The organism is Luteimonas sp. 3794, assembly GCF_031456825.1.
GTDB lineage: Bacteria > Pseudomonadota > Gammaproteobacteria > Xanthomonadales > Xanthomonadaceae > Luteimonas.
The window spans coordinates 1-57671 of record NZ_JAVDVJ010000008.1; the positions used below are offsets into that span (position 1 = coordinate 1).

General features: G+C 67.0%; 50 protein-coding genes and 2 tRNA genes (1 of these 52 running past the window's edge). 8 read left to right on the top strand and 44 right to left on the bottom strand.

All coding sequences use genetic code 11. The annotated features are described in order from the left end of the window. Nucleotides 1-327: hypothetical protein (locus tag J2X52_RS11725; protein WP_310153354.1), on the top strand; the 327-nt coding region annotated here is incomplete at its 5' end. Here the strand turns inward: J2X52_RS11725 and fabV are convergent. Then, entirely contained in the window at nt 270-1481 is a 1212-nt protein-coding gene (fabV, locus tag J2X52_RS11730; protein ID WP_310153357.1) for an enoyl-ACP reductase FabV, read from the bottom strand. The genes J2X52_RS11725 and fabV overlap by 58 nt on opposite strands. A gap of 207 nt (nt 1482-1688) precedes the next feature. Here fabV and J2X52_RS11735 point away from each other — a divergent pair, with 207 nt between their 5' ends. Next, nucleotides 1689-2237: a cytochrome b gene (locus tag J2X52_RS11735; protein ID WP_310153361.1), complete on the top strand. Its 549-nt coding sequence runs from the start codon at nt 1689-1691 to the stop codon at nt 2235-2237. A 406-nt stretch (nt 2238-2643) separates the two neighbouring features. On the opposite strand, the gene asnB is transcribed toward J2X52_RS11735, so the two are convergent. From asnB to trpB, 35 genes are all read right to left on the bottom strand, one after another. Beyond that, nucleotides 2644-4347 (bottom strand): asparagine synthase B, encoded by a 1704-nt coding sequence (gene asnB / locus J2X52_RS11740; RefSeq protein WP_310153363.1) that lies wholly within the window; start codon nt 4345-4347, stop codon nt 2644-2646. A gap of 291 nt (nt 4348-4638) precedes the next feature. Then, on the bottom strand, nt 4639-6042 hold the full coding sequence (dctA, locus tag J2X52_RS11745; RefSeq protein ID WP_310153365.1) for a C4-dicarboxylate transporter DctA: 1404 nt from the start codon (nt 6040-6042) through the stop codon (nt 4639-4641). Nucleotides 6043-6218: 176 nt separating this feature from the next. After that, on the bottom strand, nt 6219-6836 hold the full coding sequence (locus J2X52_RS11750) for a hypothetical protein (protein ID WP_310153367.1): 618 nt from the start codon (nt 6834-6836) through the stop codon (nt 6219-6221). Nucleotides 6837-6995: 159 nt separating this feature from the next. Further along, the gene (gene pnp, locus J2X52_RS11755; protein WP_310153369.1) at nt 6996-9104 is read right to left on the bottom strand and encodes a polyribonucleotide nucleotidyltransferase; all 2109 of its coding nucleotides are present in this window, start codon (nt 9102-9104) and stop codon (nt 6996-6998) included. A 119-nt stretch (nt 9105-9223) separates the two neighbouring features. After that, nucleotides 9224-9490 (bottom strand): 30S ribosomal protein S15, encoded by a 267-nt coding sequence (rpsO, locus tag J2X52_RS11760; RefSeq protein ID WP_055247276.1) that lies wholly within the window; start codon nt 9488-9490, stop codon nt 9224-9226. Nucleotides 9491-9645: 155 nt separating this feature from the next. Then, nucleotides 9646-10692 (bottom strand): tRNA pseudouridine(55) synthase TruB, encoded by a 1047-nt coding sequence (gene truB / locus J2X52_RS11765; protein WP_310153371.1) that lies wholly within the window; start codon nt 10690-10692, stop codon nt 9646-9648. Beyond that, nucleotides 10667-11026, bottom strand: a complete 360-nt coding sequence (gene rbfA / locus J2X52_RS11770; protein ID WP_310153374.1) for a 30S ribosome-binding factor RbfA — start codon at nt 11024-11026, stop codon at nt 10667-10669. The genes truB and rbfA overlap by 26 nt, the downstream gene beginning before the upstream one ends. A gap of 123 nt (nt 11027-11149) precedes the next feature. Further along, nucleotides 11150-13756, bottom strand: coding sequence for a translation initiation factor IF-2 (gene infB, locus J2X52_RS11775; RefSeq protein ID WP_310153377.1), 2607 nt, complete (start codon nt 13754-13756; stop codon nt 11150-11152). Nucleotides 13757-13910: 154 nt separating this feature from the next. Next, the gene (nusA, locus tag J2X52_RS11780) at nt 13911-15422 is read right to left on the bottom strand and encodes a transcription termination factor NusA (RefSeq protein ID WP_310153380.1); all 1512 of its coding nucleotides are present in this window, start codon (nt 15420-15422) and stop codon (nt 13911-13913) included. 8 nt (nt 15423-15430) lie between these two features. Beyond that, a complete protein-coding gene (gene rimP / locus J2X52_RS11785; RefSeq protein WP_310153384.1) occupies nt 15431-16057 on the bottom strand; it encodes a ribosome maturation factor RimP in 627 nt (208 codons plus the stop codon). A gap of 233 nt (nt 16058-16290) precedes the next feature. After that, a tRNA-Met gene (locus J2X52_RS11790) sits at nt 16291-16367 on the bottom strand. Nucleotides 16368-16515: 148 nt separating this feature from the next. Beyond that, nucleotides 16516-17967 (bottom strand): NADH-quinone oxidoreductase subunit NuoN, encoded by a 1452-nt coding sequence (nuoN, locus tag J2X52_RS11795; RefSeq protein WP_310153386.1) that lies wholly within the window; start codon nt 17965-17967, stop codon nt 16516-16518. 187 nt (nt 17968-18154) lie between these two features. Continuing rightward, a complete protein-coding gene (locus J2X52_RS11800) occupies nt 18155-19669 on the bottom strand; it encodes an NADH-quinone oxidoreductase subunit M (protein WP_310153389.1) in 1515 nt (504 codons plus the stop codon). A 13-nt stretch (nt 19670-19682) separates the two neighbouring features. Then, entirely contained in the window at nt 19683-21833 is a 2151-nt protein-coding gene (gene nuoL, locus J2X52_RS11805) for an NADH-quinone oxidoreductase subunit L (RefSeq protein ID WP_310153392.1), read from the bottom strand. A 7-nt stretch (nt 21834-21840) separates the two neighbouring features. Next, complete coding sequence (gene nuoK, locus J2X52_RS11810; protein ID WP_055247260.1) at nt 21841-22167, bottom strand: NADH-quinone oxidoreductase subunit NuoK; 327 nt, start codon at nt 22165-22167, stop codon at nt 21841-21843. Then, nucleotides 22164-22805, bottom strand: coding sequence for an NADH-quinone oxidoreductase subunit J (locus J2X52_RS11815; RefSeq protein WP_310153399.1), 642 nt, complete (start codon nt 22803-22805; stop codon nt 22164-22166). Before J2X52_RS11815 ends, nuoK begins: the two co-directional genes overlap by 4 nt. 3 nt (nt 22806-22808) lie before the next feature. Then, the gene (gene nuoI, locus J2X52_RS11820; RefSeq protein ID WP_310153401.1) at nt 22809-23297 is read right to left on the bottom strand and encodes an NADH-quinone oxidoreductase subunit NuoI; all 489 of its coding nucleotides are present in this window, start codon (nt 23295-23297) and stop codon (nt 22809-22811) included. After that, nucleotides 23297-24319 (bottom strand): NADH-quinone oxidoreductase subunit NuoH, encoded by a 1023-nt coding sequence (gene nuoH, locus J2X52_RS11825; protein ID WP_310153689.1) that lies wholly within the window; start codon nt 24317-24319, stop codon nt 23297-23299. Before nuoH ends, nuoI begins: the two co-directional genes overlap by 1 nt. Nucleotides 24320-24408: 89 nt before the next feature. Continuing rightward, nucleotides 24409-26652 (bottom strand): NADH-quinone oxidoreductase subunit NuoG, encoded by a 2244-nt coding sequence (nuoG, locus tag J2X52_RS11830; protein ID WP_310153404.1) that lies wholly within the window; start codon nt 26650-26652, stop codon nt 24409-24411. After that, the gene (nuoF, locus tag J2X52_RS11835; protein ID WP_310153408.1) at nt 26649-28016 is read right to left on the bottom strand and encodes an NADH-quinone oxidoreductase subunit NuoF; all 1368 of its coding nucleotides are present in this window, start codon (nt 28014-28016) and stop codon (nt 26649-26651) included. The genes nuoG and nuoF overlap by 4 nt, the downstream gene beginning before the upstream one ends. Nucleotides 28017-28030: 14 nt before the next feature. Next, nucleotides 28031-28558 carry an NADH-quinone oxidoreductase subunit NuoE gene (gene nuoE, locus J2X52_RS11840; protein WP_310153412.1) on the bottom strand — a complete coding sequence of 176 codons (528 nt, stop codon included), beginning with the start codon at nt 28556-28558 and terminating at the stop codon, nt 28031-28033. Then, nucleotides 28555-29859 carry an NADH-quinone oxidoreductase subunit D gene (locus J2X52_RS11845; protein WP_310153692.1) on the bottom strand — a complete coding sequence of 435 codons (1305 nt, stop codon included), beginning with the start codon at nt 29857-29859 and terminating at the stop codon, nt 28555-28557. The genes nuoE and J2X52_RS11845 overlap by 4 nt, the downstream gene beginning before the upstream one ends. A gap of 5 nt (nt 29860-29864) precedes the next feature. Continuing rightward, complete coding sequence (locus J2X52_RS11850; RefSeq protein ID WP_310153415.1) at nt 29865-30623, bottom strand: NADH-quinone oxidoreductase subunit C; 759 nt, start codon at nt 30621-30623, stop codon at nt 29865-29867. Beyond that, a complete protein-coding gene (locus J2X52_RS11855; RefSeq protein ID WP_159679482.1) occupies nt 30616-31194 on the bottom strand; it encodes an NADH-quinone oxidoreductase subunit B in 579 nt (192 codons plus the stop codon). Before J2X52_RS11855 ends, J2X52_RS11850 begins: the two co-directional genes overlap by 8 nt. Then, nucleotides 31185-31541 carry an NADH-quinone oxidoreductase subunit A gene (locus J2X52_RS11860; protein WP_159679484.1) on the bottom strand — a complete coding sequence of 119 codons (357 nt, stop codon included), beginning with the start codon at nt 31539-31541 and terminating at the stop codon, nt 31185-31187. Before J2X52_RS11860 ends, J2X52_RS11855 begins: the two co-directional genes overlap by 10 nt. Nucleotides 31542-31884: 343 nt before the next feature. After that, nucleotides 31885-31969: transfer RNA gene (locus tag J2X52_RS11865), tRNA-Leu, on the bottom strand. Between the two features lie 61 nt (nt 31970-32030). Further along, a complete protein-coding gene (gene secG / locus J2X52_RS11870; RefSeq protein ID WP_310153423.1) occupies nt 32031-32474 on the bottom strand; it encodes a preprotein translocase subunit SecG in 444 nt (147 codons plus the stop codon). A 58-nt stretch (nt 32475-32532) separates the two neighbouring features. Beyond that, nucleotides 32533-33282, bottom strand: coding sequence for a triose-phosphate isomerase (tpiA, locus tag J2X52_RS11875; protein ID WP_310153426.1), 750 nt, complete (start codon nt 33280-33282; stop codon nt 32533-32535). 264 nt (nt 33283-33546) lie between these two features. Further along, nucleotides 33547-35925 (bottom strand): EAL domain-containing protein, encoded by a 2379-nt coding sequence (locus J2X52_RS11880; RefSeq protein WP_310153429.1) that lies wholly within the window; start codon nt 35923-35925, stop codon nt 33547-33549. Then, nucleotides 35915-36610 (bottom strand): methylamine utilization protein, encoded by a 696-nt coding sequence (locus J2X52_RS11885; protein WP_310153431.1) that lies wholly within the window; start codon nt 36608-36610, stop codon nt 35915-35917. The genes J2X52_RS11880 and J2X52_RS11885 overlap by 11 nt, the downstream gene beginning before the upstream one ends. Before the next feature lie 322 nt (nt 36611-36932). After that, entirely contained in the window at nt 36933-37871 is a 939-nt protein-coding gene (locus tag J2X52_RS11890; protein WP_310153434.1) for a 2-oxoglutarate and iron-dependent oxygenase domain-containing protein, read from the bottom strand. A gap of 16 nt (nt 37872-37887) precedes the next feature. Then, the gene (gene glmM / locus J2X52_RS11895) at nt 37888-39237 is read right to left on the bottom strand and encodes a phosphoglucosamine mutase (protein ID WP_310153436.1); all 1350 of its coding nucleotides are present in this window, start codon (nt 39235-39237) and stop codon (nt 37888-37890) included. Further along, on the bottom strand, nt 39234-40115 hold the full coding sequence (gene accD / locus J2X52_RS11900; protein WP_310153441.1) for an acetyl-CoA carboxylase, carboxyltransferase subunit beta: 882 nt from the start codon (nt 40113-40115) through the stop codon (nt 39234-39236). Before accD ends, glmM begins: the two co-directional genes overlap by 4 nt. A 206-nt stretch (nt 40116-40321) precedes the next feature. After that, the gene (gene trpA, locus J2X52_RS11905; protein WP_310153444.1) at nt 40322-41128 is read right to left on the bottom strand and encodes a tryptophan synthase subunit alpha; all 807 of its coding nucleotides are present in this window, start codon (nt 41126-41128) and stop codon (nt 40322-40324) included. A gap of 71 nt (nt 41129-41199) precedes the next feature. Next, the gene (trpB, locus tag J2X52_RS11910) at nt 41200-42417 is read right to left on the bottom strand and encodes a tryptophan synthase subunit beta (protein ID WP_310153447.1); all 1218 of its coding nucleotides are present in this window, start codon (nt 42415-42417) and stop codon (nt 41200-41202) included. A gap of 94 nt (nt 42418-42511) precedes the next feature. On the opposite strand from trpB, the gene J2X52_RS11915 reads away from it, so the two are divergent. Beyond that, a complete protein-coding gene (locus J2X52_RS11915; protein ID WP_310153450.1) occupies nt 42512-43396 on the top strand; it encodes a LysR family transcriptional regulator in 885 nt (294 codons plus the stop codon). Between the two features lie 71 nt (nt 43397-43467). Here J2X52_RS11915 and J2X52_RS11920 read toward each other — a convergent pair whose 3' ends face one another. The 7 genes from J2X52_RS11920 to prmB form a co-directional block, all read right to left on the bottom strand. Then, nucleotides 43468-44130 carry a phosphoribosylanthranilate isomerase gene (locus J2X52_RS11920; RefSeq protein ID WP_310153453.1) on the bottom strand — a complete coding sequence of 221 codons (663 nt, stop codon included), beginning with the start codon at nt 44128-44130 and terminating at the stop codon, nt 43468-43470. Then, on the bottom strand, nt 44127-44915 hold the full coding sequence (gene truA, locus J2X52_RS11925; protein ID WP_310153456.1) for a tRNA pseudouridine(38-40) synthase TruA: 789 nt from the start codon (nt 44913-44915) through the stop codon (nt 44127-44129). Before truA ends, J2X52_RS11920 begins: the two co-directional genes overlap by 4 nt. 8 nt (nt 44916-44923) lie before the next feature. Beyond that, on the bottom strand, nt 44924-46810 hold the full coding sequence (locus J2X52_RS11930) for a FimV/HubP family polar landmark protein (RefSeq protein ID WP_310153459.1): 1887 nt from the start codon (nt 46808-46810) through the stop codon (nt 44924-44926). Between the two features lie 119 nt (nt 46811-46929). Then, on the bottom strand, nt 46930-47958 hold the full coding sequence (locus J2X52_RS11935; RefSeq protein WP_310153462.1) for an aspartate-semialdehyde dehydrogenase: 1029 nt from the start codon (nt 47956-47958) through the stop codon (nt 46930-46932). A gap of 93 nt (nt 47959-48051) precedes the next feature. Continuing rightward, the gene (locus J2X52_RS11940) at nt 48052-49077 is read right to left on the bottom strand and encodes a D-glycerate dehydrogenase (RefSeq protein ID WP_310153465.1); all 1026 of its coding nucleotides are present in this window, start codon (nt 49075-49077) and stop codon (nt 48052-48054) included. Further along, entirely contained in the window at nt 49070-50188 is a 1119-nt protein-coding gene (aroC, locus tag J2X52_RS11945; protein ID WP_310153468.1) for a chorismate synthase, read from the bottom strand. The genes J2X52_RS11940 and aroC overlap by 8 nt, the downstream gene beginning before the upstream one ends. A gap of 216 nt (nt 50189-50404) precedes the next feature. Beyond that, nucleotides 50405-51376 carry a 50S ribosomal protein L3 N(5)-glutamine methyltransferase gene (gene prmB, locus J2X52_RS11950; protein WP_310153471.1) on the bottom strand — a complete coding sequence of 324 codons (972 nt, stop codon included), beginning with the start codon at nt 51374-51376 and terminating at the stop codon, nt 50405-50407. 109 nt (nt 51377-51485) lie between these two features. Between prmB and J2X52_RS11955 the strand changes: the two genes are divergently transcribed. Genes J2X52_RS11955 through J2X52_RS11965 form a run of 3 tightly spaced genes read left to right on the top strand, consistent with a single transcriptional unit; the run spans nt 51486 to nt 54050 of the window. Further along, the gene (locus J2X52_RS11955; RefSeq protein ID WP_310153474.1) at nt 51486-52151 is read left to right on the top strand and encodes an SCO family protein; all 666 of its coding nucleotides are present in this window, start codon (nt 51486-51488) and stop codon (nt 52149-52151) included. After that, nucleotides 52148-53008 (top strand): archaetidylserine decarboxylase, encoded by an 861-nt coding sequence (gene asd, locus J2X52_RS11960; protein WP_310153477.1) that lies wholly within the window; start codon nt 52148-52150, stop codon nt 53006-53008. Before J2X52_RS11955 ends, asd begins: the two co-directional genes overlap by 4 nt. A 25-nt stretch (nt 53009-53033) precedes the next feature. Continuing rightward, nucleotides 53034-54050 carry a hypothetical protein gene (locus tag J2X52_RS11965; protein WP_310153480.1) on the top strand — a complete coding sequence of 339 codons (1017 nt, stop codon included), beginning with the start codon at nt 53034-53036 and terminating at the stop codon, nt 54048-54050. A 32-nt stretch (nt 54051-54082) separates the two neighbouring features. Here J2X52_RS11965 and J2X52_RS11970 read toward each other — a convergent pair whose 3' ends face one another. Then, on the bottom strand, nt 54083-55630 hold the full coding sequence (locus J2X52_RS11970) for a transglycosylase SLT domain-containing protein (RefSeq protein ID WP_310153483.1): 1548 nt from the start codon (nt 55628-55630) through the stop codon (nt 54083-54085). A 127-nt stretch (nt 55631-55757) separates the two neighbouring features. On the opposite strand from J2X52_RS11970, the gene J2X52_RS11975 reads away from it, so the two are divergent. Together J2X52_RS11975 and greB are read left to right on the top strand one after the other, a co-directional pair. Beyond that, entirely contained in the window at nt 55758-57257 is a 1500-nt protein-coding gene (locus J2X52_RS11975) for a helicase HerA-like domain-containing protein (protein WP_310153485.1), read from the top strand. Nucleotides 57258-57264: 7 nt separating this feature from the next. Beyond that, on the top strand, nt 57265-57671 hold the 5' portion of the coding sequence (gene greB / locus J2X52_RS11980) for a transcription elongation factor GreB (RefSeq protein WP_310153488.1). The gene runs 100 nt beyond the window's last position; 407 of the gene's 507 nt are visible here — the first part of the coding sequence; the start codon lies at nt 57265-57267; its stop codon lies beyond the right edge, outside the window.

Here is a 57671-nt window from a genome sequence, read left to right on the forward strand (position 1 = left end):
ACGCAGCCCAAACTCGCTGCGCTCAGACATGGGCTGCTCTTCGGCCACGCCAGGCTCCGGTGCTCGGCTCGCTCTACGGCTCGATTCAAGTCAAAAGCCAAGGCCAAAGGCAAGAGCAACTGCAAGAGCAAGGACAAGGGCAAGGGCAAGGGCAAAAAACCAAAAGCGGGACCCGCCGAAGCCAGCACACCACGCCGCCTCCTCAAGCAACGCAAACCCACAAAAAAAGCCCCGCAGAAGCGGGGCTTTTCTCGAAATCCTGTAAACCGTCAGTCCCGCAATTCGATCACATCGAACTCCGCCACCGGATCCACCTCCGCGTCGTAATCCACATCGCTGCGCTCGAACCCGAACAACTTGAGGAATTCGTGCTTGTAGCCGGCGTAATCGGTCAGCGCGAACAGGTTCTCGCTGGTGATCTGCGGCCACAGCGCCTTGCACTGCGCCTGCACGTCGTCGCGCAGTTCCCAGTCGTCGAGACGCAGGCGGGCTTCGGCGTCGACCTCGGGCGCCGCCCCATCGGTGCGATACATGCGCTCACGGAACAGGCGGTCGAGCTGATCGAGCGTCCCCTCGTGCAAGCCCTTCTCCTTCATCACCTTGAAGGCGATCGCGATGTAGAGCGGCAGCACCGGAATCGCGGCGCTGGCCTGGGTGACCACCGACTTAAGTACGGCCACGTTCGCGCTGCCGCCGGTCTCGGCGAGCTGCGCATCGATACGCCGGGCGGTCGCGTCGAGGTCGGCCTTGGCCTTGCCCAGCGCGCCGTGCCAGTAGATCGGCCAGGTGATCTCGGTGCCGATGTAGCTGAAGGCCACGGTCTTCGCGCCATCGGCCAGCACGCCGGCCTCGCGCAGCGCGTCGATCCACAGCTGCCAGTCCTCGCCGCCCATCACGGTCACGGTGTCGGCGATCTCCTGCTCGGTGGCAGGCTCGATCGACGCTTCGATGATCTGGTCCTTGTTGGTGTCGATCGCGGTCGAGGTATAGGCCTCGCCGATCGGCTTGAGCGCGGATCGCTTCACTTCGCCCGTGCCCGGCAGCTTGCGCACCGGCGAGGCCAGCGAATAAACCACCAGATCGACCTGGCCGCCCATCTCGTTTTTGATCAGGTCGATCGCCTGCGCACGCGCGGCGTCGGAGAAGGCATCGCCGTTGATCGAGCGGCTGTAGAGGCCGGCTTCTTTCGCATAGCGATCGAACGCGGTCGAGTTGTACCAGCCGGCGGTGCCGGGCTTCTTCTCGGTGCCGGGTTTTTCGAAGAACACGCCGAGCGTGTCGGCGCCGAAGCCGAACGCAGCACTGATGCGCGCCGCCAGGCCGTAACCGCTGGACGCGCCGATCACCAGCACCTTCTTCGGACCGTCTTCGCGCACACCGCGCGCCTGCGTTGCCGCGATCTGGTCGCGCACGTTGTGATCGCAGCCGGTCGGATGCGTGGTGGTACAGATGAAACCGCGGACTTTGGGATGGATGATCACTGGTGTCGCCCGTGTGTCTGGAAACGTGGTGGCCAGTTTACGGGCTGGTGCCGTTGCGGTCCCGTACGGGGGCCGATGGTATGGCCGCACAGGGGTGGAATCAGGTGCTGTTCGAATCCCACTCTCTCCTTCATGCGGGCGGGCGCGATTGACAGCGCGTGGGCGCCCGGCTGAACTGTGCGCTGGATTCTTCCCCTGGATGCACGCATGCCGTCTCGCTGGACCGATTCACCGCTGCGCTACGGCCTGGTCACGCGACTGCTGCATTGGGGCATGGCCGCCCTGTTCGCCTGGCAGTTCACCGGCATGGGCGTGAAGCTGCTGCTCGGTCGCCATCCCCTGACCGCGTTTCTGGTCGGCACGCACAAGCCGATCGGCACGCTGTTGATGCTGGCGCTCCTGCTGCGCGGCGCCTGGGGTCTGTCGCAGTGGCGCAATCGTCCGCCGCATCCGGCGACGCTGATCGGCCGTCTGGCGCTCGCCGGGCATGCGGTGTTGTATGCGTTGATGTTCTACGTGCCCACCGTCGCGCTGCTGCGCGAATACGGAAGCGGCCGCGGCTTCGCGCCGTGGGGCGTGCCGCTGTTTCCGGCGACCGGCGAGCACATCGGCTGGCTGATGGCGCCGGCCAACCTGTCTCACGGCGCGCTGGCGTGGACGTTGCTGGCACTGATCGTCGGACACGTGCTGATGGTCGCCCTACACCACGTTTTCTGGCGCGACACCACGCTCGCGCGGATGGCCGGCAGACTCTGACGTCCAAATTCCCTGTAGGAGCGCGCTCGCGCGCGACGGGCTTCACCTGGGAGCCTCTCTTCGCGCGCGAGCGCGCTCCTACATGGGGGACGGGATATGGCGAGCAGATCGTGTCCAGTGGTGGCGCCGACCCAACTGTCGCAATGGGTTCGGGCGGAGACTTGCGGTGACCGTCGGGCACGTGGCGATGGTCATTCTGCACTCCGCCTGGGCGACACGACGCTTGCGCAGACGGCGAGCAAGTCCTGACTACTCCGGGGTCTCTGTAGGAGCGCGCTCGCGCGCGATGGGCTTTGCCTGGAAACCTCTTCGCGCGCGAGCGCGCTCCTACATGGAAAATGGGACTTCCCACGACCCCATCCGCGCGCACATCGGCTGACGGCGACCGACGTCGCGCTATACGTCGCTAAGCCGCAGCGTGATGCACGCCGGCCACCGCACGCCCCGACGGATCGGCGGCGTTCGCGAACGCCGCGTCCCACGCGATCGCCGCGGGCGACGAACACGCGATCGACTTGCCACCGGGCACCGTTGCCGCCGCAGCCGGCGACGGGAACTCGCGTTCGAATACGCTGCGGTAGAAGTAGGCTTCTTTGGTCTGCGGCGGGTTGTACGGAAAGCGATTCGCAGCCGAGGCGAGCTCACGGTCGCTGACCTGCGCCTCGGCATGCGCCTTGAGCCCGTCGATCCAGCCGTAGCCGACGCCGTCGCTGAACTGCTCCTTCTGCCGCCACAGGATCTCGTCAGGCAGATGCCCGTCGAACGCCGCGCGCAGCACGCCCTTCTCCATGCGCTGGAAGCCGTCGCTGCCGCGGTGGATCATCTTGTGCGCGGCGTCGAAGCGCATCGCCACGTCGAGGAACTCGCGGTCGAGGAACGGCACGCGCGGTTCCACGCCCCAGGCCATCATCGACTTGTTCGCGCGCAGGCAGTCGTAGGTGTGCAGCGCGTCGAGCTTGCGCACCAGTTCCTCGTGGAACTGCCGCGCGTCCGGTGCCTTGTGGAAGTACAGATAGCCGCCGAAGATCTCATCGGAGCCCTCGCCCGACAGCACCATCTTCACGCCCATCGCCTTGATTCGGCGCGCGAGCAGGAACATCGGCGTCGACGCGCGGATCGTGGTCACGTCGAAGGTTTCGACGTGGCGGATCACATCGGGAATCGCATCGAGGCCTTCCTCGAAGGTGTACTCGAAGCCGTGATGCACGGTGCCCAGCGACTCGGCGGCGATCGCCGCGGCGGCGAGATCAGGCGACCCCTTGAGACCGATCGCGAACGAATGCAGGCGCGGCCACCAGGCTTCACTCTGATCGCCGTCCTCGACGCGATGGCGCGCGTAGCGCGCAGCGACGGCCGCGACCAGCGAGGAGTCCAGACCACCCGACAGCAGCACGCCGTAGGGCACGTCGGTCATCAGCTGACGATGCACGGCGGCCTCGAACGCTTCACGCACGTCGTCGAGCGAGACATCCACGCCTTCGACCGCATCGAAGTCGCGCCACGGCCGCCGGTAGTACTGCGTGAGCACCCCGCTCGCGCTGTCGTACCAATGGCCGGGCGGGAACTGCGCGACATCGGCGCAGGTATCGGCCAGTGCCTTCATCTCCGACGCGACGCGCAGGCGGCCTTCGCGGTCGTGGCCCCAGTACAGGGGCACGACGCCGATCGGATCGCGGGCAATGATCGCGCGGCCGCTGTCGCGGTCCCATAACGCGAACGCGAAAATGCCGTTGAGGCGTTCCAGAAATGCCGACGGGCCGCTGCCGTCGGCCGCGTGCTCGCGATACAACGCGCTGACCACTTCGCAGTCCGACGCTGTCTGGAATGCGTAGGGCACGCGTAGTTCGGACTTCAGCGCCTGGTGGTTGTAGATCTCGCCGTTGACCGCGAGCACCAGCGCGCCGTCCTCGGACAACAATGGCTGCGAACCACCCGCCGGGTCGACGATCGCCAACCGTTCGTGCACGAGGATCGCGCGGTCGTCGACGTGCACGCCGCTCCAGTCAGGGCCGCGGTGGCGCTGGCGCTGCGAGCACTGCAGGGCCTCCCGGCGCAGGGTGGCGATGTCGTCGCCGGATTGCAGGCCGAAGATGCCGAAGATCGAACACATGGTGGAGCTCCTGGGATGTCGTGGATCGCGATGTCGGTGGCGCCGGATGCGGGGCACAAAAAAACCCGCAGCGCGGCCGATGCGGGTTCGTGTTCCGGTGCCTGCGCGTCTTGCCTTACTGCTGCGTCAGCTCCCACACCCGCCTCGGCCGCGCACGATTATTCGTGCGCAGTGCGTTGCGGTTGCGATTGTTGGCGGCGATGCGGGGCATGGACTGCAACCTAAAGGCTCTGCGGTGGGCGCGCAACCGTTGCGTGCGCAACGGCTGCGCCGAAGGACACCCGCCTGGGGTCAGCGGGCTGGCAGTGCGTCGACGGGGAGCTCGGCAGCCGCCTTGGCCTCGGCGGCTAGCCGGTCCGGGTCGACCAGACGCGGATTGTCGAGCACTTCGGCCAGACGCTCGCGATCCAGCTGTCCCGTCCAGCGCGCCACCACCAAGGTGCCGATGCCATTGCCGGTGAGATTGGTCAGTGCACGACCCTCCGACATGAAGCGGTCGATGCCGACGATCAGCGCGATGCCTGCCAGCGGGATCACGCTCTCGAACGCCGCCAGCGAAGCCGCCAGCGTCACCAGGCCCGCGCCGGACACCCCGGCCGCACCGTTCGAGGAAATCAGCATGAAGACCAGCAAAGCGATCTGCGTGCCGATCGGCACCTCGATGCCGAACGCCTGGGCGATGAAGATCGCGCCCATCGTCATGTAGATCGCGGTGCCGTCCAGGTTGAACGAATAGCCGGTGGGAATCGTCAGGCCGACGACCGACTTCGGCACGCCGGCGGCTTCGAGTTTCGCCAGCATGCGCGGCAGCACCGTCTCCGAGGACGAGGTACCCAGCACGATCAGCAACTCGTCGCGGATCATGCGGATGTACTTGAAGATGCTGAAGCCCGACCACCAGCAGATCGGTCCCAGCACTAGGAACAGGAACAGCAGGCAGGTCATCCAGAAGCTGACCATGAAGTAGCCGAGCGAGCCGAGGATGGCGCTGCCGTATTCGCCGATGGTGAACGCCATGCCGCCCATCGCGCCCAGCGGCGCGAACCACATGACGATCTTGATGACGCCGAACATCACCTGGGCGATGGTGTCGAGCGCCGCGACCGCCGGCTTGCCGCGCTCGCCAAGCATCGTGATCGCGCAGGCGACGAGGATCGCCATCACCAGCACCTGGATCAGCTGCCCTTCGACGAAGGCGCCGAAAAACGAGCCGGGAACCAGATGCAACAGGAATCCTGTCAGCCCCTCGCCCGCCGCGGCGCCGGCGCTGCTGAGCGTGCCTTCGGCCGCGGAGGCGTCGAAGGTCGCGAGATCCAGGCCGAGCATGCGGCCAGGGCCCAGCAGGTTGATGACGACCAGGCCGATGCCCAGTGCGAACACGGTGGTGATGTTGAAGTAGATGACGGTCTTGAGCGCCAGGCCGCCGGCCTTGGCGAGGTTGCCGAGCCCGGCAATACCTACTGCGACGGTCGCGAAGATGGTCGGCGCGATGACCACCTTGACCAGTTTGATGAAGAGGTCGGCCAGCCATTTCATCTGTGCGCCGACTTCAGGCGCGGCCAGACCGATGGTGATGCCCGCGGCGATGCCCACCAGCACCCAGAAATACAGGTGGTGCCACAGCTTCTTGCGCTTCGGCGCGGGCCCGGGTGTCGGGGCTTTGACAGCGTTCGGAGTCGAGGTATCGGTCTGCATGCCGCAAGCCTGCCAGATGAACGGCCGTTGCAAACTCACACCATGTAACTAGGTGGCGCAGTCAGGTTTGTCGCGGTCAACACTGCACAGGATTCGACCGCGGCCTGCGAAGAGTCCCGTTGAATGCAGGCGCGCTTGCGCGCGGTGGCCTTTTTGCAGATCGCGCATGCGCCCCGTCAACGCTTCTGATCAGGCGCCGTCCGGCACGTCGGGCCGTAGGCTTCGGCGTATGATCTGCCGAAGCACCGCAGCAGTCCATCGACGACGTCGAGATTGGGTGGCCAACGCATCCGCATCGGCGGCAGCCCGGGCTGAGTGGGCATCTCCAGGTAGCCGTCAACCAACGGCGGCATGCCGGGCGTGTCCGGATACGGCTGCGCAGCGAGCGACGCGCGCGCCTGCGCGAGCGCCGCGCGGTCACCCCCGAGGAATGCCACGGTGGCATCGAGATAATGGTTCCAGCCAGCCGGATCCTGATCGGCCGGCTTGCGCGTCGTCGCCAGCAGCGCAATCGCCTCGGCGTTGCGACCTGCCTGCGCCAGCATCTGGCCCTGATGCCAGGCGACCGTGGGCGAGGCTTGCGGATGCCGTTCGCGCCAGGCTGCGATCAGCTCGGCTGCGGCGAGCTGGCAGCCGGGGATGTTGCCGAGGCGGCGCCAGCCGCCATCAGGCATCGACTGATCGAACGCAGGCTCGTCGAGCGCGAGCATGGCTTCGCGGTCGACACTGCAGTCCGGGTTGGCGGTGTCGTGTGCATGGACCGGGGCAGCAAGGCAAAGCGCGGCGATCAGCAAGCACGTGCGCATGGCATCTCCTGATGCGGAAATCCTGATGCAGCGCGACGGGTTCCGCTGCGCGCGAACCATCCTATCGGGAGCGCTGTGCCACGTGCAGCCCCCAACGAAAACGGGCCGCTTGCGCGGCCCGTTTCGTATTGCATGCAACGCTGGCGATTACTCGGCCGGCGTGCCTTCGCCTTCGGCGACGGCCTTCATCGACAGGCGGATGCGGCCCTGCTTGTCGACTTCCAGCACCTTGACCTTGACCACGTCGCCTTCCTTGAGCACGTCGCCGACCTTCTCGACACGCTCGTTGGAGATCTGCGACACGTGGACCAGACCATCCTTGCCGGGGGAGATCGTCACGAATGCACCGAAGTCCATCAGCTTGACGACCTTGCCCTCGTAGATGCGGCCCGGCTCGACGTCGGAGGTGATCTGCTCGATGCGTTCCTTCGCGGCGCGACCGGCGGCGGCGTCGACCGAGGCGATCGTGATCGTGCCGTCGTCCTGGATGTCGATCTGGGTGCCGGTTTCCTTGGTGATCGCCTGGATGACCGAACCACCCTTGCCGATGACTTCGCGGATCTTGTCGGGGTGGATCTTGATCGTGATCAGGCGCGGCGCGAACTCGCTGAGTTCGGTACGGGCCGTGGTCAGCGCGCTGCTCATCTCCTGCAGGATGTGCAGACGGCCCTGCTTCGCCTGCGCCAGCGCGACCTTCATGATCTCTTCGGTGATGCCCTGGATCTTGATGTCCATCTGCAGCGCCGAGATGCCGTTCGTGGTGCCGGCGACCTTGAAGTCCATGTCGCCGAGGTGATCTTCATCACCCAGGATGTCCGACAGCACGACGAAGTCGTCGCCTTCCTTGATCAGGCCCATCGCGATGCCGGCGACCGGTGCCTTGATCGGCACGCCCGCGTCCATCAGCGCCAGCGAGGAACCGCAGACCGACGCCATCGACGAAGAACCGTTCGACTCGGTGATCTCCGACACGACGCGGATGGTGTACGGGAACTCTTCCATCGTCGGCATCACGGCGAGCACGCCGCGCTTGGCCAGACGGCCGTGGCCGATCTCGCGGCGCTTGGGACCCATCATGCGGCCGGCTTCGCCCACCGAGTACGGGGGGAAGTTGTAATGGAACAGGAAGTGCTCTTTGTACTCGCCGGCGACGGCGTCGATGATCTGGCCATCGCGCGCGGTGCCGAGGGTCACGGCGACGATCGCCTGCGTTTCGCCACGGGTGAACAGCGAGGAGCCGTGCACGCGCGGGAGGATGCTGACCTTCGAGCTGATCGGACGCACGGTGTCGAGCGCGCGACCATCGATACGGACCTTGGTCTTGAGGACCGAGTCGCGCATCGTCTGGTATTCCTGCTCGCCGAATTCCTTCGACAGTTCGCTGCTCGACCAGGCGTTGGCTTCGGCATGCGGCTGCACGGCTTCGAGGATCGCCTTCTTGACCTTGGAGATCGCGTCCTTGCGCTCGAGCTTGTCGCGCACCTGGAACGCGCTGGCAAGCTGCTCGCCGACCGCGCTGCGGATGGCCGAGATCAGGCCTTCGTTGGCGGCAGGCGCCGACCACTCCCACTTCGGCTTGCCGGCTTCGGCAACGAGCTCGTTGATCGTGGCAATGGCCACCTGCATCTGCTGGTGGCCGAACATCACGGCGCCGAGCATCACGTCTTCCGACAGTTCCTTCGCTTCCGACTCGACCATCAGCACGGCATTCGCGGTACCGGCGACGACGAGCTCGAGGTCCGAATCCTTGAGCTCGGACACGGTCGGGTTCAGCAGGTACTGGCCGTCCTTGTAACCGACCTTGGCGGCACCGATCGGGCCGTCGAACGGTGCGCCCGAGAGCGACAGCGCGGCCGATGCGCCGATCAGGGCAAGGATGTCGCCGTCGATCTCCGGGTTCATCGACATCACGGTGGCGATGATCTGGACTTCATTGCGGAAGCCATCGGGGAACAACGGGCGGATCGGACGGTCGATCAGGCGCGACGTCAGCGTTTCCTTCTCGGTGGCGCGACCTTCACGCTTGAAGAAGCCGCCCGGGATACGGCCGCCGGCGTAGAACTTCTCCTGGTAGTCGACGGTCAGCGGGAAAAAGTCCTGCCCTTCGCGTGCCGTCTTGTTGGCCACTGCGGTGACCAGCACCTGGGTACCTTCGCACGACACCATGACGGCGCCGCCGGCCTGGCGCGCGATCTCGCCGGTCTCAAGCGTCACCGTGTGGTTGCCGTACTGGAAGCTCTTTGTCACTTTCGCCACGTTGAATTCCTTGATGTCTCTTGCGATGAACCGACCGGGACCCATGCCCCGTCCGGGCGGGCGCTGCCACGCCCTAAAAAGAACCGCGGCGCATTTCTGCGCCGCGGTGGGTATCGGGTTTAGCGACGCAGGCCGAGCTTTTCGATCAGGGCCTTGTAGCGATCGGCGTCCTTGCGGTGCAGATAGTCCAGCAAGCTGCGCCGACGGTTGACCATCATCAGCAGGCCGCGGCGGCTGTGGTGGTCCTTCTTGTGCGTCTTGAAGTGCTCGGTCAGGTGCACGATGCGTGCGGTCAGCAGGGCGACCTGGACTTCCGGGGAACCGGTGTCGTTGTCGCCGCGCTTGTGTTCTTCGATGATCTTGCCGTTGTCGATGGTGCTGGTCATTTCATGCTCTCTGGACGCGGGTCCCGCAGAAGACGGCGACGTGTCGTGTGACCGTCGCGTACCGCCCGGACCGCCTGTGGATTAGGTGCTGCAGTGTGCCCTGAAAAAGGCCGCGGAATTGTACCGCTGGGCGGACGGCCGGACAAGGCGGCCATTCAGGGCCCGGTGGCGTTCGCGTCGGCCCGACGGAACATGCGTTGCGGTTTCAGGCGCCCGTCCTCGGCCACCTGCCCCAGGCCTTCGGCGCGACCGTCCGGCCCGATGATGGCCACCTCGCCCGCCGGGGCGAAGGGGCCCGACGCATCCTGCCCGTTCTGTAGGCGCGCCGCCTGGCGCGCGTCGACGTGGACCCGCGGCCAGGCCAGCATGCCCGCCTCGATCTCCAGCAGGCAGGCTTCGAGCTGCGGTTCGCCGCGCGCGGCCAGCGCCTGCAGGTCTTCGAGTGTCCACATGCGCGGATCGCGGAAGGGATCGACCCACAGCCGGCGCAGTTCGGCGACATGCGCGCCGCAGCCCAGCAGTTCGCCGAGATCGCGGACCAGGCTGCGGACGTAGGTGCCCGATCCGCATTCGACATGCAGGCGCAGTTGCGGCATGCCGCCAGGGTCGAGCACGCCGTCGAGCAGATCGGCCGCCGACTGCAGTTCGAAGGCGTGGACATCCACCGGCCGCACGTCGACTTCGACCGTCTCGCCGCGCCGCGCCTTGGCGTACAGCGGCTCGCCGCCGCGCTTGAGTGCCGAGTAGATCGGTGGACGCTGCTGGATGCGCCCGACCAACTGGCCGAGCGCGGCATCGAGAGTTTCGATGGTCAACGCGGGCACCGGGCGCTCGCGCAGAATCTCGCCATCGGCGTCGTCGGTGTCGGTGACCTGACCAAGCCGGGCGACCGTGGTATAGGCCTTGCGTGCGCCGAGCAGGCCGCCGGCGATCTTGGTCGCCTCACCGAAACAGACCGGCAGCAGACCGGTCGCCAGCGGATCGAGGCTGCCCGTATGACCACCCTTCTCGGCACGGAACAGGTGGCGGACGCGTTGCAGCGCCTGGTTGGAACTCATGCCACGCGGTTTGTCGAGCAGCAGGATGCCGTCGAGCTTGCGGAACTTCGTGCGCGGGCGGTCCTGCTGCCGACGCTTGCCGCGCGGGCGCGCGGGCGCCGCAGGCGAAGCGCCGGCGTCAGTCGGTGGAAGATTCGCCGACATCGCGCAGCAGGTTGTCGATGCGCTCGCCGCGGTCGACGGAATCGTCGTAATGGAAATGCAGCTCCGGTACGTGGCGCAGCTTGACTGCGCGCGCAAGGCGGAAGCGGATCTCGTACGCGACCGCCTTCAGCCCCTTCATCGCCTCGTCGGCGCGCTCGGACTGCAGCGCGGTCACGAAGACCTTGGCGTGCGCCATGTCACGCGTGACCTCGACATCGGACACGCTGACCGACGGCAACCCGTGTTCGGCGACTGCCTCGCGCACGAGCGTTCCGAGCTCACGACGGAGCTGGGCGGAGACGCGATCGGTACGGTGGAAGGATTTCGTGGGCACGGATGGAGCACCTGTTGCAATGGGACGGAAAAAGTCTGAAGCGGTCCGGGCGACACCACCCGAGACGACGACGGCCGGGTCCGTATCCACGGAGCCCGGCCGCCGGCATTGCATCCGGCGCCCTTACAGGGTGCGCTGGACCTCGATACGCTCGAAGCACTCGATCTGATCGCCCGGCTTGACGTCGTTATAGGCCTTGACGCCGATGCCGCACTCGGTGCCGTTACGCACTTCGTCGACGTTTTCCTTGAAGCGGCGCAGCGATTCCAGTTCGCCCTCGAAGATGACCGTGTTGTCGCGCAGCACGCGGATCGGCTTGTTGCGCTTGACCACACCCTCGATGACCATCGAACCCGCGACCGCACCAAACTTGGAACTGCGGAACACGTCGCGCACTTCGGCGGTACCGATGATCTCCTCGCGGATCTCCATGCCGAGGATGCCCGAAGCGACCTGCTTGACCTGGTCGATCACGTCGTAGATCACCGAGAAGTAGCGCAGATCCAGCGCGCTGTTCTCGATCACCTTGCGCGCGGATGCATCGGCGCGGACGTTGAAGCCGATGATGGTGGCCTTCGCCGCGGCCGCCGAATTGGCGTCCGATTCGGTGATGCCGCCGACGCCGGAGACGATGACGTTGATGCGGATCTGCTCGTTCGACAGTGCGACCAACGACTGCTTGAGCGCTTCGACCGAGCCCTGCACGTCCGCCTTGATGACCAGGTTGAGCGACAGCTGCTGCTCGGCCTGGCCCATCTGCGCCATGATGTCTTCCATGCGGTTGCCCGCGGCCTGCACCAGACGCGTCTCGCGGCGCTTGGTGTCACGCTGCTGGGCGACTTCCTTGGCCAGGCGCTCGTCGGCGACGACGACGAAATCGTCGCCCGCATCCGGCACGCCCGACAGGCCGAGCACCTGCACCGGGATCGACGGGCCTGCCGTCTGCACCTGGCCGCCGGTCTCGTCGAACAGCGCACGCACGCGGCCGTACTGGACGCCACAGACGAGGTAGTCGCCGCGCGCCAGCAGACCGTTCTGCACCAGCACCGTCGCGACCGGGCCGCGGCCCTTGTCGAGCGAGGATTCGATGACCGTACCGCTCGCGCGGCCTTCGCCCACGGCGCGCAGTTCGAGGATTTCAGACTGCAGCGAGATCGCATCGAGCAGATCGTCGACGCCGTCGCCGGTCTTGGCCGACAACTCCACCATCTGCGTGTCGCCGCCGAAGTCCTCGGCCACGATGTCGTGCTCGAGCAGTTCGTTCTTGACGCGCGACGGATCGGCGCCCGACTTGTCGATCTTGTTGATCGCCACGATCAGCGGCACCTTCGCCGCCTTCGCGTGCTTGATCGCCTCGACCGTCTGCGGCATGACGCCGTCGTCGGCCGCGACCACCAGGATCACGATGTCGGTGAGCTTGGCGCCGCGTGCGCGCATCGAGGTAAATGCCGCGTGGCCCGGGGTGTCGAGGAAGCTGATGACGCCCTTGTCGGTTTCGACGTGATACGCGCCGATGTGCTGGGTGATGCCACCCGCTTCGCCCGAGGCGATCTTGGTGCGACGGATGTAGTCCAGCAGCGAGGTCTTGCCGTGATCGACGTGACCCATGATCGTGACCACCGGCGGCCGCGCGACCTGGTCGCCCTGCGCTTCGCCCACGTGCGCGATCAGCTCGCTCTCGGCGTCGTCCGCGTCGGCGCGCACCGGAATGTGGCCGAGCTCTTCAACGGCCAGCGCCGCGGTGTCGTGGTCGATCGACTGGGTGATGGTCGCCATGACGCCCATCTTGAACAGCGCCTTGACCACGTCGCCGCCCTTCATCGCGAGCTTCTGCGCGAGGTCGGCCACGGTGATCGCTTCGCCGATCGCGACTTCGCGCTGCATCGGCGCGGTCGGACGTTCGAAGCCGTGCGGGCCACCACCACTGCGCGACGGCGCATTGCCGCGACGCTGCGGACCACCGCGCTGCGGCTTGCCGCGCGTGTTGCTGGTGCTGCGACGGGCGCGATCGGAGGCGCTCAGGTGCAACTGACCGGCGAAACGCGCGGTCTTGTCGTCGTCCTCGACGCCACTGACCATCGCGTGCGAGCCGCGGTTGCCCTTCTGCTTGGCGCCGGCGGGCGCATTGCGATCGTCCGCGCGCGGCGGCGTGGCCGGCTTGTGACCATGACCGTGCGCAGCCGGCGGGCGGCGCGTCGCTTCGGCTTCTTCCGGCGGCGCGGCGGCAGCGGCCGCGGCGACCTGGCGCAGACGCTCGGCCTCGGCTTCCGCTTCGCGCTTGCGCGCCTGGACTTCCTCGGCGCGGCGCTTGTCGTCTTCCGCCAGGCGCTGCTGCTCGGAGAGGTTCTTCGCACGCGATTCTTCAAGCTTGCGCAGGATCTCGGCGCGCTCGGCATCCGGATCGATCGCCGCCGCGTTGGGGTTCAGCGTGACCTTCTTGCGCACGACGACATCGACCGTCTGGCGGTTCTTGCCGCCACCGACCGTCAGTTCCTGCTTGCGGCTGCGGCTGAGCGTGATCTTCTTCGGCGCAGCGACTTCCTCGGCCGGGGCATCGCCCTTGCCGTGTGCGCGCTTGAGGAAACCGAGCAGCTTGAGCTTCTCGGCACTGGTCACGCTCTGGTCGGGATCGCTGAACGGCATGCCCGCTTCGGACAGCTGTTCAAGCAGTTTCTCGACCGGCGTATTCACCAGTGCGGCCAGCTTGCGGATGGTGGTTTGTTGCGACATTCGTGATTCCGGTTCCTTGCGCGCCGCCGCGAATTGCGGGGCGCAGTGGATTTGTCATTCTACCGCTGCATGGGATTCGTTCCGAACGGGATCGTCATCCGTGGCTGGCGGCCGCGTTCTAGGCCGGTGCAGGGCACCGGCCCGGCGCGACCCGTCAGCCTTCCCTTTCCAGCCGCGCGATCTCTTCGGCGCGCGCGGCGAGGATCAGCGCGGCGGCGCGGGCCTCGTCGAGGTCCTCGATGCCGAACTCGACCACTTCGTCCGCGCCCAGGTCCGAGAGGTCTTCACTGGTGCGGATGCCGTGGGCGGCCAGCGCGTACGCCGTCGCCTCGTCCATGCCGTCGAGCGCGAGCAGGTCGTCCGCCGGCGCATTCTCGTCGGCTTCCTCTTCGACCGCGAGCGCGTCGTTGAGCAGCGAGTCGCGCGCACGGCCGCGCAGTTCCTCGACGATGTCCTCGTCGAAGCCCTCGACCGCCAGTAGCTCGCCGACCGGCACGTAGGCGATTTCCTCGACCGTGCTGAAGCCCTCGGCGACCAGGATGCCGGCGATTTCCTCGTCGACTTCCAGCTTCTCCTGGAACAGGGCACGCGCCGACGCCTGCTCGGCATCGGTTTTCGCGGTGACCTGGTCCTGGGTCATCACATTGAGCTGCCAGCCCGACAGGCGGCTGGCGAGGCGCACGTTCTGGCCGCCCTTGCCGATCGCCTGGGCGAGCTTGTCCTCGGCGACCGCGAGGTCCATCGAGTGCTTGTCTTCGTCGACGACGATGGACTGCACTTCAGCCGGCGCCATCGCATTGATGACGAACTGGGCCGGATTGTCCGACCACAGCACGATGTCGACGCGCTCACCGTTCAACTCGTTCGACACCGCCTGCACGCGCGAACCGCGCATGCCGATGCAGGCGCCGATGGGATCGGTGCGGGTGTCGTAGGCCAGCACGGCGATCTTGGCGCGGTCGCCGGGATCGCGCGCGCAGGCCTTGATCTCGACCAGGCCCTGACCGACTTCCGGCACTTCGAGCTTGAACAGCTCCATCATGAATTCCGGCGCGGCGCGGCTGATGAACAGCTGCGGGCCACGGGGCTCGCTGCGCACGTCGTAGAGGTAGCCGCGAATGCGGTCGCCGGCACGCACGACGTCGCGCGGAATCGCCTTGTCCTTCTGGATCAGCGCTTCTGCGTTGCCACCCAGGTCAACGTAGACGTTACCGCGCTCGACGCGCTTGACCACGCCGGTCACCAGCTCGCCGACGCGATCCTTCCACGCATCGACGACCTGCTGGCGCTCTGCCTCGCGCACACGCTGCACGATGACCTGCTTGGCGGCCTGGGCGGCGATGCGACCGAAATCGACGTTCTCGATCTGCTCTTCGATGTAGTCGCCGACCTCGACGCCTTCGGCCTCGTCGATCGCGTCCATCAGACGCAGCTGGCGGTCGGGCGACTCCATGACGACGTCATCGGCCACGACTTCCCAGCGGCGGAACGTCTCGTAGCTGCCGTCCTTCGAATCGATCGCGACGCGCGTCAGCACGTCCTGATCCAGGTACCGCTTCTTGGCGGCAGTCGCCAGCGCGGCTTCGATGGCCTCGAGAATCACCGACTCCGGGACGCCCTTCTCGCTCGCGACCGCGTCGACGACCAGCAACAGTTCCTTGCTCATCTTTTCATTCACTCCGCACCGGTCGACGGATCCGCCGACCGCTTGTTGTCACGTGGTGTGTGGTTGGCCTTGCGGGTCGCGCCGGTGGCGCGGCCGTTGTCCTTCTTGTCCTTCGACGCGGCGAGGCCCAGCGCAGCCCAGTCGGGCACCACGCGGGCTTTCTCGATGTTGTCGGCCTGCACGGTGAGCGCATTGCCGTCGACATCGAACGTCACGGTGTCACCTTCGACGGCGGTGATGCGACCGGTCAGGCGGCGGCGCCCGTCCTGCGGCAGCTTCAGGCCGACCTTCGCGGTCTCGCCCTGGAACTGCGCGAACTGGGCAACGTTGAACAACGGACGATCGATCCCGGGCGACGACACCTCGAGGGTGTAGTTGCCGGTGATCGGATCCTCGACGTCGAGCTGCGCCGACACTTCGCGGCTGACCGCCTCGCAGTGTTCGATCGTCACGCCCTGCCCGCCTTCGCCTTCCGGATCGGCCTGGCCGGCTTCCGCGCTTGCCGGCACATCGATGTAGATGCGCACGAGCGCGCCACCCGGCGCCGTCAGGTATTCGATGCCCAGCAGTTCGAGCCCGAGGGCCTTAACCGTCGGTGCCAGCAGTTCCGTCAGTTGTGTCGCCTTGTCCGCCACTGATCCCTCGTCCGTTGCGTATCCGGTATCGCACGATCGTCGCGGCCTGCAAACGCACCGCGTTGCCCCGGGCGCCTGTGGTTTTCCGATCGCGGAAAACGACAAAGGGCCCGATGGGCCCCTTGTCCGATACCACTGGATGTCGGCGCCGAAGCGAAGCAGTTGCTTCGGCAAAGCCCAGATTCTTCGCGTCGGATGCCCCCGGAGGCGCGCCTTCTTTACTGCGTTGAATGTGGTAGCGGGGGCAGGATTTGAACCTGCGACCTTCGGGTTATGAGCCCGACGAGCTGCCAGACTGCTCCACCCCGCATCAGAAGCGGAATTATGAAGATTTCTCTTCGATATTGCAAGAAGTTTCGAGCGATTCCGCGTCCCTCGAACTTCTCCCGATTGCCATGTTGCAGCGACCGGGCGCGCATCTTAACCAGATGACGCGCGTATTACCAGCGCGGATCCGGTCAGGCGGCGAATGCCTGCTGGCACCACGCCATCAACGGACTGAAGAACGGCACGACCACCAGCAGCGCCAGCACGTTCAGTGCGAACACCACGCGCATCGGGGTGCCGGGACGCTGCGCCATCGGCGCGGCCTCGGGGGCATCGAAGTACATGACCTTGATCACGCGCAGGTAGTAGAACGCGCCAATGACCGCGAACACGATGCCGACGATGGCCAGCCACAGCAGATCGCCCTGCAGCGCGCCCTGCAGCACCGCGAGCTTGGCCCAGAAGCCGAGGAACGGTGGCACGCCGGCGAGCGACGCCATGATGCACAACACCATGCCGGCCATCCACGGGCTGCGCTGGTTCAGACCCTTGTAGTCGTTGATCTGCTCGGCTTCGAAACCGTTGCGCGACAGCATGACGATCGCGCCGAACGCGGCCGCCGACATAACTGCGTAGCTGACGACGTAGAACATGGCCGAGGCGTAACCCACCTGCCCGCCACCGGCGAGGCCGAGGAACAGGAAGCCCACGTGCGAGATCGTCGAGTAGGCGAGCATGCGCTTGAGATTGGTCTGCGCCAGCGCGAACAGGTTGCCGACCACCAGCGACAGCGCGGCGAGGATCGACAGCAGGATCTGCGCCTGGTCGTGCAGCGGGCCGAGCGCGGTTTCGAGCAGGCGCCAGGCCATGCCGAACGCGGCGATCTTCGGCACCGAGCTGATGAAGGCGACAATCGGCGTCGGTGCGCCGTGATAGGTGTCGGGCAGCCACATGTGGAACGGCGCGGCGCCGAACTTGAACGCGATGCCGACAATCAGGAACACCATGCCGGTCAGCATCAGCACGCGGCCGTCGCCCGACAGGCCGTCAATCGCGTCATTGATCGCTGGCAGCGACAGCGTGCCGGTCGCGCCATAAATCAGCGACATGCCGAACAGCAACATGCCCGACGCCAGCGCGCCGAGTACGAAGTACTTCATCGCCGCTTCCGACGCGAGCTTGCTGTCGCGGTCGCAGGCGACCAGCGCGTAGGAACACAGCGCCAGCAGTTCCAGACCGACGTAGACCATCGTCAGGTTGTTCGCCGACACCAGCAGCATCATGCCGGCGGTGGTGAACAGGAACAGCACCGGAATCTCACCCTGGTACAGGCCGCGATCGCGCAGGAACGTCCACGCGTAACCCAGCGCCGCGGCGCCGACCACGAGACCGGCGACCTTGAGCACGTCGGCGCCACCATCGCGCACGAACATGTCCGCGAGGATGCTGCCGTGGCCGCCGACGTCGAACACGATCAGCCCGGCGGCGGCGAGCATCGTCGCGACGGCCAGCACGTGGGTGATGATCCGGCGGCGCGGGTCGATGAACAGGTCGAGCATCAGCAGGGCGAACGCACCCAGCACGATCACGAGCTCGGGCACGATCGGGCCCAGCTCGGCCAGCGTGCGGATGGGAGGCGTCATCGGATTGTTGATCACTGCACACGTTCCTCGGCAATCCTGCGGATCGCACTGTTTCTATCATCGACCGATGCCGTCCATGGCGTGCCATGGGCGTCTCCGGATCGTCCAGCCCGGCCATCCATGGCCGGGCGTTCCCAGACGCGGCAGTCGCCTTGTGGGCGCCCGCCAAGCGCGCGTCTGCTCACCCTTAAAGCTTGCTTATGGCGATCAGGTTCGCCAGTTGCGCGATGGACGGCTCCATCAGATCGGTCAGCGGCTTGGGATACACGCCGATCAACAGCGTGCCGGCGGCGAACACGCCGAGCACCAGCGCTTCGCGGCCATTGATGTCCTTGAGCGCGGCGACGTGCGCATTCGACACTTCGCCGTAGAGCACGCGCTTGACCAGCCACAGGGTGTAGGCCGCACCGATGATCAGCGTCATCGCCGCGAAGAACGCGATCAGCGGATGGCTCTGGAACGCGGCCAGGATGACCATGAACTCGCCCACGAAACCCGAGGTGCCCGGCAGGCCGGAGTTCGCCATCGCGAACAGCACGTAGAACGCGGCGAACCATGGCATCACATTGGCGACGCCGCCGTAATCCTTGATGTTCCGAGTGTGCATGCGGTCGTAGAGGATGCCGATGCAGGAGAACATCGCGCCGGAGATGAAGCCGTGCGAGACCATCTGCACCATCGCGCCCTGCAGGCCGAGACGCGCGGCATCGGAACCGTCCGGCACGTCGCGCATCAGCGCGAACGCGATGAACACACCCAGGGTCACGAAGCCCATGTGCGACACGGACGAGTACGCGACCAGCTTCTTCATGTCCTGCTGGACCAGCGCCACCAGACCCACGTAGACGATCGCGATCAGCGACAGGCCGATGACCAGCCAGGCCCACTCGTGGCCGGCGTCCGGCGTGATCGGCAGGTTGAAGCGCAGGAAGCCGTAGCCACCGATCTTCAGCATGATCGCCGCCAGGATCACCGAGCCGCCGGTCGGCGCCTCGACGTGTGCATCCGGCAACCACGTGTGCACCGGGAACATCGGCACCTTCACCGCGAATGCGGCGAGGAACGCGAAGAAGATCCACATCTGCTCGGTCGACGACAGGCGCAGTGCGTACAGGTCGGGCAGCTGCCAGCTGCCGGCCTGCAGGTACAGGTAGATCAGCGCGACCAGCATAAAGACCGAGCCGAGGAACGTGTACAGGAAGAACTTCACCGAGGCGTATACGCGGTTCGCGCCGCCCCAGACACCGATGATGATGAACATCGGGATCAGCATGGCTTCGAAGAACACGTAGAACAGCATCGCGTCAACGGCGCAGAACACACCGACCATCATGCCTTCGAGGATCAGCATCGACGCAAAATACTGCGACACGCGTTTGGTCACCGAGCCCCAGGCGCCGATCAGCACCAGGGCGGTGGTCAACGTGGTCAGGATGATCAATGCGACCGAGATGCCGTCCGCGCCGAGGTGGTACTCGATGTCGAGCGACGGAATCCACTCGCGCCGTTCGAGGAACTGCAGCCCCGCATTGGCGTAGTCGAAGCCGGTGAACAGCGGAATGCTGAGGACGAAGACGAGCAGCGCGAACGCCAGCGATACCCAGCGCGCCGCGTCGGGGCGGCGTTCGCCCAGGGCGAGCACGCACGCACCGCCGAGAATCGGCAGCCAGATCAGAAGACTGAGAAGAGGCCAGTTCGACACGTATCGTATTCCGTCAGCGCCAGTACTTGATGAGGATGGCCAGAAGCACGATCAGGCCGACGATCATCGCGAAAGCGTAGTGGTAGAGAGCACCGGACTGCAGCCGGCGGACGACGCCCGAGACCAGGCCGACGACGCGCGCCGGACCGTTCACGAAGAAGCCGTCGATGACCTTGGTGTCGAAGATGCGCGAGAGTTTGCCCAGGCCGACACCGCCGCCGGCAAAACCGCCGATCCACAGGTCGTCCATGCCGTACTTGTTCTCGAGCACACGGATCGGTAGGCGGAACACGTGCGCCGCCTTCCCCGCCAGCTCCGGCTTCCACCAGTACATGACGGTCGCCAGCACGAAGCCCGCCACCACCAGCCAGAACGCCGGCGCCATGAAGCCGTGCAGCGCGAACGCGGCCGGGCCGTGCCACAACTCTTCCTTCAGCGCGGCCAGCACGTCGTTGGACGCCAGCACATGGATCACGCCGTCGAAGAACCCGCGCACCTCGTGATGGCCGGTCCAGTCGGTGCCGAACAGCATCGGGCCGGCGGTGAAGTAACCGATCAGGATCGACGGAATCGCCAGCAGGATCAGCGGCAGCGTCACCACCCACGGGGACTCGTGCGGCTCGTGCACGCCGTGATGGCCGTGGTCGTCGTGCGCGTCGTGATGTGCCGTCGCGGCGACCGCATGGCCGTGACCATCGTCGTGCAGCGGCTCGTGGTGCGTCTCCTGACCGTGCGCATCATGCGCGGCGTGGGCGTCGGACGCATGCGCGTCGCGGAAACGTTCCTTGCCGAAGTACGTCATGTACAGCAGGCGGAAGCTGTAGAACGAGGTCACGAAGGCGCCCAGCAGCACCGACCAGTACGCGTACTGGAACACCCAGCCACCACCGTCACTGGCGTGCTTGGCCGCCTCGATGATCGTGTCCTTGGAGTAGAAGCCGCTGAAGAACGGCGTGCCCACCAGGGCCAGCGTGCCGATGACGCTGGTCCAGAACGTGATCGGCATGTACTTGCGCAGGCCGCCCATCTTGCGCATGTCCTGCTCGTGGTGCATTCCGATGATCACCGAGCCCGCCGCCAGGAACAGCAGCGCCTTGAAGAAGGCATGCGTCATCAAGTGGAACACCGCGGCCGAGTACGCCGACACGCCCAGCGCGACGGTCATGTAGCCCAGCTGCGACAGCGTCGAATACGCGACGACGCGCTTGATGTCGTTCTGCACGATGCCGATCAGGCCGGTGAAGAAGGCCGTGGTCGCACCGATGAAGAGGATGAACTGCAGCGCGGTTTCCGACAGTTCGAACAGCGGCGACATGCGCGCCACCATGAAGATGCCGGCGGTGACCATCGTCGCGGCGTGGATCAGTGCCGAGATCGGGGTCGGGCCTTCCATCGAGTCGGGCAGCCACACGTGCAGCGGCACCTGCGCCGACTTGCCCATCGCGCCGATGAAGAGACAGATGCAGACCAGGGTCGCGACCGACCACTCGAAACCGGTGATCACTTCGATCGTCTGGCCGCCACCGATGGTGGTGTCAGCCGCAGCGAAGACCGTCGCGTAGTCGAGGCTGCCGAACCAGTACAGCACACCGGCGATACCGAGCAGGAAGCCGAAGTCGCCGACACGGTTGACCAGGAACGCCTTCATGTTGGCGAACACCGCGGTCGGCTTCTTGAACCAGAAACCGATCAGCAGGTACGACACCAGGCCCACCGCTTCCCAGCCGAAGAACAGCTGCAGGAAGTTGTTGCCCATCACCAGCATCAGCATCGAGAAGGTAAACAGCGAGATGTAGCTGAAGAAGCGCTGGTAACCCGGATCCTCGGACATGTAGCCGATGGTGTAGACGTGCACCAGCAGCGACACGAACGTCACCACGACCATCATCATCGCGGTGAGGTTGTCGATCAGGAAGCCGACGTGCGCCGAGTAGTTGCCGACCTCGAAGAACGTGTAGACATTCTCGTTGAACATCGGCGCGCCATGCATCAGCTGCCACAGCGTGTAGATCGACAGCGCGCAGCTGATCGCGACGCCTGCGATGGTGACCGAATGCGCACCAGCGCGTCCGACCTGGCGGCCGAACAGGCCCGCGATGATCGAGCCCAGCAACGGCGCCAGAACGATCGCGATCAGGGTGGTCTGGGAAATTGTGTACTCCATGCCCGGATCAGCCCTTCAGCGTGTCGAGTTCGGCGACATTGATCGTGCGCCGGTTGCGGAACAGCGTGACCAGGATCGCGAGACCGATCGCGGCCTCGGCCGCGGCCACGGTGAGGATGAAGAACACGAAGATCTGCCCGGCGGCGTCGCCGAACTCGCGCGAGAACGCGATGAAGTTGATGTTGACGGCGAGCAGCATCAGCTCGATCGACATCAGCAGGATGATCACGTTCTTCCGGTTGAGGAAGATGCCGGCGACGCTGATGCAGAACAGCACCGCGCCCAGCGAGAGGTAGTGGCCCAGCGCGAGGCCGGTTCCGAACAGCTCGGTCATTTCGCTTCTCCCTCACCGTCGCCCGGCGTCGGCTCGACGACCGGACGCACCGCGTCCATCTTGACCACGCGCATGCGGTCCTTCGCCTGCACGCGGGCCTGCTCGCCCGGGTTCTGGTGCTTGGTGCCCGGACGGCGGCGCAGGGTCAGCATCACCGCGGCGATGACCGCAACGGTCAGGATGACCGCCGCCACTTCGAACGGCAGCAGGAAGTCGGTGAACAGGCGGCGTGCGATCCACACGGTGTTCGACACGCCCGCCTCGTCGACCGCATCGACGGCGAACGGCGCCATCTTCGCGCGCACGCCGATCAGGGTGACGATCTCGACCAGCATCACCACCGCGACGATCAGGCCGACGGGCAGATAGCGCACGTAGCCCTCGCGCATCGGCGCGACATCGACGTCGAGCATCATCACCACGAACAGGAACAGCACCATCACCGCGCCGACGTAGACCAGTACCAGGGCGAGGCCGAGGAACTCGGCGCCGACCAGCAGCCACGTGCAGGCGGTGGAGAAGAACGTCAGCACCAGGAACAGCGCCGCGTGCACCGGGTTGCGGGCACTGATCACCGCCACCGCGGACATCACGGTGATCGCGGCGAAGACGAGGAATGCAATCAGGTCGAAATTCATGACTTACCTGTACGCGGAGTCGGCGGCGCGACGTTCTGCGATCTCGCTCTCGAGGCGGTCGCCGATCGCCAGCAGCTGCGGCTTGGTCACGATGTTCTCGCCGCGGTTCTCGAAGTGGTACTCGTGCAGGTGGGTCTCGACGATCGAGTCCACCGGGCACGACTCCTCGCAGAAGCCGCAGTAGATGCACTTGAACAGATCGATGTCGTAACGCGTGGTGCGACGGGTGCCGTCCTCGCGCTGCTCGGAATCGATCGTGATCGCCAGTGCGGGGCACACGGCCTCGCACAGCTTGCAGGCGATGCAGCGCTCTTCGCCGTTGGGATACCGGCGCAGCGCATGCAGACCGCGGAAACGCGGCGACTGCGGCGTCTTCTCCATCGGGTACATCAGCGTGTACTTGTCCCGGAACAGATACCGGAAGGTCAGCGCCATGCCGCCGAACAACTCGAGCAGCAACAGGCCCCTGAACCATGCAACGAACTTGGCCATTACTGCCCTGCCTCGAAGATTCCGTAGTACGCCATCAGCGCGGTGACCACGATCCAGCCGATGCTGATCGGAATGAAGACCTTCCAGCCCAGCCGCATGATCTGGTCATAGCGGTAGCGCGGGAACGAGGCGCGGAACCAGATGAAGCAGCTGGCGAAGAAGAACACCTTCGCGAACAGCCACCACCAGCCGTCGACCGACAGCAGCGGAATGCCCCAGCCCTGGAACGGCGACAGCCAGCCGCCGAGGAAGAAGATCGCAACCAGGAAGCTGATCAGGATCATGTTCGCGTATTCGGCGAGGAAGAACAGCGCGAACGCCGACCCCGAATACTCGACCATGTGGCCGGCGACGATTTCCGACTCGCCTTCGACGACGTCGAACGGCGCGCGGTTGGTTTCGGCCACGCCGGAGATGAAGTAGATGACGAACAGCGGCAGCATCGGCAGCCAGAACCAGTCGAACAGGCCCTTGCCGCCGGCCTGCGCCATGACGATCTCGGAGAGATTCAGGCTGCCGGCACCGACCATCACGCCGACGAGCGCGAAGCCCATTGCGATCTCGTAGCTGATCATCTGCGCCGAAGCGCGCATCGCGCCGAGGAATGCGTACTTCGAGTTCGACGCCCAGCCGGCGAGGATGATGCCGTAGATGCCCAGCGAGGTCATTGCCAGCAGGTACAGCAGACCAGCATTGGCATTCGACAGCACCAGCTGCGCGTCGAACGGCACCACGGCCCAGGCCGCGAATGCAGGCGCCAGCGTGATCAGCGGCGCCAGCACGAACAGCACGCGCTGCGCATTGGTCGGCTGGATGACTTCCTTGAACAGCAGTTTGAAGACGTCGGCGAAGGCCTGGAAGATGCCCATGCCCACGTACATCGGACCGTGGCGCTGATGCATCCAGCCCAGCAGCTTGCGCTCCCAGACCACGTAGAACGCAACGGTGATGATCACCGGCATCGCGATCAGCAGAATCTTGAGCACGATCCACAGGATCAGCCCGATCCCCCCCAGCGACATCAGCCAGTCGTACAGCGGCGCCGACAGATCGCCCAGCAGCGATGCGGTATTGGTCACGCCGGTTTGGACGGCACCGGTTTGGATCGCGCTCATGCCGCCACCACCTTGACCTTGCCGGCCGACAGCGCCGCCGTGGCGCCGTAGCCCGATTCCACCCACGCCGCGCCCGGTGCGACCCGATCGTCGATCGCCACCTGCAGCGTCGCGGTACCCACCGAATTCGACACCTTGGCCATGCCGCCGTCGGCGACGTTGCTGGCTGCAGCGTCGTCGGGATGCAGCACGATGCGCGGACCAATGGTGAGCGGATGCGACTGCAGCGCGGCGGCGCGACGGGTCAGGCCGTCAACGCGATAGATCGCCTGGCTGACGGCCAGCTCGAAGCCGTCACCGTCGACGACCGGCGCCGCGGATGCGGCGACCGAGACGGTCTTGCCCTGCAAACCCGCACGCAGGCCGGCCAGATCGGTGAACTCGAAGCCCGGGGCTTCGAGCGCGCCACCGAGGGCACGCAGCACGCGCCAGCCGGCACGCGCATCGCCCGGCAGCTTGCCGGCAGCGGTGGCCTGCTGGTCGCGGCCTTCGAGATTGGTCAGCGTCGCGTCGATTTCGGCGAGTGCACCGATCGGCAGGATCACGTCGGCGACCGCGCGCGTGGACTGGCAGGCGAAGTGACTGAAGGCCACGACCTGCGCCGCGCCCAGTGCCTGCAACGCCTTTGCCTGGTCGGCGAAGTCCAGACCCGGCTCGATGCCGTAGATCACGTACGCGCCACGGCCCTCGGACAACATCGCATTGGCATCGCGCGCGGTCGGCAGCACGCCGTGGCGCGACAGACCGAGCGCGTTGGCGCCGTGCGGAATGCGGCACAGCGAGGCGCCGGTGTCGGCGGCGAGCGCAGCCGCAGCCTTGCGGATGTCGGCCGCGTGCGCGCTGGCTTCCGCCTGCGCACCGACGATGATCGCCGCGTGCTTGGCGCCGCGCAGCGCGTCGCCAAGCTCGGCGACCTGCAGCGTCTCGGCAATCTTCGACGGCGCGACGATGGCCTTGTCTTCGATGTCGAAGGTGAATTCGAAATCGACCGGGTTGACCACGTACACCTTGGCGCCGCGCTTCCACGCCTGACGCACGCGGTGATGCAGCAGCGGGACTTCGTGACGCAGGTGGCTGCCCACCAGCAGCACGACATCGGCCTGCTCGAGTTCGGCGACCGGCATCGCGAAGGCTTCCGCGATGGCGCCATCGGACAGATCACGCTGGGCGATGCGGTGATCGAGGTTGCCGGTGCCCAGGGCATCGGCCAGACGCGCCAGCAGCGCACCCTCCTCGTTCGAGGTCGACGGATGCACCAGCACGCCGAGTTCGTCGGCCGCGTTGTCGCGCAGGATCGTCATCGCGCGCTCGAGCGCCTCGTCCCACGAAGCCTCGCGCCACTGGCCGCCGTCCTTGACCAGCGGATGCACCGCGCGGTCATCGGCCGTCAGACCCTGATGGGAATACCGGTCGCGGTCGGAGATCCAGCACTCGTTGACCGCTTCGTTGTCGCGCGGCACGGTGCGCATCACGTCGCCGCGGCGCAGGTGATGGAACAGGTTGCTGCCCAGCGCGTCATGGCCGCCGAGCGATTCGCGCGCGATCAGTTCCCACGGACGCGCACGGAAGCGGAACACCTTGTTGGTCAGCGCGCCGACCGGGCAGACGTCGATGACGTTGCCGGACAGTTCGGTCGTCAGCGGCTTGCCGTCGTAGGTGCCGATCTGCAGGTTCTCGCCGCGCTGCATGCCGCCCAGCTCGTAGGTGCCGGCGATTTCCGCGGTGAAGCGCACACAGCGCGTGCACTGGATGCAGCGGGTCATCTCGGTGGCGACCAGCGGACCGAGGTCCTCATCGGCGACGACGCGCTTGCGCTCGGCGAAGCGGCTGACCGAACGGCCGTAACCGAGCGAGAGATCCTGCAGTTCGCACTCGCCGCCCTGATCGCAGATCGGGCAGTCGAGCGGATGGTTGATCAGCAGGAACTCCATCACGTTGCGCTGGGCCTTGAGCGCCTTTTCATTGCGCGTGAAGACCTTCAGGCCGTCCATCACCGGCGTGGCGCAGGCCGGCGACGGCTTGGGCGCACCGCGGCCGCCGACTTCGGTGTCGACCAGACACATGCGGCAGTTGGCCGCGATCTCGAGCTTGTCGTGATAGCAGAAACGCGGGATCGGAATGCCGGCCTTGTCGGCGGCATGGATGATCATCGAGCCCTTGGGCGCGGCCAGTTCGACGCCGTCGATGAAGACGGTGACGTGGTCGGGCGGCAGGTTCGGATTCACGGGCTGCGCGCTCATGCGGCGACCGCCTTGGGCACGACGGTGCCGTTGCGCTGGTCGTCGACGAGGAAGCGCTTGTTCAGAATCGCGTACTCGAATTCGTCCCAGAAATGGCGCAGGAAACCCTGCACCGGCCAAGCAGCCGCTTCACCGAACGCGCAGATGGTGTGTCCCTCGATCTGGCCGGCCGCGGCCCGCAGCATCTGCAGGTCTTCGACCGTCGCCGTGTGGTCGGCAATGCGGCACAGCATGCGGTACATCCAGCCGGTGCCTTCGCGGCACGGCGTGCACTGACCGCAGCTCTCCTTGTAATAGAAGCGCGCGATGCGTCGGCATGCGCGCACCATGCAGGTCGTGTCGTCCATCACGATCACCGCGCCCGAGCCGAGGCCGGAACCGGCCTTCTGCAGCGCGTCGTAATCCATCGTCAGGCCCATCATCGTCTCGCCCGGCAGCACCGGCATCGAGGAACCACCCGGAATCACGCCCTTGATCGTGCGGCCTTCGCGCATGCCACCGCACATCTCGAGCAGCTCGGAGAACGGCGTGCCGAGGCGGATCTCGTGATTGCCCGGCTTGGCCACATGACCGGAGACCGAGAAGATCTTGCAGCCGCCATTGTTGGGCTTGCCCAGATCCATGAACCACTGCGCGCCGTTGCGCACGATCGCCGGCACCGAGGCGTAGGTCTCGGTGTTGTTGATCGTCGTCGGCTTGCCGTACAGACCGAAATTGGCCGGGAACGGTGGCTTGAAGCGCGGCTGTCCCTTCTTGCCTTCCAGCGACTCCATCAATGCGGTTTCTTCGCCGCAGATGTAGGCGCCCGCGCCGAGCGCGTTGTAGATGTCGACGTCGATGCCCGAACCGAGCAGGTTCTTGCCCAGCCAGCCGTTGGCGTAGGCCTCGGCGGTGGCTTCTTCCAGATGCTCGAAGGGCTCGTGGTGGAACTCGCCGCGCAGGTAGTTGTAGGCCACGGTCGAGCCGGTCGCGTAGCACGCGATCGCCATGCCTTCGATGACCGCATGCGGGTTGTAGCGGAGGATGTCGCGGTCTTTCGCAGTGCCCGGCTCGGATTCGTCCGAATTGCAGAGGATGTATTTCTGCATCTCGCCCTTGGGCATGAAGCTCCACTTCAGGCCGGTCGGGAAGCCTGCGCCTCCGCGGCCGCGCAGGCCCGACTGCTTGACCATCTCGATCACGTCGGTCGGCGGAATCTTCTCTTCGAGAATCTTGCGCAGCGCGCTGTAACCACCCGTCTTGAGGTAGTTCTCGTACGACCACGGCTTGTCGAAATGCAGCGTGGTGTAGACCGCCTGGTGTTCCTTCGGTGCAGGCCCGACGGGCCCGTAACCTTCGGAAGACTTGGGATGGTGATGTGCCATGTCCGCGCGATGCCCTACTTCAGACCGTCGATCAGCTCGTCCACCGTCTCGGGTGTGAGCTTCTCGTGGTAATGACCGTTGATGACCACGACCGGCGCGCCGCAGCACGCAGCGACGCACTCTTCCTCACGCTTGAGGAAGACGCGACCGTCGGCAGTGGATTCACCCAGCTTGCAGCCCAGCTTCTTCTCGGCGTGCGCGACCAGATCCTCGGCGCCGTTGAGCCAGCAGCTGATGTTGGTGCAGAACGCCACGTTGTTGCGGCCGACTTTCTCGGTTTCGAACATCGAATAGAACGTCGCGACCTCGTAGGCCCACACCGGCGGCAGGTCCAGATACTTGGCCACGCCCGCGATCAGTTCGTCGGTCAGCCAGCCGTTGTTCTGTTCCTGCGCCGCGAACAGGCCCTGCAGCACCGCGGACCGCTTACGGTCCTCGGGGAACTTGGTCAGCCAGTGGTCGATATGCGCGCGCGTGTCACCGCTGAGCACGACCATCGGATCGACGCTGCGGGCGTTCTCGAAATTGCCAGTCGCCTTCATCGGTCGACTTCTCCGAACACGATGTCATAGGTACCGATCATCGCCACCACGTCGGACAGCATGTGCCCGCTGGTGATGGCGTCCATCGACGAGAGGTGCGCGAAGCCAGGCGCGCGCAGATGCACGCGGAACGGCTTGTTCGCGCCGTCGGAAACCAGATAGCAGCCGAACTCGCCCTTCGGGGCTTCCACGGCGCTGTAGGTTTCGCCGGCGGGCACGCTGTAGCCCTCGGTGAACAGCTTGAAGTGATGGATCAACGCTTCCATGTCGTCCTTCATCGACTCACGCGACGGCGGCGACACCTTGTAGTTGTCCAGCATGACCGGGCCGGGATTCGCCCGCAGCCAGTTGACGCACTGCTGGATGATCTTCGCCGACTCGCGCATCTCGAACACGCGCACAAGATAGCGGTCATAGCAGTCGCCGTTGACACCCACCGCGATGTCGAAATCGACCTCGGCGTACTTGGCGTAGGGCTGGGTCTTGCGCAGATCCCACTCGACGCCCGAACCGCGCAGCATCGGGCCGGTCATGCCCCAGGCCTTCGCCAGGTCAGGCGGAATCACGCCGATGCCGACGGTGCGCTGCTTCCAGATGCGGTTGTCGGTGAGCAGGGTTTCGTACTCGTCGACGCGGCCCGGGAAATCCTTCGCGAACGCCTCGAGGTAATCAAGCATCGAGCCGCCGCGCCACTTGTTGAAGCGCTTGAGCTTTTCGCCCTTGCGCCAGCGCGACTCGGCGTACTGCGGCATCTGCGCCGGCAGGTCGCGGTACACGCCGCCGGGACGGTAATACGTCGCGTGCATGCGCGCGCCCGACACCGCCTCGTAGACGTCCATCAGTTCTTCGCGCTCACGGAACGCGTACAGCATCACCGCCATCGCGCCGAGATCGAGCGCGTTCGAGCCCACCCACATCAGGTGGTTGAGGATGCGGGTGATCTCGTCGAACAGCGTGCGGATCCACTGCGCACGCTCGGGCGCCTCGATCCCCATCAGGGTCTCGATCGCGCGCACATAGGCGTGCTCGTTGCACATCATCGACACGTAGTCGAGGCGGTCCATGTAGCCGATCGACTGGTTGAACGGCTTCGACTCGGCCAGCTTCTCGGTGCCACGGTGTAGCAGGCCGATGTGCGGATCGGCGCGCATCACGGTCTCGCCGTCCATTTCCAGGATCAGGCGCAGCACGCCGTGCGCGGACGGATGCTGGGGGCCGAAATTGAACGTGTAGTTGCGGATTTCCTGCTTCAGCGCTTCCGCACTCGGCGTCGCGTTGGTGTGCAGCGAGGTGGTCGGCACGGCGCTCACTTGGCAGCCTCCACGCGGCGCGCGGCCTGTTCGTCATGCGCGGTCGCGAAACGGGCGTCGTCACGGATCACGCGCGGCACGCCGACACGCGGTTCGACCGAGGTCACCGGCTCGTACACCACGCGCTTGCGCTCGGCGTCGTAACGCACTTCGACATTGCCGATCAACGGGAAATCCTTGCGGAACGGATGACCGACGAAACCGTAGTCGGTCAGGATGCGGCGCAGGTCCGGATGACCTTCGAAGATCACGCCGAACAGGTCGAAGGCTTCGCGCTCGAACCAGTTCGCGACCGGCCACAGACCGGTCAGCGAGGACACGACCGGCAGGTCGTCACTCGGCGCGAAGCACTTCAGCATCACGCGCTGGTTGTGCTGGATCGACAGCAGCTGCGCGACCGCGGCGAAGCGGCGCTGCGGCACCGGGATCGCGGCATCGCCCTGCGGCTGCGCGACCTGGCGGCTACCGGTTTCGCCGAACTTGAAGCGGCCTGGACCGCGACCTTCGACGCCACGACTGAAGCCTTCCGAGGACACATCGGTATCCCACTCGTCGCTGCCGTGACTGAGATAGTCGACACCACAAACGTCGATCAGCATTTCGAAGCCGAACTCGTCGCGCAGTGCGCGCGCGACATCGATCCAGTCGCCGGCGGTGGTGATCGTCACCTCGCCGCGCGGCAGTGCGATCGCCACGTCGGCATCGGAAAAGCGTGCGCGCAGGCGCGCCGCGAACGCGGTACCGGACTCACGCATCGCGCTGCCCCGTCTTGGTGTCGCCGAAGTTGGTGGCGCGGCGGATCTTCTTCTGCAGCTGCAGGATGCCGTAGATCAGCGCTTCAGCCGTCGGCGGGCAGCCCGGCACGTAGACGTCGACCGGCACGATGCGATCACAACCGCGCACCACCGAGTACGAGTAGTGGTAATAGCCGCCGCCGTTGGCGCAGCTGCCCATCGAAATGACCCACTTCGGATCCGGCATCTGGTCGTAGACCTTGCGCAGCGCCGGGGCCATCTTGTTGACCAGGGTGCCGGCGACGATCATCACGTCCGACTGGCGGGGGCTGGGGCGGAACACCACGCCGTAGCGGTCGAGATCGAGACGCGCCGCACCGGCGTGCATCATCTCCACCGCGCAGCAGGCGAGACCGAAGGTCATCGGCCACATCGAGCCGGTGCGCGCCCAGTTGAGCAGCACATCGGAACTGGTCGTGACGAAACCACGCTCGAGCAGCGGGTTCTCGCCTTCCGGGCGCAGGATGTCGTCCACCCGGCCTTCCGGCAGCGGGTTGTTCATCAGGCGCGCGACGGTCTGGTTCACTCCCATTCCAGCGCTCCCTTCTTCCACACGTAGACGAAGCCGAGCAACAGCATGCCGGCGAAGATGCCCATCTCGATCAGGCCGAGCACGCCGAGTTCGCGGAACACGGTGGCCCAGGGCACGATGAAGATGATTTCCAGATCAAAGACGATGAACTGGATCGCGATGAGGTAGTAGCGCACGTCGAACTGCATGCGCGCGTCTTCGAAGGCTTCGAATCCGCATTCGTAGGGCGACAGCTTTTCCAGCGTCGGGCGCTTGGGCCCGAGCAGGTTGCCAATGATCAGCAATGCAATGCCGATCCCCGTGGCAACGATCAGGAACAGCAGGGTCGGCAGATATTCGGCCAGCACTCGGATGTTCTCTCGGCTACGGCCGCAATTCGCGGCCTTGGCTCGGCGCTGTGACGCCGCATTCTCGAAGCGTCGAAGCGCTTCACGAAGGCCGGGCGATGCACATGATGTGCGATCGCCCGATCCAGGCAATTGTACTGTTTACAGAACTGGTGCGTAAACGATTTCCGCCGTGAGCGCAGGCTGTAGGTGCAGCAGTCCGCAGTGGCCGCGCGCAATCCGTGAAACCTGCGCGCGAATGATTCCTGTCCGCGCGACGGTGTACATGTCCGGGCACGAAAAAGCCCCGCTCGCGCGAGGCTCTTCGTGTTCGATGCACACGAGGCACATCGCTTTTTCCGGTTGGTGCCCAAGAGGGGACTCGAACCCCTACGACCTAAGCCGCTACCACCTCAAGGTAGTGCGTCTACCAATTCCGCCACCTGGGCAGGTCAACCTGAAACCTCATCCGGGCCTACCACCCCGGCGAGCCGCGCATTGTAATCCCAATCAGTCGTTCTGGGGAGTGGGCTGCGGCGATTCCTGCGAAGAATTTTCCGGTGCGGCCGGCACTGCGCCGTCGGCGGCGGGCGCTGCGGGCACGGTTGCATCGGCGGGCGCCTGCGGCGCCACCGGCGTGGTGGCTGCACCGTCGACTGGGGCGACCGGGACCTGGCCACCCATCACGCCGAGATCCATGTCCAAAGCATTCGGATTGGCCCGGTGCATCGCATACCAGGCCATGAACAGGGTGACCGCGAAAAAGCTGATCGCCAGCCACTTGGTGGCCTTGGACAGGAAGTTGGACGAGCCGCGCGCGCCGAAGACGGTCGCAGACGCGCCGCCACCGAAGCCGGAACCGGCTGCGGCGCCTGCGCCGCGCTGCATGAGGATCAACGCGATCATCGCGATGGCGATGATGACGAACAGGATGTTGAAGACGGTCAGCAGCATTGCGTGGGTGCTCTGGGGTGCCCGCGAACGGGCCTTGTGTCGGAAGCGCCTGCCGCGCTCAGCGCGCGGCCGCGGCGACGATGGCCAGGAAGTCGTCGGCCGCCAGCGAGGCACCGCCGATCAATCCGCCGTCGACGTCGGGCTGCGAGAACAGCGCAGCGGCATTGTCGGGCTTGCAGCTGCCGCCATAGAGCAGCGGCAACGAATCGGCGATTCTAGCATCCTGCTTGGCGACCACGCCACGCAGGAAGGCGTGGACGGCCTGCGCCTGCTCGGGGCTGGCGGTCAGGCCGGTACCGATCGCCCAGACCGGCTCATAGGCGACGATCGCGCCCTCGAACGCGGCGACGCCGGCCTCGGCCAGCACCGCCTCGACCTGAGCCGCGATCACCGCTTCGGTGCGCCCGCCCTCGCGCTGCTCGCGGGACTCGCCGACACACAGGATCGGCACAAGACCCGCAGCGCGGGCGGCGACGAACTTCTGCGCGACCAGCGCGTCGTCTTCGCCATGGTACTGGCGGCGCTCGGAATGGCCGACCAGCGTATAGACGGCGCCGACGTCGGCGAGCATCGAAGCGGCGACTTCGCCGGTGTAGGCGCCCTTGGCGTGCGCACTGACGTCCTGCGCGCCGAAGGCCACGCCGCGTCCACCATGCGATTGGGCCAACAGCGGGAGATACGGAAACGGCGGCAGCACGATCGCCTCCACCCCACCCGGCAGGCCGGCGGCAATGGCTTCGACGAGTTCGGTGGCGAATGTGCGGCTGCCCTGCAGCTTCCAGTTGCCGGCGACGATCCTGCGGCGCATTGGCGACTCCATGGTGACAAGAGGCGCAAGAGGATAGCCGATGCGCCCCGACGGGCCGGTTCAGGGCGCCTCGACAAGAGCGCGACGCATCCGCCGCCCGACTGCGTGGCGCGCTTCGCTTCAGACGCCCGCATTCGTCCAAGGGCGGGCGTCACGCTGGGCGCAGACAGATCACCGTCGTCGCAACGCCTGGCACCTGGCGCCGGACTTTATCGCTTCTCTCCATTGACTCACGGCTGACGCCGGCGGCACGTCAGCGCGATCTCATGCCTCGACCGTCCCCGGCTGATAGCGCATGCACCACGCGACGAACGTATCCGCCGGCAGCGGCCGCGAGATCAGATAACCCTGCGCCATATCGCAACCGAGCGATTCGAGGATCGCCAGGCTCACCGGCCCTTCGACGCCCTCGGCGACGACCTTCAGGCCCATGTTGTGGCCGATCTCGATCGCCGACCGGACGATCACCGCATCGTCGTTGCCGTTGCCCAGATCGGCGACGAAGCTCTTGTCGATCTTGATCTCGTCCACCGGCAGGCTGCGCAGCTGTGCGAGCGAGGAATGTCCGGTGCCGAAATCGTCGATCGACAGCCGTACGCCCTGCCCTCGCAGGCGCTGCATGTTGGCGCGCGCGACTTCGAGATCGCGCATCACGGTGTGCTCGGTCACTTCCAGCACCAGGCTGCGCGACGGTACGTCATGGGCCCGCAGGCGCTGGGCCACGTAGTCGGTCAGATCGCCGTCGACCAGATCCATCGGCGACAGGTTCACCGCGACGCCTTCGATCAGGCCGTCGGCGATCCAGGGCGCGGCCTGCCGCAAGGCCTCGTCGATCACGTGGCGGGTGATCGCGCGGATCATCCCGGAGCGTTCGGCCAGCGGAATGAATTCGTCGGGCGAGACGTCGCCGTACTGGGGCGAATTCCAGCGCAGCAGCGCTTCGACATGCACGACGCGACGGCTTGGAAGATCGATCTTCGGCTGGAACAGCAGCCGGAACTGTTGCAGTTCCAAGGCATGGCGAAGCACGCCCATCAGACCGACCTGGCGCAGGTGGTGCTCGTCGTCGCCAGCGCGGTAGACCAGCACACGCACGTGCTGCTGTTTGGCCTCGTACATCGCGATGTCGGCGCGCCGCAGCAAGGTGGCCGCATCGCCGGCATGCGCCGGATAGACCGCCACGCCGATGCTCGCATCCAGCCCGACCTGGGTGTTCTGCAGCCGGAACGGCGTCTCCAGTACCTGCGCCAGCTGTCGCGCGCGCTCGCACGCGGCCTCGGCATCGGCGTCGTCGAGCAGGACGAGGAACTCGTCGCCGCCGAGCCGCGCGAGCAGATCCTCGCCGCGCACCGCCGCGCGCAGGCGCTCGGCGACCCCGACCAGCACCGCGTCTCCGTAGGCGTGGCCCAGCGAATCGTTGATCTCCTTGAAGCGGTCCAGATCCAGGATCAGCACCGCGCAGTTGCGGTCGTGCTGGCGGGCACGCTCGATCTTGCGCTTCAGAACGCCGAGCGCATGGCCGCGACTGGGCAGGCCGGTGAGTTCGTCGTGCGTGGCCTGGAAGCGGATGCGCGCTTCGCGCTCCCCGATTTCGCGCTGCATGGCGTTGAAGGCGCGCGCCAGATCGGCCAGCTCGTCGCGCCCGCGAACCGGCAGCGGCCTGGCGTATTCGCCGGCGCCGATCCGGCGCGCGGCATCGGCCAGACGCTGCACCGGCCGCGCGATCCCCTGCCCCACCAGCACTGCCAGCGCGGTCGCAATCAGCACCGCAAGACCGGCCAGCCACAGGATCTGGTCACGCAAGCGGTGATACGGCGCCAGGGCTTCATCGAGATCGGCCAGCAGCATCACCTGCACCTGGCGTCCGGACACCAATGCAGCGCCGAAGGCGTGCGCGGCGTAATGGCGACCGTCGAGCGCGAGATCGATATCGGCGCCAGCAATGGCGTGGGCAGCCTCGCGGCTCAGGCGCAAGGCTGCGGTCTGGGCTTCGGGCAAGGTCGACGCCAGCACGCGCACGTGGTCGCCGTCGTCTTCGACGAACGCCACGTCCATGCCGATGATGCCGCGATAGCGCCGCGCCAGCGCTTCGCCGTAATGCAGGCCCATCGCCACCCAGGCCACACGCCGGGGCGCCATGACTGGCACCACCGCCAACAGGAATGGCCGCGCGTCGAGCAGGGCGACGCCGGTCGCAGCGCCGTGAGCCTCGGCCTCCGCAAGCAGCGGCGCCATCGCGCGCTCGGTATCCGGATCGTCTTCAGGTCCGATCGAGACGCGCACCGCACCGCCCGGCGCCAAGAGCAGCGCGACATCGGCATCGATCCGCATGCCGTGGTTGAGCAGGGCGATCTCGACCGTGGGCTGGTCCTGGGTGGCGGCGGCGGCACGGAACGCGAAATCGCTGGCGAGGCCCGTCACCGATTCCTGCAGCCGCTCGGCGCTGGTCGCCGACAGTTGCGCCCAGACACGTTCACTGACCTTGAGCTGGTCCCCCAGTTGCTCGCGCACGGCGCGTTCGGCGGCCACACCGACGATTGCCAGCGTCGCGATCTGGGTCCCGACCAGCAACAGCAGGAAGCCGAGGACGATGCGTCCGCGGAAACCGAGTCCACGCCGCGGCAGCAGCGTGTCATCCGCCACGTTCGAGACTCCGGAACCGCTCCTGCAGATGGCGCAGGCGTGCCTCGACGGGAAGCGGCGGCGGGCGAGCCGCCTCCAACTCCAGCGTGACGCGTTCCACCTGGTGCGACTCGACATGCACGTGTCGCGTCACCCGCGCGCCTGGACCGTCGTCGAGCCGCTCATGCCAGACCTGCAGAGTGTAGTCACCTGGGGGCGCCTCGAGCCGCGCATCACCAGACATCCCGGTGGTGGCGAAATACGGCGTGTCGAGCACGACCACGTAGCCGAGCATTCCGTCGTGGATGTTGCAGCCCAGCTCGACCACGCCCGGGGTGTCGAACAGCACCGGCGGCGCCTGGCGGTCGCCGAACAGCGGCAGTTCGAAGCGCTGCGCCGGGGAAAACGAATAGATGTGATGGTGGAGGTTGTCGCCGTTTGGAAACACGACTCGGCTGCCGGTCGTGACCGGCAGGACGTTCGGCACAAACTCCGCCTGCCGCTGGTCCATCTCCGCCGACATCGGGCGCACGGCCGCGCGTGCGGCCGGCGAATGCAGACTCACTACTGCGCCTTCCAGGCGCACACCATCGCCATCCACGGCCACTGTCAGTGACGCCGCCACCGCACCATCCATTGCGCAGAACGCGAGCGCACACAGGCACCACCGCCCGATCCGCGGGCGCAGCCCCTTCGTCGCGATCATTCTTACGGATTCCCCTGTGCCGCCGCATACGGACGGCCCGTGCATTGCACCAGAACCGGGGTCGCCGCGCTACAGGAAGATGGCGCGAACTGTCGCGACCTGGCGTGATGCGCAGGCCGAGTAGGCGCGTACTGTGCGCAAGAAGCTGATGGACATTGCGCAATGCGCTCGCCGAAGCGTTCGCCGAAGCGCGCCCCCGCGCGAGCATGCATCGTGGAAGCGTTCGTGATGCCTGTGGATCGGCAGCGCGCCTTCAAGGGCGGAAATGCAGTGGCGCCGAGAAGGCGCCGTTGCGTTTTCCGCCCCCCCGCTCGATTCCTGCTTACTTCAGCTTGATCTCGCGCAGTCGCTCTTCGAGATAGCCCTGCGCAGTGATCGCTTCGGGATAGCGACTCGGATTGTCGGCACTCACCGTCGAAGGCAGCACGTCGATGACGAAATCCGGATTCGGGTGCAGGAAGAACGGCACCGAGTAGCGCGGCTTGCGGGCCTGTTCGCCCGGCGGATTGGTCACGCGGTGCGTCGTCGACGGATACACGTGGTTGGTCAGGCGCTGCAGCATGTCGCCAATGTTGACGACGATGGTGTCGGCATCCGAGGTAAAGGGCACCCACTCCCCCTGCTTGGATTTGACTTCCAGACCCGCCGCGCTCGCGCCGACCAGCAGCGTGATCAGGTTGATGTCCTCGTGCGCGCCGGCGCGCTCGTTCGGAATGTCGTCCGCGGTGATCGGCGGGTAGTGGATCGGGCGCAGGATCGAATTGCCGTAGTCGGTTTTGTCGACGAAGTAGTCCTCCGGCAGACCGATATGCAGCGCCAGCGCCGACAGCACCTTCGAACCCAGCGCATCGAGCGTCTGGTACAGGCCGTAGCCGTGCTCGCGGAAACCCGGCACCTCGGTTGGCCACAGGTTCGGCGGCATCACCTCGCGATACGTCGAGTCATCCGGAATCTCGCGACCGATGTGCCAGAACTCCTTGAGGTCGAAATGCTGGGCGCCCTTCGCGGTTTCCACGCCGAACGCGGTATAGCCGCGCGCCCCGCCACCGCCGGTCACGTGGTATTGCTTCTTGACGTTTTCGGGCAGCGCGAAGAAGGCCTTGAACACGTCGTAGGCGCCGTCGATCTGCGACTGCGGAATGCCGTGACCATTGATGCCGGCAAAGCCCCACTCGCGGTAGGCGGCGCCGAGTTCGGCGACGAAGGCCTCGCGGTCGGTGTCGAACCGGCGGATGTCGAGGGTGGGAATACGGGCAGTCATGGGGAAGTCCTTGGCATCAGGCGGCGGCCGCGCGCACGGCGTCGGCCAGTTGGTCGAGTGTCGATTGCATCAGGGCATCGTCGTCGGCTTCGACGGTCACGCGCACCACCGGCTCGGTGCCCGACGGCCGCAGGAACGCGCGACCGCGGCCCTGCACGGCGGCCTGTGCGGCGGCGAGCGCAGCCTGCACGGCTGGCGCTTCAGCGGGCTTTGATGCCCCCGCATAGCGCACATTGATGGTCTTCTGCGGCACCTTGGACAAGCCGTGCAATGCTTCCTGCAGAGACTCGCCACGGCGACGCAGCACTTCGAGCACCTGCAGCGCGCTGATGATGCCGTCACCTGTGGTCGCGCGGTCCAGGCACAGCAGATGCCCGGACGTCTCGCCACCGAGCACGCCGCCGTGTTCGAGAAGCATCTGGTGCACGTAACGGTCGCCGACCTTGGCGCGCGCAAAGCCGATACCCGCCTCGCCGAATGCACGCTCCAGCCCGAAGTTGCTCATCAGCGTACCGACCACCGGTCCCTGCAGACGGCCCGACTGCTGCCAATCGCGCGCAAGCACGTACAGCAGGTCGTCGCCGTCGCGCGCGGTGCCGTTGGCATCGACGAACAGCACGCGGTCGCCGTCGCCGTCGAAGGCGATGCCGAGATTCGCGCCGCTGCGGCTGACGCGCTCGCTCAGGAATTCGGGATGCGTCGAGCCGACGCCATCGTTGATGTTGACGCCATTGGGCTCGGCGCCGATGACTTCGACCTGTGCGCCGAGTTCGCGCAGCACGATCGGGCCAACCTGATAGGTCGCACCATTCGCGCAGTCGACGACGATGCGCATGCCGTCGAGACCGAAGCCGCGCGGCACCGAGGCCTTGCAGGCTTCCACGTAACGACCGACCGCATCGCGTGTGCGCACGGCCTTTCCGAGTTTTTCGGAGGCAACGGTGCGGAACGGCTGGTCGAGCGCGGTTTCGATCGCGAGTTCGGTCGCGTCGTCGAGCTTTTCGCCCTGGGCACTGAAGAACTTGATGCCGTTGTCGTGGTGCGGATTGTGCGAGGCGGAAATGACGATGCCGCCATCGGCGCCGAGCGAACGCGTCAGATGGGCGACGGCCGGCGTAGGCATCGGGCCCATCAGTTGCACGTCGACACCGGCGGCGACCAGGCCGGCCTCCAGTGCGGCCTCGAACATATAGTTCGAGATGCGCGTGTCCTTGCCGATCAACACCTGCGGACGGCGCCAGTCACCGCCGCGGCCGCGCAGGGAATGACCATAGGCATTGCCCAGTCGCAGCACGAAGTCGGCGGAGATCGATCCTTCGCCAACACGCCCACGGATGCCGTCGGTTCCGAAGTATCTGCGACTCATGCAGCGGCCTCGCTCGGCATGCTCTGTTTGCCGAGCAGTGCGACCAGGCGCGCGATGCGGTCACGCATTTCGCGGCGGTCGCAGATCTGGTCGATCGCGCCGTGCTCGAGCAGGAATTCCGATCGCTGGAAGCCTTCGGGCAAAGTCTCGCGCACGGTCTGTTCGATCACGCGCGGACCGGCGAAACCGATCAGCGCTTCGGGCTCGGCGATATTGATGTCGCCGAGCATCGCGAACGAAGCCGAGGTACCGCCGTAGGTCGGGTTGGTCAGCACCGAGATGTACGGCAGGCCGGCCTCGCGCAGGCGCGCCAGCGAGGCCGAGGTCTTGGCCATTTGCAGCAGCGAGAACATGCTTTCCTGCATGCGCATCCCGCCGCTCGCGGCGAAACTGACGAAGGGCGTACGCAGTGCGAGCGCCTGCTCGGCGGCGCGGGCGAACTTCTCGCCGCCGACCGAGCCCATCGAACCGCCCATGTAGGCAAAGTCCATTGCGCAGGCGACGATCGGGCGCTGCATCAGCGTGCCCTGCATCGCGATCAGCGTGTCGCGCTCACCGGTGGCGCGCTGCGCGGCCTTGATGCGGTCCGAATACTTCTTCTGGTCCTTGAACTTCAGGATGTCGGTCGGGCCCAGATCGGCCGCGATCTCCTGCAGGCTGCCCAGGTCCAGGAACGCCTTCAGGCGCGCGCGGGCACGGATCGCACGGTGGAAGTTGCACTTGGGGCAGACCTCCAGATTCTCTTCGAGCTCCGGGCCATACAGCACGGTGCTGCAGCGCTCGCACTTCTCCCACAGCCCCTCGGGAACGCTGCGCTTCTTGGCCGCGGGCGCATCGGTACGGATGCGCGGCGGCATGATTTTCTGCAACCAGGACATGGGCCTATTTCTCCCGACGGCCGCAACGGGGCCGCAAAGCGCGGAAGTGTAACCGACAGGTCGTTTGGCCTCCGGCGGGGGCCGTACGGCGTTTATGCACCTGGCGCAGGGTCGAACCCGGAGGCCGCGCAGCCTTGAAGCCCTCCCCCGTTTCATGGGGCATTGCGCCCTTCACGGGGGGGGAGGGCTTTGAATGCCGCGCTCGATCAGCCGGCGTCGAGGGCCGTACGCAACGGCGCGAGAAACGCCTTTGCCCGCGCAGCGGCCTCGTCCGCATCTGCTGCGCCGTCGAGCGCCGCGACCAGCGCACTGCCGACCACGACGCCATCGGCATCGACCGCCATCGCCGCAGCGCTTGCGGCGTCGCGGATGCCGAAACCGGCGACCACGGGCGCACGACTGGCCGCGCGGATCGTCCGCAGGCGGGTCGAGGCCTGCACGGTGTCGAGCCGCTCGGCCGCGCCGGTCACGCCGGCGAAGCTGACGTAATACAGATAGCCCTGCGCGCCCGCGCACAACGCCTCGATACGCGCATCTGTGGTCGTTGGCGACGCCAGCAGCACCAGCGCGATGCCGGCGGCGTCGAAGGCCACGCGGAACTCGTCGGCCTCTTCTGGCGGCAGATCGACCAGCAGCACCCCATCGACACCGGCGGCGGCCGCCTGCTTCGCAAAGGTTTCGGCGCCGCGGATATCGATCGGATTCAGATAGCCCATCAGCACGACCGGCGTGGCGTCGTCCTGCACGCGGAATTCGCGCACTGCATCGAGCACATAGGTCATGCCCGCACCGCGGCCCAGCGCGCGTTCGGAACTGCGCTGGATGGTCGGGCCGTCGGCCATCGGGTCGGAGAACGGCACACCGAGCTCGATGACATCGGCCCCGGCTGCGACCAGCGCATGCATCACCGGCACCGTCGCCTCGAGCGAGGGATCGCCGGCGGTAAAGAATGGGATCAACGCCTTGCGGTCGGCTGCGCGGAGTGCGGCGAAACGAGTGTCGATGCGATTCATGGAGGTCCGTGGCAGTGCGGTGCACTCGGCTGTCGCGTGCGTCAGCCCGTGTGCGATATCGGCAGGCGTGCTCACAGCACGAAGCCTTCCCGCTGCGCGATCGTGTGCACGTCCTTGTCGCCGCGACCGGACAGGTTGGCGAGGACGATCGCGTCCTTCGGCAGTTCGCGCGCGAGCTTGATCGCCTGCGCGATGGCGTGGCTCGATTCGAGCGCGGCGAGGATGCCTTCGGTCTTCGCCAGCTGGTGGAAGGCGGCCAGCGCTTCGTCGTCGGTGATGCCGACGTACTGCGCCCGGCCCGCATCTGCGAGGAAGGAATGCTCCGGTCCGACGCCCGGGTAATCGAGACCGGCGGAGACCGAATGCGTCTCGGTGATCTGGCCGTCGTCGTCGCAGATCACGTAGGTGCGGTTGCCGTGCAGCACGCCGGGGCGGCCGGCGGCGATCGAGGCCGCATGGCGGCCGGTGTCGATGCCGTCGCCCGCGGCTTCGGCGCCCACGATGCGCACGTCCGGATCGTTGAGGAAGGCGTGGAACAGGCCGATCGCATTGCTTCCGCCGCCGACGCAGGCGGTGATCGCATCCGGCAGGCGACCGTATTCGGCCAGCATCTGCTCACGCGCTTCACGACCGACGATCGCGTTGAAGTCACGGACCATGCGCGGATACGGATCGGGACCGGCCACGGTGCCGATGATGTAGAACGTGTCCTGCACGTTCGAGACCCAATCGCGCATCGCCTCGTTGAGCGCGTCCTTGAGCGTCGCCGAGCCCGATGTCACCGGCACCACCTCCGCGCCGAGCAGGCGCATGCGGTAGACGTTGATCTTCTGCCGCTCGATGTCGGTGGCGCCCATGTAGACCACGCATTCCAGACCCAGCCGCGCGGCGACGGTGGCGCTGGCCACGCCGTGCTGGCCGGCGCCGGTCTCGGCGATGATCCGGGTTTTGCCCATGCGGCTGGCGAGCAGCGCCTGGCCGACGGTGTTGTTGATCTTGTGCGCGCCGGTGTGGTTCAGGTCCTCGCGCTTGAGCAGGATGCGCGCGCCGCCGACGGCGTCGCTGAGTCGCTCGGCGTGATAGATCGGGCTCGGTCGACCAACGTAATGCGCCAGGTCCTTGTCGAAGGCCTGCTGGAAGGCGGGGTCGGCTTTCGCGGCGTCGTAGGCCGCGGCCAGTTCGGCGATCGGCCCCATCAGGGTCTCGGCGACGAAGCGCCCGCCATAGCGACCGAAATGGCCGCTGGCATCGGGATAGGCATGGAAATCGGTGATCGGAGACTGCGACATCGGGTCAGGCACGGTGCGGGCTGGCCTGCACTCTAACGCACACATCGTACGATCAGAATCGATAAGATCTGACGCATTCGTCAGGAAATCTCACATGCCGGACACCGATCTGCCGCCGCTCAACGCGCTGCGCGCGTTTGAAGCCGCCGCGCGCCTGGGCAGCCTGAGCCGCGCGGCCGAGGCGCTGCATGTAACCCATGGCGCGATCAGCCGTCAGGTGCGCCTGCTGGAAGACGCCCTCGGCACGCCGCTGTTCGTGCGCGCGGGACGCGGCCTGCGGCTCACCCCCGCCGGCATGCGCATGCGTGACGCCGCCGGCGATGCGTTCGCGCGCCTGCAGGGTGCGGCCGCGGCGATCCGCCGGTCGGGCGCCGGACAGGCGCGCGTGCTCGGCTGCCCGGGCAGTCTGCTCGCCCGCTGGATGATTCCGCGACTGCCGCGCCTCGGCGATGCCCTGCCCGATCTGAAACTGCATCTGTCACCGCACGAAGGCGCCTTCCCGCCCTCGCTCGACGGATTCGATGCCGCGTTGCTGATCGGCACGCCGCCCTGGCCGACCGCGTGGACGGTGCGTCGCCTGGCGCCGGAGCGGATCGGCCCGGTGCTGAGTGCGCGGCATGTCGATGCTGCGCGACTGGCCGCACTCTCGCCCGACGCGCTGCTGCGCGAGCCGCTGTTGCACACCACATCGCGCCCGCAGGCGTGGCCCGCGTGGGCATCGATCCAGGCTGCAGCCGCGCCCGCCGATCTGGGCGCCGGCTTCGAACACCTGTACTTCCTGCTGGAAGCGGCGGCGGCCGGCCTCGGCGTCGCAATCGCGCCGCAGGAACTCGTCGCCGACGATCTCGCGGCCGGTCGCCTGCTCGCGCCCTGGGGCTTCGTCGAAACCGATGCGCAGTGGATTCTGGCGACGCGCCGGGACGACGACGATGCGCGGCTCGATGCGCTGGCGGAGTGGCTCCGGCAGGAACTCGCGTGAAACCGTGTAGGAGCGCGCTTACGCGCGATTGAGGCTGTGCCGGGAACCCGGCATCGCGCGCGAGCGCGCTCCTACAGTCCATATCCCGCAGGTGGCCGGCAACGCGCGGCGCGCACCGCCTCGACGAACGCGCGCATCCGCGCTGCATCCTTGATGCCCGGCGCGGATTCGATACCGCTGGACACGTCGACGCCCGCCGGGTGCGCCACATCGATCGCATGCGCGACATTGCGCGCATCGAGTCCGCCGGCGAGCCAGAACGGCTTGTCGAGCGATGCCGGCAGTGCGGACCAGTCGAAGCGCTCCCCACTGCCGCCGGGCTCGCCCGCAGCGTGACCGTCGAACAGGAAGGCCGACGCGTTCGGCCACGTATCCAGCGTGCGCAGCCCCGCCGCCGGATCGCCGCCCATCGCGATCGCCTTCCAGTACGGCAGGCCGAAGCGCGTGCAGAACGCGTCGTCCTCCGCGCCGTGGAACTGCAGGATGTCCGGGCGCACCGCCGACACGATCGCCGCGACGTCGTCGGACGGATTGTCCATCGTCAACGCGACGACCTGGATCGAAGGCGGCACCGCGTCGCGCAGCACGCGCGCCGCATCGGGCGTCAGTCGGCGCGGACTGCGCGACGCGAACACCAGACCGATGCAGTCGACACCGAGCGCGACCGCTTCGGCGACGTCTCCGACGCGGGTCAGGCCGCAGAACTTGATACGCGTGTTCGCAGGGGCGTTCATGCCGGAAGCGTCACCTCTGCCGGCAGCTGCCACTCCGGCGGATACAGCGGCCCCAGGAATACGAGGCCGGCAGCGGGTGCGGTGGGACCGGCGACACTGCGGTCGCGACCGGCCAGCAATTCGGCAATCCAGGTTTCGGGCTGTTCGCCGGCGCCGACGTCGAGCAGCGAACCGACGATGTTGCGCACCATGTGGTGCAGGAACGCATTGGCCTGCACTTCGACGATGACTTCGTCGCCGTCGCGTTTCACGCAGATGCGTTGCAGGTCGCGGCGTGCATGCGGCGCCTGGCAGTGCACGGTGCGGAATGCGGAAAAATCCTGTTCGCCGAGCAAGGCCTGCGCAGCGCGGTGCATGGCCTCGGCATCGAGCGGGCGCAGTTCCCAGGAGAGGTACTGCCGGTGCAACGCGGGGCGCACGGGACGGTTGATGAGTCGGTAGCGGTAATGCCGTGCGCGCGCGGAGAAGCGGGCGCTGAAGTCGTCGGGCACCGGCTGGGCCCAGCGCACGCAGACCGCGGGCGGCAGGTGCGCGGTGGTGCCGAGCATCCACGCGCGCGGCGTGCGCACGGCGTCGGTATCGAAATGCACCACCTGGCAGCGCGCATGCACGCCGGAATCGGTCCGCCCTGCACATGTCGTCACGACCGGATGCGCGGCGACACGCGACAAGGCTTTTTCAAGCGCAGCCTGTACCGAACCTGGACCGGTCTCGGCCGCCTTGCCCAGCCGCTGCCAACCGTGGAAACCATGGCCGTCGTACTCGACGCCAATCGCGTACCGCATCGCGTGACTCAGTCCAGCGTGCGCAGCAGCTGCGCAGCCTGCGCGGCGGCGGACAGATCGTCACCCTCCACCACTTCCAGCAACAGGCTGCGCGCGGTCTCGGTGTCGCCCAGGTCGATATAGGCGCGCGCCAGTTCGATGCGCTCCACGCCAATCGGTATCTCGACGGCGTCGCCGCTGTCGAGTTCGACCGGTGCGTCACCCGCAGGCGTCGCGTCGATCATCGCGGCTTCCGACTCGACCGGTTCGACCGGTGATTCCGATGGCGCATGCCAGGTGGGGCCGTCGGACACGGGCGGCACGACGACCGGTGCGGGTTCGACGACAGGCTCCGGCGCAGGCGTCTCACGCACGAATGCAGGCGGCGTCGTCGGTTCCGGCACCGTCGCCGCGGTCGGCGTGGCGTCGAGTGTCGATGTGGGCATGCCGGCCGCGAGCGCGGCGCTGTCGAACGGACGCTTTGTGGTCGCCGTGCGGCCGCGACGGCCGAGCAGGAACGCGAGCGCGGCGACGATCAGGATCGCCACGCCCAGCCACAGCCACGGCATCGGCGCGGCGACGCTGGACTGCTGCTGGTTGCTCGCCTCCATGCGTTGCTGCGCGGCGGCGAGTTCGGCGTCCTTGAGCTGGATCAGCTGCTGCTGTTGCTGCTGCAGCTGTTCGAGATCGTCGAGGCGGGCCTTGAGTTCGTCGATTTCCGCGGTGCGCGCCGCGACGGTCTCGTTGGCCTGTTGCAGTTCCTGACGCAGCATGTCGCCTCCAGCGCCGGCAGCAAGGCCGGATTGGGTGCCTGCCGGCTGGCTGTCGCTGGCGGGCGGTGTGATTTCGAGTCGGGCATCGGCCGTGCGTGGGGCCGCGGTCGGAGGCGTCTCTGCGGTCGGCGGCGTCGCATCCGCAGCCGGATCTGCAGGCTGCGGCGCGGGGCGGCGCATCTCCCGCCACTGGCCCACCTGCTCGCGCACCACGGCATTGGCTTCGGCGGCGCTGAACTGGGTCCAGGCATCGCGCGCCGGCACCCGCAGCACCGCGCCCTGACGGATCAGGTTGAGATTGCCGCCGATGAAGGCTTCGGGATTCGTGCGCAGCAGCAGCAGCATCGCCTGGTTGACGCTGATCCCGGCCTCGTCGGCGAGCGGCGCGGCGATCGCCGACAGCGTCTGTCCTGCGCGCACGGCAGGCAGCGCGTCGCCCGGCGTGACTGCAGCACCGGCGGTAGGCGCCGCGGGCGCGGGCGTCGGTGCAGGTGCAGGCGTCGGCGGTGCCGTTGCAATCGCATCGCTGGCAGGCGGCGGCTCGGTGGGCGCTGCGGCCTGTTGCGGCGGCGGGGGCGGTGCCTGCACGGGCGCGGCCGGTGGGCGCACGATGCTCGGCGCCGGCGCGGCCACCGGTGCCTGGATCGTGGGCTGCGCGGGCGCGGCCACCGTGTCGGGCACCGCGACCAGTGCGGAGTACTCGCGGACCAGACGGCCTTGACCCCAGTCGACCTCGATCAGGAAGGTCAGTGCGTCCTGGGTCACCGGCGCGGCGCTGGTGACCCGGATCACCGGACGGCCGCTGCTGTCGAGCGCGACGTTGAACTGCAGATCGGAGACCACGCCGCGCGGCGGCTCGAGGCCGATGCGCGCAAAGGTCTCCGGCGATGCGAGCCGCGCCTGCAGCTGGCGCAACTCGGCCGGATCACTGGAGACGATCGGAATTTCGGCCAGCAGCGGTTGCCCCTGCTGCGAGCGGACCTCAATGCGGCCCAGTCCCAGCGCGAGCACGGGCCCGGCCAGGGCCAGCAGGCCAGCGGCCAGCAACAGACGCTTGAAGGTGCGCAACACGAACATCCCCTGTTTCTGCTTGCCGGGCCCGGACTGGGCCGAGCGGCCCTGCTGCCAATGCACCGGATTCATCCAGCGACTGTAGCGGCGCGGGCTCCCGCTCCGCAACGCGCGATGCGTCCACCGCATTGCGCGAGACTCCACGCAAGGCGCCGCAGCCGTGACTGCGACGCCAGATGGCGCAGGATCGATCAGCCTTCGGCTGCGACCAGCTCGGCGACCTGCACGGCGTTGAGCGCGGCGCCCTTGCGGATGTTGTCGGCGACGATCCACAGGTTCAGGCCGTTCGGGTGCGAGAGATCCTCGCGGATGCGGCCGACGAACACCGGATCGCGGCCCGACGCGTGGGTGACCGGGGTCGGATACCCGCCGGCCACGCGCTCATCGACGACCTCGACGCCCGGCGCGGCTGCCAGCAGCGCACGCGCCTCGTCGACGCTGATCTTCTCGCGCAGTTCGACGGCGACGGATTCGGAATGGCCGTAGAACACCGGCACGCGCACCGCGGTCGGGTTCACCAGGATGCTGTCGTCGCCGAGGATCTTGTGGGTCTCCCAGACCAGCTTCATCTCTTCCTTGGTGAAGCCGTTCTCCAGGAACGCATCGATCTGCGGAATCAGGTTGAACGCGATCTGCACCGGGAACTTCTGCGGATCGATCCCGCGGAAATTCAGAAGATCGCCGGTCTGACGGCCGAGTTCCTCCATCGCCGAGCGGCCTGCACCCGAGACCGACTGGTAGGTCGAGACGTTGATGCGCACGATGCCGGCACGGCGGTGCAGCGGCGCGAGCGCGACCAGCATCTGCATCGTCGAGCAGTTGGGATTGGCGATGATGCCGCGCGGGCGCTTGCGGGCGGCCTCCGGATTGACCTCGCTGATCACCAGCGGCACGTCGTCGTCGTAGCGGAACGCCGAGCTGTTGTCGATCACGACCGCGCCGGCCGCGGCGAACTTCGGCGCAAATTCCTTGCTGGTGTCGCCACCGGCGGAGAACAGCGCGATGTCGATGCCGGTGGGATCGAAGGTGGCGAGATCCTGGACGACGATGTCGTCGTCGCCGAACTTCACGGTGCTGCCGGCCGAACGCGCGCTGGCGAGCGGCACGAGTTCGGACACGGGGAAATCACGCTCGGCGAGGATCGACAGCATGGTCTCGCCAACGGCGCCGGTGGCACCGACGACGGCGACGCGGAAACGGCGGTTCTGGGGACTGGACATTCAATACGTCTCGAAAAGAATTCTGGATGTGGGTCGCGCATGGCGCGCGGGCGCTGCACAGCTGGGGCTTCGGGGAACCGCCCGCCCTGATGCTCAGGCGGTTCCCGGACGTTTCGCGTCGGTATCGTCCTTTTTAGCCGGCGCGATCACGCTCGGCGGACGACCGGCGTCCGGGCCCGCGCCGAGCGCGGCGATCAGGTTGTCGACGGCGAGCGCGACCATCGCCCGGCGCGTGGCGAGGCTGCCGCTGGCGATGTGCGGCGTCAGCACGATGTTGTCGAGCGCGAGCAGGCGCGGATCGACCGCGGGCTCGCACTCGAACACATCGAGCGCGGCCGAGGCCAAGCGGCCCCTGGCGAGCGCGTCGGCCAGCGCGGCTTCGTCGACGATGCCGCCGCGCGCGATGTTGGTCAGCGTCGCGGTCGGCTGCATCTTCGCCAGCGCGGCAGCGTCGACGATGTGGTGGCTGGCAGCCGAATACGGCAGTACCAGCACCAGATGATCGGCCTGCGCGAACAGCGTGTCGAAATCGACATACGTCGCGTTGAACGCGCGCTCGACATCGGCCGGCAAACGGCTGCGGTTGTGATAGAGCACGCGCATGTCGAAGCCGGACGCGCGTTTCGCGATGCCCTGCCCGATCCGGCCCATCCCGAGGATGCCCAGCGTGCTGCCGTGCAGATCGGCGCCGAGCAGGCCCTTGAAGTTCCAGCCCTGCCACTGGCCGGCGCGCAGATGACGCTCGGCCTCGGTGACGCGGCGCGCGGCGGCCATCATCAGCGCGAAGCCGAAATCGGCGGTGGTTTCAGTCAGCACGTCGGGGGTGTTGGTCGCGACGATGCCGCGCGCCTGCAGCGCATCGATATCGAGATTGTTGTAGCCGACGCCGACGTTGGCGATCGCGCGCAGCTTTGCCGCATCCGCGATCTCGTCTCGGCCGATGCGCTCGTTGAGCGTCACCAGCGCGCCGTCGACCTCGCGCAATGCCGCGGCGATCGCGCCCGCGTCGTGTTCGCTCACGTCCGGCACCTGCACAACGTCGAAGTGCGCGTGCAGACGCTCGACGATGTCGTCGAACAGCGGCTGCGACACCCAGACCTTCGGGCGCGATTCAGCCATCGATGCGCCCCGGGATCCGCGGCGTCACCGTGCCGACATCGCCGCACTGGGCGCGATGGCGCAGCGCCTGGTCCATCAGCACCAGCGCCAGCATCGCCTCGCAGATCGGCGTCGCGCGGATGCCGACGCAGGGGTCGTGGCGACCGGTGGTGATCACTTCGACCGTGTTGCCGTCGGTATCCAGGCCATCGGCCGGCAGGCGCAGGCTGGAGGTCGGCTTGAACGCCGTCGACACGACGATCTGCTGGCCGGTGCTGATGCCGCCGAGCACGCCGCCCGCGTGGTTGGACGCGAAGCCCTGCGGGGTCATCAGGTCGCGATGCTCGCTGCCTTTCTGCGGAATCGACGCGAAGCCGGCGCCGATCTCGACGCCCTTGACCGCATTGATCGACATCATCGCTGCGGCCAGATCGCCGTCGAGCTTGCCGTAGACCGGCTCGCCCCAGCCCGGCAGCACGCCATCGGCGACGGCGGTCACGCGCGCGCCGACCGAATCGCCGGACTTGCGCAGCGCGTCCATATAGGTTTCCAGCGCCGGCACCTGCGCGGCATCCGGCCAGAAGAACGGATTCGATTCGACAACATCCCAGTCGATCTCGGCACTGTCGAATTGCGCCGGCACGATGTCGCCGAGCTGCGACAGATAGCCGTGCACGCGCACGCCGTAGCGATCGTTCAACCACTTCTTGGCGATCACCGCCGCGGCCACGCGCATCGTGGTCTCGCGCGCCGAAGAGCGACCACCACCGCGCGGATCGCGGATGCCGTACTTCTGCCAGTACGCGTAATCCGCATGCCCGGGCCGGAACTGCTGGGCGATGTTGCCGTAATCCTTGCTGCGCGCATCGGTGTTGCGGATCAGCAGCGCGATCGGCGTGCCGGTGGTCACGCCTTCATAGACGCCGCTGAGGATTTCGACCGCGTCGGCCTCGCGCCGCGCCGAGGTGTGCCGGGTCTTGCCGGTCGCGCGCCGCGCGAGATCCTCGGCGAAATCCTCGACCGTGAGCGCGATGCCCGGCGGACAGCCATCGACCACGCAGCCGATCGCCGGCCCGTGGCTCTCGCCGAAAGTCGTGACGGTAAACAGTTGGCCGAAGCTGTTGCTGGACATGGGCGGGCGTCGAAGCGACGCGGCACGAAAACGCGGGCCGGCAAGCTTAACGCGACCGGGCCGCGCGTGGACGCATGGTTTCCGGGCGAACCGTCGGAATCACGGCGTCGTCTCGACGCAGCAACTGTAGGAGCGCGCTTGCGCGCGAAGAGGCTTTCCCGAGCACAGCCGTTCGCGCGCAAGCGCGCTCCTACAGGAGAGGACCTGGACGCGGCCTCAGAACAGGCCCGCGCCCGCACTTCCCGTCGCCGCGACCGCGGCCGAGGTCTTGCCCTCGCGCTCGGCCGCCAGCTGGGTGATGCGCGCGCTGTGCGTGACCAGGTCGTGGCGTTCGACGACGAAGATGCCCATCTGACCAACCTGGAACTCGATCCACATCAGCGGCAGTTCCGGCAGCAGCTTGACCAGGTGCTGCTCGGATTCGCCGACTTCGCAGATCAGCAGGCCGTCCTCGGTCAGGTGCAGCGGCGCGTCGCGCAGGATCTTCAGCACCAGGTCGAGGCCGTCGTCGCCGGCGCGCAGGCCCATCTCGGGCTCGTATGCGTATTCGCGCGGCAGCGCATCGGTCTCGTCGTTGGTGACGTAGGGCGGATTGGTGACGATCAGGTCGTAATGCTCGCCCTGCAGGCCGTCGAACAGGTCGGACTTGAGGAAGCGCGTATTGCGCACCTCGAGCCGCTTTTCGTTTTCGGCGGCCAGCGTCAGGGCCTCGTCGCTGAGGTCGATGCCGTCGACGTGCCAGTCCGGGTTGTGATGGGCCATCGCGATCGCGATGCAACCCGAGCCGGTGCACAGGTCCAGCGCGCGCCGCACTTCGCGGCCACCGAGCCAGGGCTCGAAGCCGCTGAGGATCAGTTCGGCGATCGGCGAGCGCGGCACCAGCGCGCGCGCATCGGACTTGAAGCTCAGGCCAGCGAACCAGGCTTCACCGGTCAGGTAGGCGGCCGGCACGCGCTCTTCGATGCGGCGCAGGAACAGGCCCAGCACGTCTTCCTTTTCCGACAGCGTGACCCGCGACTGGCCGTAGACCGGGCTCAGGTCGTGCGGCAGATGCAGCGCATGCAGGGTGAGCTGGGTGGCCTCGTCGATCGCGTTGTCGTAGCTGTGGCCGAAGGTCAGGCCCGCGGCATTGAAGCGGCTGGCGCCGTAGCGGATCAGGTCGACAATCGTCTGCAGTTCTTCGGTCATGGCGCGTGGCGCTCGGGACGGCTGGAGGCCGCGGATTATAGGCCACCGGCCGCCGCGGCCCCCGGGGACGTGCCGGTTATCATGGCCGGCGCCCGAACCGGATTCTTCGATGTTCAACAGGACCACCCTCGTCATTCTCTGTGTGGCGCTCGCCGGCGGGCTGGGCCTGCTGGCCGCGCAGAAATATTTCACTTCCTCCGGTAGCGCGGCCGTGCCCGAACTCGAGGTGGTGCAGCTGTATCCGGAGCCCCGCGCGCTGCCCGATTTCGCGCTGCAGCAGTCGGACGGCACGCAGCTGCTGCCCGGCGAACTCGCCGGCCACTGGACGCTGGTGTTCATCGGCTTCACTCATTGCCCGGACATCTGCCCGATGACGTTGACCCATCTGGCCCAGGCCCAGCGCCAGTGGGAGGCGCTGCCCGAAGCGACGCGCCCGCGGGTGCTGTTCGTCTCCGTCGATCCCGAGCGCGATACGCCCGAGCGTCTGGGCGATTACGCGCATGCCTTCCACCGCGACACGCTGGCCGCGACTGCCGACGTGCCTGCGCTGGAGGCCTTCACCCGCTCACTGTCGATGGTCTTCGCCCGCGTGCCGCTGGACACGGACGCGCCCGACGGCGCCTACACCCTCGACCACAGCGCTTCGCTGGCCGTGCTGGATCCCCACGGCCGCATGGCCGGTGTGGTGTCGGGCCGCGTGCTCAACGCCGAAACGCCCCGCCCCGACGCCGTGGCCGCCGATCTGCTGCGCCTGACCGCCGAGTACCGCCCATGAGCCTTGTCACGTCGCTGACCTATGCCCTGCCGCACCGCTACCTCTCATCGCTGGCGCGGCGTCTGGCGTACTCGCAGAACCCCGGCACGCGCCGCTGGCTGATCGACACCGTCGTGCGCAAGTTCGGCGTGGACCTGTCGGAAGCGGCGAATCCCGATCCGGCGTCCTACGCCAGCTTCAATGCGTTCTTTACCCGCGCACTGCGTGAGGGCGTGCGTGTGCCCGATCCCGACCCGCGCGCGCTGGTCATGCCGGCCGACGGCCACATCAGCCAGTGCGGCCCGATCGAGGCCGGACGCATCTTCCAGGCCAAGGGCCAGTCGTTCACCGTCGCCGAACTGCTGGGCGACACAGCCGATGCCGCGCCGTTTCTCGACGGCAGTTTCGCAACGGTGTACCTGTCGCCGCGCGACTACCACCGCGTGCACATGCCCTGGACCGGCACCCTGCGCGAAACCGTGCACGTGCCCGGCCGGCTCTTCAGCGTCGGCACCGCCGCGGTGTCGAAGGTGCCGCGCCTGTTCGCCCGCAACGAGCGCCTGGTCTGCCACTTCGACACCGACTTCGGCCCGATGGTCCAGGTCATGGTCGGCGCGCTGCTGGTCTCGGGCGTGGAAACGGTCTGGAGTGGCGAGGAGATTCCCGCCTACGGCGACCGCATCCAGCGCAAGGACTGGCGCGGCAAGGGCATCACCCTGCAGCGCTTCGAGGAAATGGCGCGCTTCAATTACGGTTCCACGGTGATCGTGCTGCTGCCCAAGGGCGTGGCCGATCTGGAACCGACCCTGCACGCCGAGTCTCCGGTGAGACTGGGCCAGCGGCTGGCGACCCGGAACACCGCCGATATCGCGAGCTGATCGCCCGGACAGCAGGGACCGCACCGTGTCACGGACTGACGTCATCCTCCCGCTCCCCGACCGGGGAGCCGCCCATCCGCGCCGCTGGCGACCCACTGCGCTGTCCTGCCTGGTCGGCGCCCTGGTCGCACTGAGCGGCTGCGCCAGCAAGAGCGAAGCCGAACAACTGGCCAAACTGCGCGCCGGCTTCACCTACCAGCGCTATCAACAGCTGTCCGGCCCCGGCCTGCCGACCGCTGTCGAGGCCTACCGCAGAACCTCGGAAGTCGCCGGAAAACCCACTCCGCCCTTCACCCCCGCGGATCTGTGTACCGCGCGCGTCCTGATGGCCTATGCCGCGCTGGCCGCCGACAAGCAGATACTGACCATTGCCGAGGCCGATCTGATCGACCGCCACGACTGTGACGCCTTCTCGCGTCATGCCGCCCAGTCGCTACGCATCGTGACCTACCAGCGCCGCGGCTGGCACGAGCTGGCACAGGTCGACAGCCAACTCGACCCCGCCACGCTCGACGCGGAGAAGACGAATGCCATCACCCAACTGGCCGCGCTGCACCTGGTGCTGATCTATACCGGCGTGATGGACAAGAAATGGGATCGCGTGGTGCTGCATGTGGAGGGACTGGGCGCGTTGATCGGCACGCCGTGGCTGGGTGATCTTGGCCACGCGTGCCTGGACATCCATGAAGGACGCACCCGCGAAGGCCTGCGCCGGATCAAGCGGGTCAGCGAGAACCCGCACGTCCCCGAGGAGGTGAGAACGGAGCTCGCCGCGTTCATCGCCACTGTCGAACTACGTGCCGGCAATCTCGACGAATCGGCGGGAAAGCTGATGCTGCGCATGACCTGGATGGCACTGCGTCAATATGGCCCGGACAACCTGCGCAGACTCATCGGCTTCGTTGAGCACAACGGCTGGCGACGCTTGACCAGCGCTCCCGCCGACATGCGTGCATCACTGGCGGAACGCTGGCATCGGTGGCGCGGCGGCGCCGATACCGATGCCGCCATGGACGAAGAGACGCTTCCCGCCATCCCCTGATACGCCGCCGAGCCGCCGAGCCGCTGTCCGCGCTATCGCGTGCAGCCGGCCAGCGTCAACGCCTGTCCCTGGCGGAGTGCGTAGGCCGGCGCGCGCAGGTTGTTGGCCTGGGCCAGCGCGGTCACGTCGCAGCCATAGCGCTGGGCGATGCTGCCCAGCGTTTCGCCACGTGCAACGCGATGCGTACGTGCCGGTACTGGCGCAGCCTCCGGCGGACGCGGCGCGGCAGCGGACGGCGGTACCGCGGCCGGCGGCGGATCGCCATCGGTCGACAGCACTTCGATCGCACCTGTGCGTACGATCGCCGCGCGCGGATCGCTGTTGACCAGCTCGGCTGCGAGATCGGCGCGGTCGCCGCGCACGCACCAGCGCTTGTACAGGCTGGCCATGCGCGTGGTGCCGGCGAGCGTGGTGCCGACCGGCAGCAGGCTGTCGGCCTCGTAGCTCGGGTTGAGGTTGCGCAGCGCGCGCATGTAACCGTCGCGGGTGGTGCCGTTGCCCATGCAGATCGTCAGCTCGTAGATCGACGCCGGGCGTTCGAGGGTGAAGGTGGCCGGGCGCGTGTCGATCTTGGGGAACGTCAGGCCGTATTCCTCCGGATGCAGGTACAGCCAGGCCGCGGCGATGACCATCGGCACGTAGTCCTTGGTTTCGGCCGGGAACTGGTTGTAGACGCCGGGGTCCCAGAAGCTGCGGCCGTTGGCCTCGCGGTAGATCCGCAACGCCCGGCCTTCGCCGCCGTTGTAGCCGGCCAACCAGTATTCGATCTCGTTGCCGTGCTGGGCGAAGCGCTCGTTGAGATACACCGCCGCGGCATCGGCCGACAGGCGCGGGTCGTAGCGCGTGTCGAAGCCGGTGCCGTCCGGCCCCAGGCCGAAGCGACGCCCGGTGGCCGGCATGAACTGCAGCGGACCTGCAGCGCCGGCGCGCGAACGCGCATGCACGCGGCCGTTGGATTCCTTGGCGAGGATGCCGAACAGCAGCGCTTCCGGCAGCCCGCTGCGCTTGAACGCCGGCGACATCAGGTGCTGCATGTACTGATAGTTCTCATGGCTGGTCATCAGCGACACGCGCATGTCGGTGAGCCAACGGCGGATCGAGGCCTGCACAGCCGGGTTGAGCTGGACCATGCGCTTGAAGCGCTCGTCCTCGGCCAGCAGCGCCGACGCACTGGCAGCCGCCGGCACATCGGCGGTGGGCAGCGTGCCTTCGAGGCCATCGAGATCCGGGCCATCCGGGCCCTGCCCGGCCTGGGCATCGGCATCGGCCTTGAGCAGGCGCTTGTAGGTCGTCAGCAGCTGCGGAACGCTGCAGCCACGCTGCTTCTCGCAAGCCAGCATCACGTCTTCCATGTCCTCCAGCGCGGCGTTGCTGGCATTGATGCCGGCCGGGTCGTCGTTGGCGATCTGCACCAGCGCCTGGCGGTAGCGGGCCTCGGCATCGAGCATGCGCTGGTTGAGCGCTTCGCCGGCTTCGCGGTCGCGGCGCGACTGCGCGTTTGCATCGGTGGCCGTGCCGGCCAGCGCGAGCGCCAGCGCGAGGGCGCCGAGGCGCAACGTCGTGGAAACGGAATCTCGCATCGTGACGGGGGTCCAGCAGACAGGGCCCGCAGGGTAGCCCTGCCTGTTGCAGAGGGGCAAGGCGCGCGTCGCGAACCGCGACGCAGTCGCTAGAATCGCGGCATCCACTTCATGGAGCGTCCGCGCGATGGATCCGATCCTGCTCGGCAAGGCTGTCACCACCCCTGACGCCGGGCCCGTGCACCTGCTGCCGAAGTTCGGTAACCGGCATGGTCTCGTGGCCGGCGCGACCGGCACCGGTAAGACCGTCACCCTGATGACGCTGGCCGAGGGCTTCTCGCGCATCGGCGTGCCGGTGTTCATGGCCGACGTCAAGGGCGATGTCGCCGGGCTGGCGGTCGCGGGAACGGCGAGCGACACGCTGCTCGCTCGCGCGGCCGAGATCGGCGTTGCCGACTGGGCTCCAGCCGCGAGTCCGGTGGTGCTCTGGGACCTCTACGGCAAGCTTGGCCATCCGGTGCGCACGACGGTCAGTGAAGTCGGCCCACTGCTGCTGGCGCGCATCCTCGAACTCAACGACACCCAGTCCGGCGTGCTCGACATCGTGTTCAAGCTCGCCGACGACCGCGGTCTGCTGCTGCTCGATCTCGCGGATCTGCGCGCGCTGCTGGGCGTGGTGACCGACGAGCGCAAGGAGATCTCCACGCAGTACGGTCTGGTCAGCCCGCAGTCGGTGGCCGCGATCCAGCGCTCGCTGCTGCGGCTGGAACAGGACGGCGGCGATCACTTCTTCGGCGAGCCGGCGCTGGAACTCAACGATCTGATGCGCACGTCCACTGACGGCCGCGGCGTCATCGGCATCCTTGCCGCCGACCAGCTGATCCTGCGCCCGCGGCTGTATTCGAGCTTTCTGCTTTGGCTGCTGTCGGAACTGTTCGAGACGCTGCCGGAAGTCGGCGATCTGGACAAACCCAAACTCGTCTTCGTGTTTGACGAGGCGCATCTGCTGTTCAACGATGCGCCAGCCGCGCTGCAGCAGCGTATCGAACAGGTGGTGCGCCTGATCCGCTCCAAGGGCGTGGGTGTGTACTTCTGCTCGCAGTTTCCCGACGACGTGCCCGACAATGTGCTCGGCCAGCTCGGCAACCGCGTGCAACACGCGCTGCGCGCGTTCACCCCGCGCGACCAGAAGGCCGTGCGCATCGCGGCCGAAACCTTCGTGCCGAATCCTGCGCTTGATGTCGCCCGCGCGATCTCGCAACTCGGTACCGGCGAGGCGCTGGTGTCCACGCTGCAGGACAAGGGCGTGCCGATGCCGGTCGAGCGCACGCTGATCGCACCGCCGCGCTGCCGCATGGGTGCGATCACGCCCGAAGAGCGCGCACAGGTGCGCGCGAACAGCCCAGTCGGCGGCAAGTACGACACGGCGATCAATCGCGAATCCGCAGCCGAACTGCTCGCGAAACGCGCCGAGAACGCGACCGCGCAGGCGAAGACACCGCTGGCCAAGACCGCACGCGAAGCCGAGGCCGACGAGGGCGAAGGCGGCGTCGGCCGCTCGATTAACGAATTCCTGTTCGGCACCGGGCGCCGCCAAGGCGCGGTGCAGGCAGCCGGCAAGCAGGCGGTGCGCACGATCACCAATCGCATCGTCCGCAATCTGCTCGGCGGGATCCGGCTCAAGTGAGCAGTCGATGAGCCGCTGGCGCCCGCCCGCCGAGAAGAGCACCGCGCTGATCACGCCGGAAGGCCATGCGCGCCTGAAGGCCGAGCTCGACGATCTGTGGCGCGTGCGCCGGCCCGAGGTCGTGCGCGCCCTGTCGGCCGCGGCGGCCGAAGGCGACCGCTCCGAGAACGCGGAATACACCTATCGCAAGAAGCAGCTCGGCGAGATCGACCGGCGCGTGCGCTATCTGTCGAAGCGGCTGGAATCGCTGCGCGTGATCGATGCCGCCCCCAGCGATCCCGACGCCGTGTTCTTCGGCGCGCATGTCGAGCTGGAAGACACCGACAGCGGTGAGCTGGCGCACTACCGCATCGTCGGACCCGACGAAACCGACGCGAAAGCCGGCTGGATCAGCATCGATTCGCCGCTGGCGCG

Coding starts and splice junctions, on each gene's coding strand:
- nuoK (WP_055247260.1), bottom strand. CDS start 22,167: ATGACCGAGCTGTTCGGAACCGGCCTCGCGCTGGGCCACTACCTCTCG.
- trpB (WP_310153447.1), bottom strand. CDS start 42,417: ATGTCGCAGTCTCCGATCACCGATTTCCATGCCTATCCCGATGCCAGC.
- J2X52_RS11955 (WP_310153474.1), top strand. CDS start 51,486: ATGTTCAACAGGACCACCCTCGTCATTCTCTGTGTGGCGCTCGCCGGC.
- J2X52_RS11920 (WP_310153453.1), bottom strand. CDS start 44,130: ATGAACGCCCCTGCGAACACGCGTATCAAGTTCTGCGGCCTGACCCGC.
- J2X52_RS11935 (WP_310153462.1), bottom strand. CDS start 47,958: ATGTCCAGTCCCCAGAACCGCCGTTTCCGCGTCGCCGTCGTCGGTGCC.
- trpA (WP_310153444.1), bottom strand. CDS start 41,128: ATGAATCGCATCGACACTCGTTTCGCCGCACTCCGCGCAGCCGACCGC.
- nuoG (WP_310153404.1), bottom strand. CDS start 26,652: ATGAGCGCGCAGCCCGTGAATCCGAACCTGCCGCCCGACCACGTCACC.
- prmB (WP_310153471.1), bottom strand. CDS start 51,376: ATGACCGAAGAACTGCAGACGATTGTCGACCTGATCCGCTACGGCGCC.
- glmM (WP_310153436.1), bottom strand. CDS start 39,237: ATGAGTCGCAGATACTTCGGAACCGACGGCATCCGTGGGCGTGTTGGC.
- J2X52_RS11815 (WP_310153399.1), bottom strand. CDS start 22,805: ATGAATTTCGACCTGATTGCATTCCTCGTCTTCGCCGCGATCACCGTG.
- asnB (WP_310153363.1), bottom strand. CDS start 4,347: ATGTGTTCGATCTTCGGCATCTTCGGCCTGCAATCCGGCGACGACATC.
- J2X52_RS11890 (WP_310153434.1), bottom strand. CDS start 37,871: ATGACTGCCCGTATTCCCACCCTCGACATCCGCCGGTTCGACACCGAC.
- aroC (WP_310153468.1), bottom strand. CDS start 50,188: ATGTCCAGCAACAGCTTCGGCCAACTGTTTACCGTCACGACTTTCGGC.
- nuoI (WP_310153401.1), bottom strand. CDS start 23,297: ATGGCCAAGTTCGTTGCATGGTTCAGGGGCCTGTTGCTGCTCGAGTTG.
- nuoN (WP_310153386.1), bottom strand. CDS start 17,967: ATGACGCCTCCCATCCGCACGCTGGCCGAGCTGGGCCCGATCGTGCCC.
- J2X52_RS11885 (WP_310153431.1), bottom strand. CDS start 36,610: ATGATCGCGACGAAGGGGCTGCGCCCGCGGATCGGGCGGTGGTGCCTG.
- rpsO (WP_055247276.1), bottom strand. CDS start 9,490: ATGACCAGCACCATCGACAACGGCAAGATCATCGAAGAACACAAGCGC.
- J2X52_RS11940 (WP_310153465.1), bottom strand. CDS start 49,077: ATGGCTGAATCGCGCCCGAAGGTCTGGGTGTCGCAGCCGCTGTTCGAC.
- tpiA (WP_310153426.1), bottom strand. CDS start 33,282: ATGCGCCGCAGGATCGTCGCCGGCAACTGGAAGCTGCAGGGCAGCCGC.
- dctA (WP_310153365.1), bottom strand. CDS start 6,042: ATGCAGACCGATACCTCGACTCCGAACGCTGTCAAAGCCCCGACACCC.
- nuoE (WP_310153412.1), bottom strand. CDS start 28,558: ATGAAGGCGACTGGCAATTTCGAGAACGCCCGCAGCGTCGATCCGATG.
- J2X52_RS11915 (WP_310153450.1), top strand. CDS start 42,512: ATGCCGGACACCGATCTGCCGCCGCTCAACGCGCTGCGCGCGTTTGAA.
- J2X52_RS11855 (WP_159679482.1), bottom strand. CDS start 31,194: ATGGGAGTGAACCAGACCGTCGCGCGCCTGATGAACAACCCGCTGCCG.
- J2X52_RS11930 (WP_310153459.1), bottom strand. CDS start 46,810: ATGAATCCGGTGCATTGGCAGCAGGGCCGCTCGGCCCAGTCCGGGCCC.
- asd (WP_310153477.1), top strand. CDS start 52,148: ATGAGCCTTGTCACGTCGCTGACCTATGCCCTGCCGCACCGCTACCTC.
- nuoL (WP_310153392.1), bottom strand. CDS start 21,833: ATGGAGTACACAATTTCCCAGACCACCCTGATCGCGATCGTTCTGGCG.
- infB (WP_310153377.1), bottom strand. CDS start 13,756: ATGTCGCAACAAACCACCATCCGCAAGCTGGCCGCACTGGTGAATACG.
- nuoF (WP_310153408.1), bottom strand. CDS start 28,016: ATGGCACATCACCATCCCAAGTCTTCCGAAGGTTACGGGCCCGTCGGG.
- truA (WP_310153456.1), bottom strand. CDS start 44,915: ATGCGGTACGCGATTGGCGTCGAGTACGACGGCCATGGTTTCCACGGT.
- nuoH (WP_310153689.1), bottom strand. CDS start 24,319: ATGTCGCTGGGGGGGATCGGGCTGATCCTGTGGATCGTGCTCAAGATT.
- J2X52_RS11975 (WP_310153485.1), top strand. CDS start 55,758: ATGGATCCGATCCTGCTCGGCAAGGCTGTCACCACCCCTGACGCCGGG.
- secG (WP_310153423.1), bottom strand. CDS start 32,474: ATGCTGCTGACCGTCTTCAACATCCTGTTCGTCATCATCGCCATCGCG.
- J2X52_RS11735 (WP_310153361.1), top strand. CDS start 1,689: ATGCCGTCTCGCTGGACCGATTCACCGCTGCGCTACGGCCTGGTCACG.
- nusA (WP_310153380.1), bottom strand. CDS start 15,422: ATGAGCAAGGAACTGTTGCTGGTCGTCGACGCGGTCGCGAGCGAGAAG.
- J2X52_RS11970 (WP_310153483.1), bottom strand. CDS start 55,630: ATGCGAGATTCCGTTTCCACGACGTTGCGCCTCGGCGCCCTCGCGCTG.
- accD (WP_310153441.1), bottom strand. CDS start 40,115: ATGTCCTGGTTGCAGAAAATCATGCCGCCGCGCATCCGTACCGATGCG.
- truB (WP_310153371.1), bottom strand. CDS start 10,692: ATGTCGGCGAATCTTCCACCGACTGACGCCGGCGCTTCGCCTGCGGCG.
- J2X52_RS11850 (WP_310153415.1), bottom strand. CDS start 30,623: ATGCGTGAGTCCGGTACCGCGTTCGCGGCGCGCCTGCGCGCACGCTTT.